This is a genomic window from Acinetobacter sp. YH12094, assembly GCF_013419295.1.
Taxonomy (GTDB): Bacteria; Pseudomonadota; Gammaproteobacteria; order Pseudomonadales; family Moraxellaceae; genus Acinetobacter; species Acinetobacter amyesii.
In genome coordinates, this window is the sequence record NZ_VPAK01000010.1 from 1 (window position 1) to 57671 (window position 57671).

Sequence of the window (57671 nt, forward strand, 5' to 3'; positions counted from 1 at the left end):
GTTCAAATGGCGATTCAGCGTTTAATTGGTTTTGGGAAAAAAGAAGAGTTTAAGGAAATTTTGGCAATTTTAAGAAAGCAGAATCCTGATAGGATAAGGGTTCTGTGAAATTTGTCGTGTACAGAGGATTAAATGCTAAAAAAGATGCCTTCACGGCATCTTTTTTTTTTGCCCATTTAGACTGCAATACTGCTTTCTGCTAACGGAATAATCTTTTGATAAACAAACTGATTTTTCCCCTGTGATTTCGCCTGATATAGGCAGGCATCGACATGCTGTAGAGTCGTGGAGTAATTAGACAAACTCAACTGTTGAAACTCGGCCAAGCCCATACTAAAGCTGACATCTAGCCTTAATTGATCTTTTCGAAACGGTACATGTTCGCAGCGTTCCAAAATTGTTTCACACAACATTTTACCCTGCTCCAAATCGGCACCTTCGAGCAAAATTAAAAATTCTTCACCGCCCCAGCGACTGATAAAACTCGCGCGAGGACTACAATTTTTTAAGATTTTTGCCAAATGCACCAAAACACTGTCCCCCATTTGGTGTCCATATTGGTCATTAATTTTTTTAAAATTATCGACATCGAGCAAAATGACACAGCCTTTATCAACCGCACCCTCTATAAATATTTGTTCTTTAAAAGCATGGCGATTTTTCAGCCCCGTCAACTCATCGCAAAAACTTACACGTTGCAAAGCCAAATACAGGCGTTTATTTCGTGCATATAGCTCACAAATAAACAGAAAAATGATCAGATAAATACCCAATGCCAAACGATAAGAACTGATCCGCGAGAGCATATGTACCTGTGCATCTGACCAATATTCCCCAGCCAATGGCATGGCACCATACCAACCACAGATCAGCGTCATTAAACCAATCAGCCAGCAAAAAGTTTTGAGGTCGTATTTGATCGCGTAATAACACATCAATAAAGGCAAGACCATGCAGGCATAGAAGATCTGATCATTTGAGATCACATATTGCACGGCCAATGCCACGATCAGATAGCCATAATCTATCCACGGTACATTCATCCAGCGCTGAACACCAAATAATAAACACACCACAGCCAAACTTGTTGCAAATTGCTCTAGAAAATAATCAACAAAGGCAAAGTATTGGTTGTCCATCTGAAAGCATGCCACGAATAATAGACTGCCTGCAAAAGCACCCACGATACTCGGAACAGTTAGCATCAGGGTTCGTTTAAAGCGGCGCTTTTTTAAATGGCTCAGTGCCAAATAGGCTTTAATAAATACCCAAATTTGAAATGCCGAAATCGCACACAGGAGAAATTTATCTTCTAAAGTTTTGGCGGGATCGACCATCAGCGAAGCCACAAAGATCGCACTAAAAGCATAGAGCACGATCAGTAAGTCGTGGCTTAAATGCTTCCGCACTAAAATCATGCCATAGGCCGCGAATACATTTACCACCCAAACAGGGCTAATAAATAATTCATAGGTATAGCCTATCGACACCAATGAAACCGCACATATGGCAAGCCATAGCAGTATTAATTTTTTCATACGCTAAAAAAATCGTCTCTAAAAATGGCGATAAACCTTTCATTCAAAGCCAATCGGTCTAAGGTTAGAATGCTTGCAAGTTCAATACAGCTCAGCTTCTTATGCGATATGGGCTGCTGGCTAAAAATTTATGTTTAAATTTTCGGCGTATTTTAAGTGATTTAAGTCACACTATTGATTAATAGTTGTATTAAATTTGCAATTTAAACAATCGAAGGCTATTTTAAAGCCAATGTTTTTTGCGTTATTCATGCTAGTTCGGAACTCAGCTCCCAAATTGATGCTCGATAGCAACAAAAAAGCCATCCGCTAAAGGATGGCTTTCACTTGTATAACATGTCTTGAAGCTGTGCTGAATAATTTGAATGAAAAGGACTTATTTTAATATTTGTAATTGTTCCATCAACCAAGCCATGTATTTATCTTGATCCATAAAGTCAGGGGCCGTCCCTGTATCCAAACTATAAAATTGTTGATTAAATTCAATCACAATTTGTTCAGTCAGATGCCAATCTTCAATCATGCGAAAATACTGACTGAAGAAAAACCGGTTCTTGCCCCAATTGTTTAGACTTTCCAAACGTGGATATTGGCGGTTTGCGATAAAGTCGATATAGACCTGCTGAATATCATCAAAAATCTGAATAGCTCGCATGAGCATGGACCTCTATATGATGTAAAACCCTGCTATAAGCCACTTTATCGCGCAAATTTGAAAGAGTGATGACAGTCAGTTAAAGCTTTTGTTTCAACTCTGAACGGTTCTTTTGGCGGATTTCATCCATTTGCGCATTGAGCGCTAACATCTCTGTATAAAGCTGATTAAACTGCTTTAAAGGCGCATCTTCATAGAACATAAATAATTTATTTTTCTTTTCCCATTTATTGGCTTTCAGCACAGCAAAGAGCTCATCAGCCTTCGCCAAGCTTTGCTTTTCTAACTCAAATAAAGCATGCGACTCATCAGTATCACGACTGTCTCTTAAACTCTGGGCAATTTGCTGACGAAACACCTGTTTGACCGCCAACTGTTTGGCCTGAGCTAAACCATTTTCCTCTTGCTGAGTGGTTTTTTGCTCATAAGCATCGACCACAGCATGCACCTGTTGCAGCATTTGCTCAGTCTCTTGATATTGGTTTTTTTTATCTTGCAACAAGCGATCGATGTCGAGAAATTTATCCCAATTCAGTGCTTTAAGATCACGAATATATTGATTCCGCGCTTCTGCACGCTGCAGCATTTGGCTCAAAATAAAATCCGACATGATTTTATAATCACCCGTTAGCCGTGCATCTGTCACATTGAGTTGTATCGGCTCTTCCCAGTGCTGAGCTTGCTGAAAAATTTGCTCGGTTTTTTCGCGCAAAACCGTTTCATAGGTCGAGAGTTGCACAGCTTCTTTTTGCTGTACTGAATATTGATAAAACATCCATCCAAAGACCAATACCGTAGCACTGGCCAAGACAACAAAGATACGCGGCATAATGAGCTCCGAATGCCCTTTTATTCAGTTTAACCAAAAGTTTGAAGGTTGACGATAAAATAGCCATGCTTTTTAAGAAGGCTATTTGAAAACATCAATGTCAATACACTTAAATTGCGCATGTCATCAAAACGAAAATTCATGGATAAAACATGAATTTTCGCCTTCAATTTGCTGTAGAGATGTATTCGATTATGGGGTCTTGATCGGATTGGTATTTAACTGACGGTCAATATTGCCGAGATTGATCTGATCACGACTGATTTGCACATTGGTCGCGTTTCGGTCGATCCCAAAGGGTTGCAACATAATATATAAACCATTGCGTGGGTCAGAAGACTGCAAACCTGCGGCAATATCTAAAACATGCTGCTGCATCAAAGGTGATAAATTGGACATATCAGGCACTGCTGTCGCAGGCAAGACATCTACATTTGACACGATTGTTGCATCGACACCTTTGTTTTGCGTATCGCGCTCAAGTTGTATCACCCGTTGCTGTAAGGCTTTACGGCGATCCACCTGCTCTTGATACTCAACAATGCCCGTCTCTGCACGCATTTCACGCTCTGCCATAATGGTTAAAGCAGGCATCTGAATAGCTTGTTGTTCGGTATCCTCAGCTTTTGTAGTGGCTTTTTCCGCAGCCAAAGTACTCATAGCCGTCATTGCTGCACTAACAAAAACCAAAATGGAAACAGATTTAGGGAGATTCATCATGTTCATTCCGAGAGATTTAAAAATAGAAATTGAAAAATTTACACTGCTATTATTGTACAACAATTAATCAATTCACTAGATTTAACCCCGACAAACGGCACGAAAGTACAGCCGATTCAAACCTCACGTTGCTCATTCTAGACTTAAGATTTCATCCTTTATCTATCTATATTGCGGCTACTTTTTCTTTTTTATACGGTCCCGATTCTTAACAGCACAGGAAATGACAAAGCAAACTCTTGCTGCGGATGACGGCTAAAGAAATCGTGCAAAGCTGCACACGGTTCAAGTGTCGGATGTTGCTGTTGGTAGTGTTTTAGCCCAGACCACGTTTGCAAATAGTCCAAAATTTGCTGTGCACTCCACCTGTAATTTAAAAATAGCTGAGGTGTCGCTAACTCCTGAAATGGAAACGGAATACTGCGATATTCTTCATCAATGTAACGACGTTCAGCATCCCAATAGCCCTTTAACATGACAAAATACAGATCCTGTAAAAGCTGGTTCAATTCCGCATGTTCAAATCGAATCAGACCATAGCCCACAATGGCGATGTGACCATGGGGTTTCAATACTCGTCGTACTTCTGCATAAAAGGCAGCAAAATCGAACCAATGAATCGCTTGCGCAACTGTGATTAAATCCACTGAATGGTCTGCAAGCGGACAATGTTCTGCGCTGGCTTGCTCATAACGCACATTGTCTAAATTGGGTGCTTGTGCCAATTGTTCGGCACTCAGATCTGTCGCTAAAACCTGTTGAAAATAGGACGCCAAACCTTTGGTAAATTGACCTGAACCTGCACCACAGTCCCATGCCAGTTCACGTACGGCAACATGCTGCAAGATGCTATCGACGACTTCAGCAGAATAACTTGGACGTGATTGTTGATACAGCGCACTCCCTGTAGAGAAAAGGTCTTTCATTGTAAATTCATTATTTATTTTTTTATCAGTTTAATCGAATTTTTAGAGTCGGAAACTAGCACTTAAGTCCTAGCTTCAGCGATAAAATTTGAGCTTCAAATATTTACTCAATCACGTGCTGTATATAAAAACTGGTCTGTGCAATCGGGCTTAATTGATCATTCATTTGATAATATTTCACATCATAATGACCAGTTTTCCATCCAGTCATAGGATAGAAACTCACCCAGTTTTGTTGCTGTTGCTCACTAACTTTGCGTGGCGTAAAGAGCAGCACTTCACCGCTATCACGATGCGTCCAACGCACCATAACTTGCGTATTGTTTGGAACTTTACCCATGGTATCAAAATGTGCATACAACGGCTGTGTGACATAGATTTCACGAGGTAAAACTTGATCTACATCTGTCTGTGATTGATCAGTCACATAGGCTTGCCCTGCCAATCGCTGCTGCGGATCATTTTTGGCTTGTAGAAATTCGTCTAATATCTGCTGCGCAAACTGCTGCTTATTTTGAATCCCTGCAAAACTGTAATTGGGAAATGCCTGCTGTAAATATTGCCCCAATTGTTGATCTGAAGTCTGCTGAATAATCCTCTTTAGCTGAAGATGTTGGCCTTTGAGTTGTTGCTGTATATCTTTAGAATGAGGCTGATCCGAGGCATCTCGATCTAAAGCCAAGAGTGCCACAGGATTATTCGTCGCCAAAGAGACAAGCGAGTGCTCAAGTGGCGGTGACGTCAAGCTTGGTTGGTCATTCCACGATGCCGCAATATAGCCCAGTGCAAAACAGAGCAGTCCAAGCGCCGCATATTGAAGTCGCTTCAACTGTCACTCCACGAACCTATGTTCATTTAATTAAAAGCCACAGCGAAGCACTTCTGTGCCGACAATATACTCACCAGAGTTCATCGTCGTACCCGTATTAATCACCTGATTTAAGCTAAAGTTAGATCCAACTTTTAATTTAAGCAGACCATTATCACATGCTGCAGTTATTCTGCTGCCCGATTTCATATTGGATACACAGCCCGTTTTGGTCACGGCATAAATTGTTTGCCCTGCGGAAATACTGGTGCTGCACGATGCTGTAATTATTTTATCGAGCGATGATTCACAGGAAGAGCAATTGCCATTATCACAAAGCGCTGCTGCATTTTCACTTTTACATTCATAGGTCACACCATTTTGGATAATGGTTTTAGAATAGGAAGAATCGACATTACTGCCGCCCCCGCCACCACATGCGCTCAGCAAGGCACTCATGCCGATCAAAATAGGAAATAATATTTTTTTCATAACCTTAACCCTTATTTTTTAATAATTTTCTTATAGCCATTGGGCTCATCATCTGGCATCGATTGTAGCAGTTAAACCGTGCAAAATATCAACAACTAAAAAACAACAGGCAAAAAAAAACCTCAAACAATGGTTTGAGGTTTTTTCGAATATGGTGGCGAGACCCAGGATCGAACTGGGGACACACGGATTTTCAATCCGTTGCTCTACCTACTGAGCTATCACGCCGATGCGGTGTATTAAGCCGTATCTTAGTTAATTAGTCAATCATATTTATAAAAATATTTTTTGTATGCATATTTTTTAGGCAAAAAAAATCCCTGATGGGATCAGGGATTGATAAACTGAAAAATCAGTTTTGAATATGGTGGCGAGACCCAGGATCGAACTGGGGACACACGGATTTTCAATCCGTTGCTCTACCTACTGAGCTATCACGCCGATGGGGCGTATTAAACAATTTAAGCTGAATGCCGTCAAGCATAAGCATGGGCTTTTTTCTCAAATGTTTATTTTTAAATCAATATTTCACACTAATCGCTTACTTTTTGTCTTATTTACATTTAAGTCTGAGTCAATTTAATTATTCAGACGAAAAAAAGACAGCACGGAGACTGTCTTTTAAAAATTGAACTTTACTCAACTACGTCAATTTTACCAATGTGTGCCAAACAGCGGTGGATCGCGCCACAACCTGGCTCGAAAGTTTTTACACCTTTTTCTTCCTCCATACGTGTCGCTTCACTCACTAGACGTTCTGCAACACCACGCCCACGATTTGCTGGGTGTACCACAATATATTCAAGGGTTTTGCTTTCACCTTGGCCTGTACACCAAATCGCGCCAATCAATTTTGTATTAAATTCTGCAGTATAAACTAAGGTATACTGAGCTAAGTTCTGCTCAAGTTGTTCAATCGCATCGGAACCGTCGCTAAACTCAGGGCTGGTGTCATACAGTCGCTCAAGCTGGCTGCGCACTTCATCATTTTCCAAAGAAGTATAGGCATGTACGGTAATAGGCATTGATAAACCCTCCTGAGCAATCTAATATGCGGTGACTTTTCGTCACAGCGAAAATATTTTTACATCAATCATTTTGACGTATTTGAGGAACGTGTCTATGACAGATCGTATCAGTGAAGTGGTAAGAAACACCAACGAAACCAAAATTCGAGTTCGTGTGAATCTTGATGGTACTGGTCAAGGCACTTTAAACACTGGTGTTCCATTTTTAGATCATATGATTGATCAAATCAAGCGACATGGTCTGTTTGATATTGATATTCATTGTGATGGCGATCTTGAAATTGACGATCATCATACCGTAGAAGACTGTGGGATTACACTTGGCCAAGCCTTTGCTCAAGCACTGGGCAATAAAAAAGGTTTACGTCGCTACGGTCACTTCTATGCGCCGCTGGATGAATCACTGAGTCGTGTTGTGGTGGATTTATCTGGCCGTCCGGGTCTGTGGATGGATATTCCATTCACTCGCGCGCGCATCGGGACTTTTGATGTGGATCTTTTCTCTGAATTTTTCCAAGGTTTTGTGAACCATGCGTTAATGACGCTGCACATCGACAACCTAAAAGGTAAAAACAGCCACCACCAAATTGAAAGCGTATTTAAAGCCTTTGCCCGTGCATTACGTATGGCGTGTGAAGTTGACCCGCGTGCCGAAAATACTGTTGCGTCTACCAAAGGAACATTGTAATGACCCGTATTGCCCTTCTTGACTATGGCATGGGAAATCTTCACTCAGCAGCAAAAGCCCTCGAACACGTGGGCGCAACTGTTGATGTCACCAATGATCCTAAGCTGATTGCACAAGCAGATAAAATTGTGTTCCCCGGTGTGGGAGCAATGCGTGACTGTATGCAAGGCATGCATGATGCAGGGATTGATGAAGTCGTCCGTAAAGCGGCATTTAATAAACCTGTGCTTGCGATCTGTGTCGGCATGCAAGCCCTAATGCAGCATTCCGAAGAAAATGGCGGTGCAGATGCATTGGGTATTTTTGAAGGTTCGGTTAAACGCTTCCCTGATGTAGAGGGATTAAAAGTGCCGCACATGGGCTGGAACCAAGTGCATCAGGCAGACCCAAGCCACCCGATGTGGAAAAACATTGAGCAAGATGCACGTTTCTATTTCGTACATAGCTTCTATGTAGAGCCGCAAGACTCAAGCATTGTCGCTGCTACCTGTGACTATGGTTTGGAATTTTGTACCGCAATTCACAAGGGAAACTTGTTTGCGACACAATTTCACCCAGAAAAAAGTCATACAGCCGGTCTGCAATTGCTGAAAAACTTTGTGGAATGGGATATTTAAAATTCCTTCGCCGCAAAAAAGCCCGCTCCTTGCGGGCTTTTTTGTACTGTTTATTTTTCATCCTTTTATTTTCTACATATTCATTTTAGAATTTGCCTACTTATAAAAATACCAAAGCCTAGGAATAATAATGAATACATTCACATCTGACTCACCGACCCAAGCCAGTGGCCGCTTTAGCCGGCGCGCATATCTTGCATGGAATCTACTTCTCGGCATTATTTTTACGCTAATTGCTGTTGTAGTCGGCCTGCTCATACCCGGTGCGCAAAATGCGTTGACTGAGGGTGCAATGTCGACGCCACTCATGATTATTTTCTTTATCATGTATGCCATCGTCATTTATTACAGCGTCATTTTCTTAATCCGTCGTTTACATGACCGAGACCATTCTGAATGGCTTGCACTGCTGATCTTAGTTCCTGTAGTGAATATATTGTTTGCGTTCTATGTGTTATTTGCACCGGGTAATAACGGTAGTAATAGCTTTGGACAACCACGCCCGACCAAAGGCTGGGAAACAGTGCTGGCTGTTTTGTATATCGTGGTGTTTATAGTCGGGATACTTGCTGCGATCATGATTCCGTCTTACCAAAACTATGTGATCCGCTCTCAGCAAACCACGATTCAACAACAATAATGATAAATCATTAAATGCCGCCTAGATCGCTCTAAACAGCAATACATCTACTCAAACAAACTCACACATGTGGGCTTTTTTTGTACTTTACCTTTATAATCAACGCGCTTTTTATGTTCAGGATCAAATCCTGTACTTTTTCACATTTTTATGTCGTTTTTAGCTCAATTTTTTTGCGGCTAAAAATGAATGATAACTATACTTTTTACGATAATTTAAGATCATTTAATATGAATAATTCACCCAATATAAACTCTGGTTGGAACCGTGACGGTCGTTTTAATCGCATGTCTTTTATCGGTTGGAATGTCTTCTATGGCCTCATGCTGAGCATATTGATGCTACTGATCGTCAGCATGATGCCCAATACCCTCAATGCCCTAATAGCTCATGCTGAAAATCCAATGACGCAAGTGATTGGATTGATCCTAAATATTTTAATGCTGATCCCTTTGATGATTTTTTCAGTGCGTCGTTTGCATGACTTTAATCTCTCAGGCTGGTTTGCACTCTTAGAGTTGATTCCGTTGCTCAATATCGTCATGTGCATTGCGCTGATGCTCATCCCGGGGTCTGCAAATGCCAATCAATATGGCGAGCCACGTACATCCAAAACATGGGAAGTGGTCCTCGCCTTTCTCTTTATCGGTTTATTCTTACTGATCTTGGTAAATGTATTATTTACTGCGCGTTTTCTATTTTAAGTCGTCACTGACTTTAAGCCTATTGGTCACTGTCATAGCAACGCGCTATGACAGGCAGGTGAGTCAATGGCTCATGCTCAACGCCACATCTCGGTATTTGCATTTCCCTACTAAACGCTCTAGGCTGCAACAACAAGCCTTTGAATTGAATCACAATGACTGATGCTCTACTGACACCTATTTTGCCAACAAAAGAACAGATTAAAGATTTTCCATTGTTCCAAAATTTAGTGCCAGAGCAGATCCATGTCATTCACAATGCAGAACAATGCCAACACTGGGCCGATGAATTGCAGACGACTGCCTTATTCGGTTTCGACTCTGAATCTAAGCCGACTTTTCGTAAAGGTGAGGTCTCTACCGGTCCACATTTAATCCAACTCGCTACGGCGCAACAGGCGTGGTTGTTTCAAATGAACGAATGCACTTGGGATTTTTTAAAGCCGATCTTGAGTAATCGTGATCAAATTAAAGTGGGTTTTGGCTTAAAAAATGATGCGCATTTATTTCGTAAAAAAGGCATCGAACTGAATAGTGTATTGGAACTCTCCAAGTGCTTTGCTTCTTTTGGCTTAAGCCAACCTTTAGGTTTAAAAAATGCCATGGCACTGCTTTTTCGTGTGAATTTTCCAAAATCTAAATCGGTCAGCACCTCGAATTGGGCCAAAAAGCGCTTAAGTCCGGAGCAAATTCGTTATGCCGCTGCCGATGCCTATGCCCCTGTTTTGGTCTTTGAAGAATTATTACAACGTGGCTTATTACCCAAAACCATTCCCAATACTTCTCTCAAACTAAGAATTCGTCCGCACATGAATTTATAAATCCTTAATTATTTTAAGGATTTAATTTATATTCAGCGATGTAACCGCTCTGTAACTGGATATTGCCCCAACCTATGGCATGACTAAGTGCAAAGATCGGCTGAAGAGTGCCAATGAATTTGCAGTTTATTTGCACTAGAGATTTAAACAGTACGTTATTGCCTTAAAAATAGTCACAGCACAGTCTAAAAACAATAAAATCGCACCTTTTAAGTACATTTATATCTTTGATTTAAATCATTTTAATTACATTAATATACATTTATATTTTTATTCAGCTAAGGTTTTGATCTCTCTGGGTTTTCTAGCAGAATTACATGATTTATCTCCTTCTTTCTATACTTTCATAATTTGTTTTCATCAATCTCCTTTTGCTAAAACAAGTCTGCCAAATACATAACACATCATAATTTAAAAGCTTGGAGAACCTGACATGTTGAACTTATTTACAGGAAAAATCAGCGGTGTACTCAGCCTGACTTTACAAGGGATCAGTAAAGCGGTTGGACTGGTTTTAAATACTGTTTTAGATACTGTAGACAGCGTATTAGAGACCGTAAGTAGCTTAACAGCGCCCTTAACGGATGCACTGACTGAGCTTCCGCTCATTGGTGGGACCATCGAAAAAGTACTCACGGTTGAAAATCAGTTGGTCGGCACCTTAGGCGAAGGCTTACATGCGGTAGCCGATCAACTAGCGACAGGTGATCTTCTCGGCGGTGTACAAACCGCTCTCAATGGCGTAACTGGTGTGGTCGGCCAAACCGTGACGGAAGTTGCAGGTTTGGTTGATCATCTCAGTGGCGTGGCTGCACCAATCACAGATGTACTTTCTGACCTGCCATTGCTGGGCGGTCTATTGGATGCAGTAGGCGAAACTACGGGGAATTTAACAGGCTTGTTGGCTGAAACGGGCGACTATGTAGCCAGTATTGATCCTACCGAATTATTAACATCCGTCCTGAATGATCCTTTAGCAAGTATGGGTAGTGTCGTGCAAGATGTTTCAGGCACTTTAGATGCCTTACTGGATGATATTGTACCGATTACATCGATTGCCACTGAACTCCCTGTGGTGGGTGATCTTGTTCAAGTGGTCGGTGAAAGTACCACAGCCCTCAATCAAGGCTTATACGATGTCGGTAGCTTACTTCAATCCGTAAACAGCGATTTATTACAAACAACCGCTTATGTTTAATGACTAAAAACGCTAATACACAGCGCATTTTTATAGACCAACAATAAAATCCAATCCTTTATTTGCACTAGCCTGACCTATGTCAGGCTTTTTTAATTCATCAATTCTGATATTAGCATTTAGTGAATAGCCGTTTATTTGATAAGATTAGGTACAAATTCATTCTTAATTTGATTGAGCAAGGAGCGAAAGCATGCTGATCATCCCTGCAATTGACCTGAAAGATGGCAAATGTGTCCGTTTAAAACAAGGTCGTATGGAAGACGATACCGTATTTTCTGACGATCCAGTGGCAACTGCACAGCATTGGGTAAATGAAGGCGCGCGTCGCTTACATTTGGTAGATTTAAACGGTGCTTTCGCTGGTACACCGATTCATAAGCCTGTGGTTGAAGCGATTGCTAAAGCACAGCCTGAATTACCAATTCAAATTGGTGGTGGTATCCGCTCTCTTGAAACTATTGAACACTACCTTGATGCAGGCGTATCGTTTGTCATCATTGGTACAAAAGCGCTAAAAGAGCCTGAATTTGTTGAAGAAGCGTGCAAAAAATTTGCAGGCCATATCATTGTCGGTATCGATGCCATGAACGGTATGGTAGCAACAGATGGTTGGGCAAATGTCACTGATGTGAAAGCTACTGATTTGGCAAAACGCTTTGCAGATGCTGGCGTATCGAGCATCGTCTACACCGACATCGCACGTGATGGCATGATGCAAGGTGTGAACGTTGAACAAACCGTAAACCTTGCAACATATTCAGGCTTACCTGTTATTGCATCGGGTGGCGTGACTAACCTTGACGACGTACGTAACTTAAAAGGCCAACCGGGCATTTTAGGTGCGATTACTGGTCGTGCAATTTATGAAGGGACATTGAACCTTCGTGAAGCTCAATTACTGCTTGATCAACAAAGCTTGTAATTTGCCCGAGCAGAAAAGAGGTCTTCGGGCCTCTTTTTTTATTTCTCATTTTTATTTCCCCTCTTCGAACAATCAAATACACATGTCAACCGTCCAATCTGCTTGGAAAGCCAAGTTTCCGCAGCTCGCACTCATCCTGATTACCATGATTTGGGGCGCCAGTTTTATCACCGTGCAATACGGTTTAAATTTTAGCAGTCCCGTGCTGTTTGTCGGTCTACGTTTTGCCGCAGCAACACTGGCTGTGAGTCTTTTATCACTCAAATATCTTAGACACTTTTCTCAATATGATGTCATTGCGGGCGCAAGTATCGGCGCGGTGATTGCGATCGGCTATGCGACGCAAACAATCGGCCTGCAAAGCATCAGCAGCAGTGAATCAGCTTTTTTAACAGCGCTGTATGTACCGCTGGTGCCGATTTTTATGTGGCTCTGTTTTCGGCATAAACCGCATGTGATTACATGGCTGGGTGTGTGTTTGGCTTTTGTTGGTTTGGTCTTTTTAACTGGTAATGGTTTTGGCGCCATTCAGCTCAACTTTGGACAAATCATTACGCTGCTCGGGTCGATTGCCATTGCCTTTGAAATTATCTTGATCAGTTATTTTGCACCCCGCGTCAATCTACGCAGAGTGACGGTTCTACAATTGGCATTTGCCTCACTGTTCTGTTTTTGCTTTGCTCCAATGGTAGGTGAAACCACATTGCCCAAATTTGAATGGCCATTAATCGCTGTACTGTGCGGATTGGGGCTGGCCAGCGCCGTGATTCAACTGGTGATGAACTGGGCGCAGCGTATGGTTGATCCTGCACAGGCGGCAATCATCTATGCAGGTGAACCGGTTTGGGCCGCAATCATTGGGCGGCTTGCAGGTGAACGCTTAACACCGCTCGCTCTCATTGGCGGACTGTGTGTAGTGCTTGGTGTGATTGTGAGTGAATGGCGGCCGAAATGGTTAAAGAAACGCTAATTTCTGCATCCTCTATTAGATCAAAAAAGCGACTCATACGGTCGCTTTTTTGATGCTAAGATTTTTATTCCAAAAAGTTCTGAACTCGCATTACTCATACATCGGTCGGTTGTCATTGACACGGATTAAACCTTTAATCGCGCGGTACACAATCCATAACCAAGACAGTCCGATTACCGTGACGCAGAAGGTACTCGCTCCCAGTGCTACACCTGCAAAAGCATTGGCATTATTGCCGGTAAAGAACAGAAAAATAAAAGGCACGAAAGCAATGATGTTCCAAATGAGATACCACCAAAACGTACGGATCTGCCAAGTAAAATGGCTTTCAAAAATCGTACCGCGGACATCACTGCGTTTGACGTAATTGATAATCAACGCGAGGACCGCAAGCAAGCCGGCAGAAAAAATCGCCACAATATAAAGAATATACAAAATAATCGTGAGCAGGCGGTTTGGATCTTTATCAATGGAATAATTCATTTCGCTCTCCGTCATGATGATTTTGTGGATCGTTCCACCTACTAAATATGCAGGATATTAAATGGTGAAATTAGCCATAAAATCAGTAATATGTTAAAGGCTATGGTACAGAAGTATATTTTCCGAAACGGTTGTTTTTGTGTTTTATGCCGCAAACGTTGCTGAGCTAGCCATGCCGCCGGCCACCCACCTAAAAAAGACAAAAGATGCAGTGTATTTTCTGGCACACGTCGGTTGCCCATTTGCGCAGCTTCTTTATCTTGAGCATAGAACCAATAGGTCAGGACATTAATAATACTCACAAAAAGCAGCACCATGCCACTGAGTAAACCCGCCACAGATAAGCCCGCCAAGGCTAGGATATACACAATGCATAAGATTTGCATCGGCTCTGCCTGACGTGGCATCTGCACCACATTTTTTTTATTGGGGCGTTGTGTAGCTTTGGTTTGTGAGGCTTTTAAATAATGCACTTGCTGCGCACGAAAGCGTCCGCGTTCGTCTAAGATCACAGCATAATCCAACGCGCAGCCCACGATTGGTCGTGGGCCGGGACGGGAAAAGTCTTTGATGTGCAAAAATACGCGATCTTTGGTGCTATCGTTCGGTTGAATGAAGCCGTAGCCCTTGTCATCAAACCATTCTACTAAGCGTCCTTGATCACGCATGCTTTTCCCTCTCGTTGTTTTTAAAATTTATGCAGTGACGAATTTTAATCGTTCAATCAGCATATTACGCATTTCAGCAGGGTTTTTCTGCAAAATATCATCACCTGTACGACCTTCTGCCGCATTTTTCTGTGCCACCTGTAAACGCATCATCCAGAAGCGACCCGCCGCCATCGCCAAATATAACTCTAGGCATGATTTTTCATCTGCGGTTAATGGACGCACGCTTTCATAGGCATTTAAAAAGGCAATGGCTTTGTCTTCATTCAAATGTACATCCGGATATTCAGTACAAAAGTCATTTAAAGTAATAGCAATATCAAACAAGAGTTCGTCTTTATTTAACTCATAAAAGTCTAAAATGCCGTTGAGTTGATCGCCTTCAAATAGAGTATTGTCACGGAACAGATCAGAATGAATAAAACCGCTAGGACGGTCTGGATACATCGCCGTTAAGATGTCATATAAGCCCAACAGATTGTTAAGTAACGTGGTATCTGCTTCATTTAATGTTGGACGAATATCACGTGAAACTTGTAACCAATAAGCATGATCACGATATTCTGCACGTTCCAAAGGGAAATCTTGTAAAGCCACATGCATTTTCGCTTGGGCTACAGCAATCGCTTCTGCTTGCGCTAAGCTCGCAGGCATGGGATGGTGACCTTGCATGCGTGGCGCAATTTGTGCAGGTTTATCCTTTAAACTATGAATCGCTTTACCTGAATGATTCAATGGTACAGGCACAGCTAGACCAGCCTGCCCCAAGTGTTCGAGTACAGGCACCAATTCCCCTGCACCTTGCTCGTCCATCTCTTCAAAAACGGTTAATACATACTGCGTGCCATTTTCGCAAACAATAAAATAGTTGGTATTTTGAATACCGCCTTGAATCGGAATCAGGTCAATCACCTCCAGTCCATAAGGTGCTGCAAAATCCTGAACTTCCTTTAAAGTCAAAGTGGTATAAACCGACATAGAAAACCTGCGAAAAAACTTACATATTTTTGATAGAATAACCGCTCCGACTACTAAGGTGTAGCATCTAAGTCGCGAAGTTTCATAATCGGCTGTTATTTTTGGAAAAAATTATGCTTGCTAAACGTATTATTCCTTGCCTCGACGTGGACAACGGTCGTGTAGTGAAAGGTGTTCAATTTCTTGATATTCGTGATGCAGGCGATCCAGTTGAAGTTGCACGCCGTTATAACGAACAAGGTGCGGACGAAATTACCTTCTTAGACATTACCGCAACCTCAAATGGCCGTGATACCACTTACCGTACGGTAGAGCGTATGGCTGAGTCTGTATTTGTGCCATTAACAGTCGGTGGTGGCGTGCGTAAAGTAGAAGATATCCGCCTGTTATTAAATGCCGGTGCGGACAAAGTTTCGATTAACTCTGCGGCTATTTATAACCCTGAATTTGTACAAGAAGCCTCTCAGCGTTTTGGCGCACAGTGTATTGTGGTTGCTATTGATGCAAAAAAAACCGGCGATAATAAATGGGAAATTTTCACCCACGGAGGTCGTAAAGAAACAGGTATTGATGCTATTGAGTGGGCAGTAAAAATGGCGGACTTCGGTGCAGGTGAATTACTCATCACCTCCATGGATGCCGATGGAACCAAAGCCGGTTATGACCTTGAACTGATGCGTAATATCAATGACCGTGTGACCATTCCAACCATTGCTTCTGGTGGTGTCGGTAATCTCCAACATTTGGCCGATGGCATTTTAAAAGGCGGTGCAGATGCGGTGCTTGCAGCCTCTATTTTCCACTTTGGTCAACACACCATTCCTGAAGCGAAAAAATATCTAGCAGAACAAGGCATTGAAATGCGCCTTTAATTGATTCATTTTCAATGAAGATTTAAAAGAGCGATGATTCGCTCTTTTTTTTGCTTTGGTGTTTTTGATGCAACAACATGGAGTTACAGCAGAGCATCGCCCATGCAATTGATTTACTATAGACATAAAAAAAGGAGCCTTGTCGGCTCCTATAAACCAAGAAAAACTACAGCACTTGGTCTGATACTTAAAACAAATGAAAAAAATATACATAGCAACTTCATCAATCAACTCGTCGTGTACAAGCCTTTTGATGATTTAAATATAGGGCATTTGCACTGCATTTGATTGACAGTAGATTCATAATTTATTGACAAATTGCGACAGCTCAATTGGATGGCAAAGCTTGTTGTCAAAACGCACAGTGCATTCATATTAGACCGTTTCAAGAAGTGCAGCTGGCTTTTCACGCTCAGCCACCCACTTTGCAGGAAATACCCGATTGACCCAGTGTGACAATGGCTTGGCAATCGCTGTCGGTAGTAGCACACCCAGTGGATTCTGTTCCTGTAATTTCGCCGACGAGATCACCCGAGTTCCTAAAATATAATCAAACCACGGCTTAGTCACACACCAATTGGCATCCTGATTTGAGTTCATATGGTGGTCATAGTGCCATGGAATCTTTTTCATCGCCCACTCTGGCTCAAGATGTGCGCGACGATGGATATAATAATAATTCCCTGCGCAATACAGCACAGACAAACTCATTCCTTTGGAAATGGGATAAAATAGCGGGACAAATACGGCTGAAACTGCCACCAGTGACAATATTTCATTTTTCGTGCGCCAGTTCTGTACACCTTCAACATAGCCATGATCATGAAAATCTGTTTTTCGAACTTCACGATGATGTTCCCAATGTGATTTCATGCTTTTCGGTACTGGACTAAAACGTGGCTTGCCTGACCGATGTGTGCCATGCAAAACATATTTATGTGCGAACCATTCAAAGGCATTGGCGACGACCAACCCCGCAATAAAACCTTTTAACATGACCAATATCTCCTTTTCTTAGCTCCACTATAGGTAATGAAAAGGGCTAGATATTGACCGTTTTTTTTAATATTATTGACAAAACACGACAAAATTTAGAATTAAAAAAATATGCAACAACTCAAGGACTATACAGGATCGGTCTATGGAGGACTCGGCCATTTGCTCTATGCTTATCATCAAGCTCAAGGCATTGCTATTCCTGAAAAACTGAATAAAGTTCAAAACTTAGAGCGTTTTGATTATGCCATTTGGCGTGATTTATTGATGGATTTAGATCAAAAGATCCAAAAGCCTGCGCTGGGTTTAGAAATTGCAGAACATGTGCAACCCAAACATATTGGCATTATTGCGTATATTGCCCTGTCCTGTGAAAACTTGGGCGAAGCACTGCTCCGCTACCATGATTTTCATCGCTTAATCTTCGATGGCAGTCCATTGCTGATTGATATTCAAAATGATTTTTTTTCGATCGGTTGGAATGATTTACCCATGAATATGGCCAATCAATTGACCGATGAAATTGCGATTGCGTTAATGCTGCAGTTTCTAAAATTATTCATGCGTTTTGAAGATATCAATTTACACGAAGTGCATTTTCATAATCCTGCACCGAAAAATGTCGCTCAGTATGAACAATATTTTCGCTGTAAAGTTCGATTTTCCCAAGAAAAGTCGAAGGTTATTGTTCCCATTCAAGAACTGTCTCGTCCCTTTTCCCAAGGCGATCAGACCTTACAAAAACTGTTGATGCAACAGGCACAGTCTTTATTGGAAAAGCTGCCGAATACCACGCAAATCGACCAACGCTTACAGCAAGCCATCTTAATGGGTTTGCAAAAAAATCAGTTCCAAATTGAACATGTCGCTACGCAACTGAATCTGTCCGTCCGACAATTACAACGCCATTTACAACAACAAGGCAGCACCTATCAGCAACGTATGCAGGAAGTCCGCTGCATGATGGCAGAAGAATTTTTAAGAGACCCGCATTTAAGTTTGCAAGAAATTGCGTTACTGCTGGGTTATTCAGAACAGAGTGCGTTTCAACGTGCGTTTAAACAATGGCGAAACTTAACCCCACAGCAATGGCGCTTATCGCAAATTGAAGCAGCAAGTTAAAAATGTGACACAGTTATCATTTTAAATGTTGTGATTTTCCGCAAAATCCATTAAATCTATGCATATTCAATAAATGAATAAAACAACACTTCACAACTAGATTGCACTCATGCTGAGTGAAAGATTGAAAATCTATTCCAAATGACAAAAACAAATGGAGTTTTAAATGAATAAATATTTAGCAGAACTGATTGGTACGTTTTGGCTGGTCTTTGGTGGTTGTGGTAGTGCGGTCTTGGCTGCGGCCTTTCCTGAACTTGGCATTGGCTTCGCTGGCGTAGCACTGGCCTTCGGTTTAACGGTATTAACGGCTGCTTATGCGCTGGGTCATATCTCAGGGGGACATTTTAACCCTGCCGTGAGTATCGGATTGTGGGCTGGCGGTCGTTTTGAAGCGAAAGAACTGGCTCCATATATTATTTCTCAATTGCTGGGTGCAACCCTCGCCGCATTTATTCTATTCATCATTGTGCAAGGTCAGGCCGGATTTACCGGCGTCGGCGGTTTTGCCACCAATGGCTATGATGAATTATCTCCGGGCAAATACTCTATGCTCTCAGCCTTAATCATTGAAATTGTGCTGACGGCTGGCTTTCTGATTGTGATCATGGGAGCAACGGATAAACGTGCCCCTGCTGGATTTGCCCCAATTGCGATCGGTCTTGCGCTTACATTGATCCATCTCATAAGCATTCCCGTCACCAATACTTCAGTCAACCCAGCGCGTAGTATGGGTGTCGCATTCTTTGCTGAAACTGCTGCGCTGTCACAAGTTTGGCTGTTTTGGGTAGCCCCAATCATTGGCGCAGTGATTGGTGCGGTCATCTATAAACTGATGGCAAAAGACGCATAAATAGAAAAATACGCCACAAAAAAAGCTCACAACCTGTGAGCTTTTTTTCATTCATCCCGAATTGAGCATTGCGTCCTTCGACAGCCGATGACACAGCATTAAAGAAATGGATTTTCCACTTCGTTGTCTTCACCGCCCTGCGCTATTTTTTCAGCTAAGTTAGTTTCTGCCTCAAGCGTGGTCACCACATCATTGAAAAATGCCTGTAAAGCTTTCGCTGCAGCTAAACCAGCTTGGTCTTTCGTCACCTGTAAGTTGCCATAAATATTAATTCGATCTTGGCCATTTTCTAGTGTTAAGTCATGAATTGCATGCGACGCTGTATCATTTTCAAATGCTTTAAACATGTTGGATATCCTTCTTTTTTGTTGTAGTGATGCAGCAATAGAAATACGTGAAAAAGATTTCAACTGCAAGCAATGATCCTCTTCATCGCTCGCAGTTCAACGCTATTATCTGCTTGATTATTTCAAAATTTGTAGCAGATATTGCAAAATTTCTTCAATCAATTGTTTGACCAAGGCATCTTGATTGTTGTCATTTTCACTGCTTGCCATGGATGTCTCTCCCACAGAACCACCACTCGATTTAAACTCTTTTTGCAAACTTAAAATCTTGTCTTCTGCGACATCTGCAGCACACTGGCTTTCAGCATCCCAATGCAAATAAGCGATGTCTTGATTTGCTTTGACTTGGGTGGCTTTGAGTGGCAAACGGTAGGTATTACGCTTTTGGTCTTCGGTTAATTCTGGAAAGAAATTAATTCCAGTCAGTTCTTCTAGCGCACAAATACTCATGACTTTGACTGTCGGTGCGGTATCACGCAAGGTATTGTCTGCATAGTACACGCCTGCAACACCTTTTTTCGGCAAATAGATCGCCTTATAAGTAGCGGTCGGCACGATGACCCCTTGCCCGATGGTTTTTAATTTTTTCGCACTATATACTGGCCCCGTTACCACATAGACATCTTGCTTTTGTTTGGTCACTATCGCCCGTGTGGCTTCTTCTAACTCACGCCACACTTGCTGATTATTTTTGGGAGCTTGCGGCACCATATTGGCCAAAGAAAAACTGTCTAACTGCGCAGCTTTATTGGGCATATCGGCATTTGGCGCCATGTGTCCACGGTCATAGCCTGAAGATTTATAGTCTGACAGCAAAGCCCGATATTCAGACGGCACGCGAGTCTCTTCATGAAAGTTATCTTCACGCGGAATTTTTTGACTCAGGCGTGCGGGGGTTAATGCTTCTGCAACCCAAAGCGGTGTCTTGGATATCCCTGAATACATGACATTAAAGCCATTAAAACACAGTGGAAAACTGTTTTTATGTAAGCTTTCACGGACCAAATAAGGTGGCACTTCACGATAAAATTGGTCCAAACAGGCGCTATTTGAAGTGCTGCTCATAGAAACAAGTTGTTGAATCTTTTCTTGCCCGAAAGCAATAGCAAAGCTTCCTGTTGCCACCAGACCCAACAGCACTTTTATGCCATTTTGCCCAAATAACTGTGAAAGCGGATTTGCTGAATTGCGTTTCTTTTTGACCATGACTTACAACAATGACTTCTAAAAGGACTATTTTTCCGCAGCTTAGCAAGGGTGCAAATTTTAGTACACTTTTCTTTTTTAATTTGCTTAACAATCACACAAATATTGTTTAACAAAGCAGCAGTTGATGTAACTTTATGTCGCAGTTGTGCAGTTCTTTATAGGAGGTCATGAAGCAGTTGCGTATGTTTCATTGAATTCGCCTCAAGAATTATGACAAGGTAAAAATACGAAAAATTGCGATAAAAATATACGGAGTGATTATGCATTCTAAAATTTTAGGTTTAGGTTTAATTTCAGGTTTAATGAGCGCAGCAGCATTTGCAGAACCGCCGATTCAACCCGGTGATACATTAGAAAGCTTATCTAAAGTCAAAATTGTGACCACCGTGAATGGTCAACCTGGTTCCATTCAGGACTTAGTTTCAAGTGGCCAAGTTCAATTGGTTGAAGCTCCTGCCGGACAAGTCAATGCCGCTGCAACAGAACAGCCCTTAAACCCTGAACAGGCTCAGGCAAACCAAATCGATCCGAATGCCCCTGCAGTCCCTGCAAATGCTGAACAAGCAGTGACTGAAGCGGAAAATGCACTCGCAAATGAACAGCAAAGTGTAGCTGCCGCACCTACAGAGCAGTCTGTGCCAACTGAACAAACAGCAGTGGCCAATACACCTGAAGCCGCGGTAACTGAAGCACCTGTGGAAACAGCACAGCATGTACCTGAAGCCGTATCAACGGATGCCAACGCTGCGCCAGTCATTGCCTCTTCTGCAGAAGCGCCAGTGAATGCCGATAGCGCATCGGCTGCATTGCCTGAAGCTCCTCAAGGACAACAAGATGCTTTTATGGCAGCACCTGAAACTCAAAGTGCAAATCCTGCAGATGCATCAATTCAAGCCAACCCAGAAGCACCTGTTGCTGACGAAGCCATCCAAGCTGCGCCTGAAGCCTCTGCAGATGTAGACGCGACAATCAACTAATCAGCGTATTTTCAAGGATGAAATAACGCAACATCTTCATTCTGTTGTTTTGCTCGCATACTCCTCCCAGGAAAAAGCAACAGAATGATCTCTATGTCTTTGGACTAAAAAGTTTAATTATTACAGATAAAAAAAGCCAGAATTGATCTGGCTTTTTCGTGTCTAACTTTTAAATCTATGCCTAAAAGTTCAATCTACGTCTTAAATTTCAATCTGACTGCCCAACTCAACCACACGGTTGGTTGGAATTTGATAAAAATCGCTGACTGGACTGGTATTTCGCTGCATAGAGATAAACAGCTTTTCTCGCCAAGGTGCCATGCCTTCACCCAAGGTATGAATAATACGGTCTCTGGAAATAAAGAAACTGATTTGCATTAGATCAAATTCAAAGCCCAATTCACGATACGCATGCTCCAAAGCGGCAGGAATATTCGGCTGATCTTTAAACCCATAAAACATCGTGATTCGATAGAATCGATCATCTAGTTTTTCCGTGATCACCCGCTCATTTTCGGGTACAAATGGCACATCTCGGGTGTTGACCGTAACCATAATATTGCGTTCATGCAGAACTTTGTTGTGCTTAATATTATGCAACATGGCATGAGGCACGATCTCAGGCGTTCCTGTCAAGAATACGGCATCACCTGGAACAAACTTGGTTTCACTACCCATGCTGACACTGCGAATAAACAGGTCAATAGGCAAAGCATCTTTACCGAGTCGATTGAGCACCAATGCCCGACCATCTTTCCACGTCATTAAAATCGTAAACAATACCGCACCAATCAGGATTGGAACCCAACCGCCCGCTGCGATTTTTAATGATGTCGATGCAACAAAGATCAAATCAATCAATAAAAATGGCACTGCAAATATTGCCACTTTCCAAACGGGCCAACGCCATAAACCATAAGCCAAAACTGAGATCAAAATCGTACCGCAGAGCATGGTCATGGTCACAGCTACGCCATACGCACTGGCCAAATTCGCACTGTTTTCAAACAGCAAGATCAAGATCAGCACCGAGATAAACAATGCCCAGTTAATAAATGGTAAATAAATCTGACCACGTTCAACTTCAGAGGTATGTTTCACTGTCAAACGCGGCAAATAACGCAATTGAATCGCCTGATTGACCATAGAGAATACCCCTGTGATCACCGCTTGAGAGGCAATCACCGCGGCCGCTGTCGCCAAAGCAATCATTGGATACAGTGCCCATTCTGGGATCAGCATATAGAATGGATTGGCTAGAGCTTCTGGATTACGCAGTAGCAAAGCACCTTGGCCCGCATAGTTCAACAACAAGCACGGCATCACCACAATAAACCATGCCAAGCGGATTGGGAGTCGGCCAAAATGCCCCATATCGGCATAGATTGCCTCACCACCTGTCATCGTCAAGATGACCGCACCCATGGTCAAAAACGCAACATAGGGCTGCTGTACCACAAAATTGAAAGCCCAATGCGGACTGATCATGGTCAACACAAATGGCGTTTGCGAAATACTCCATAATCCAAATCCGCCAATGGATAAAAACCACATGAGCGTCAATGGACCAAAGAATTTACCCATCGTGCCTGTGCCATGGCGTTGCACTAAAAATAGCCCCGCCAAAATACCAATCGATAAGGGTTGCAGCCATTGGTTAAACATCGGCGTCGCAATACTTAAACCTTCAATCGCAGATAACACGGAGATTGCGGGGGTAATGATCCCATCACCAAAGAACAAAGATGCCCCAATAAAGCCAAGGGCAATCAGGTAGATTTTTTTGTTTTCGGCAATTCGTGTGGTTCGTAGATTCAAGGCCAACAGCGACATAATACCGCCCTCGCCATTGTTATCTGCGCGCATGATGATGCTGACGTATTTAAAACTAATCGTCAGCATGATGCACCAGAAAATCAGGGACAGAATACCCAGCACAGACGCTTCGCTAATCGCCAAGTGTGCTGTGAGGAAACATTGGCGCAGCGCATATAACGGGCTCGTCCCAATGTCTCCGAATACTACGCCCAAAGCTGCCAAGGTGATGGCAGGCAATGCGGCTTTTTGTGCAGTACTTTGCATATAATTGTCTTCAATTTAGACAGGATTTTTGCGAATCATAGCACCGCTCAAGATGTTTTTGTCTAATTCAATTGTTTCTCTTGGCAGAATATATTTTTTTCGCTATTATCCACCGCGCAAAAGGTGAAGTGTCCGAGTGGCTGAAGGAGCACGCCTGGAAAGTGTGTAAACGTTTATAGCGTTTCGAGGGTTCGAATCCCTCTTTCACCGCCAGAATAAACTGCAATGCCAAGCAGAATGAAGGTCTAAATTGATAAAATTTAGGCCTTTTTTAATTTTATTGTTCTCAATATTAAATATTCCCCTAATTGATCTTCTATTTGTTTAGCTCAATAACTTCACAGTATTTAAGTCCTGATTGATGGATTTAAATCACACGTTTTTTTCCTAATGCACGACTTATGGATTTTTTATTGGCAGTAAGAAAGACACGTTTATTTACAAATACAAATTTTATATTCTAAAGACAATTACTTAAGCCTATGCTAAAAATAAATCATCCTCTCAATATAGGTGCTATTCAAAAAATTATTCATTAATTTAAACATCATAGAACTGAAACGCGATTGCGGTACTTTTAACTTGATCAACGAAAAACTTAAAAAACACCTTTCATATATCACTGCTATTCGGGAGAGAACATGAATAACAGCCAGAATTATGTTAAGCAGATCAAGAACGCCAAACGTGGTGGCTATACCCCAACCCTTGCCAAAGACATCAATAAACATAAAATTCAAAAAGCACAGCGTCTGATTGACGAATGGCGAAAGCTCGCCAATGAACTCCGCCCCCAAATGCAACTGGAGATGGCATATACACTTGAAGAATGCGCACAGGATCTAGACCAAATTTTAAGAATGAAATAGCACCCAACGTTCATCTATCCTACTTTTTCGCCCACATCTTGTGGGCGAAACATTGCCTAATTTTATTTCTCTGGTTTTTAGAGCCAAACATCGGTCAAATGCTGAATAAATCAAACGTATAAATTACATTCGATTTGCTGTTTTTTTAACTTGCACCACTTCAAAAAATCTGTAGAATGCATTCCACAACGCCGGCATAGCTCAGTTGGTAGAGCAACTGACTTGTAATCAGTAGGTCCACAGTTCGAATCCGTGTGCCGGCACCATTTCTTAGCCTCGCTTTTTAGTGAGGCTTTGATGTTTTTAGAGCCGGTCTTTTATGGCTTCCTCGCGCTAATCTGCACATAACGAATCAGCCCGTCTCGATACAACTTTTCGCACAATTTTGCCGTCATCTTGATTTTGAATTGATCCACATGACTCAGGCTCATCTGACTTTTTTGTTCTTGAATATAATCGGCAAAACCCTGAAATACGAATTCGCTGATATCTTCAATCTGGATATTTTCGAAACCTGCCTGTTGCACTTGGTGTTGTAAATTTTGCTTTGAATTTAAATTTTTCAAATTCACATCTGCTGCTTTCAACAGACTTTGATATTTCAGTCGCTGTAATGAATTTAAATTCAAAAACGCATCGGACAACATCAAATAGTGAAAAGCAAAGCGTCCTTTTGAATTCAAAACATTAACAACTGATAAAAGCAATAAATTCAAATCACTATGATACGCAGCATCAATACACAGTACGGCATCCATACAGTTTTGTGGATAAATATTTTTTAAATTCAAAAATGAATCTTGTTGTATTTTGATTTTTGAATTTAAATTTTTTTGGATTTTTTCCACACATTCGGTTTGCAATTCGACTGCGGATAAGTTTTGAATTTGAAAATGTTCCATCCAAAAAACCAAGCTCGCGCCCTGCCCACAACCAAGGTCTAAAACACGATCTGTAGATTTTAATTGAATGGATTCGGCAAGATGGAAAGCGAGTTTTTGACAGGCTGCAGGGTAGGATGATTTTGCATCATTCCAATAGCCCAAATTGCTCCAAGCAAGCTCCGCATCATCTCCGAGTAGTCGACTGTTAATCGCATATTTATGGCTAGGAATATAATGACGAATTGCTTGAAGCCATTTCATGTTAGTAACCGAGTTGAGGGGCAACCTCCACTTTAGGTTTTAAACCTACAAACGGCAATGGTGCACCAAAAATTTCTGCAATATGCATAGCAGATGTTACCGCAGACTCTAAAATCGGCAGACCATCGCAAGACCATGAGCCACAAAAGAAGACTTTACGCTCAGGGGATAAATGTCGTTGCTGTAACTCTTTATTCAGCGCCACCGTATGTGAATCCACCACTGCGCGTGTCAAACTGACCGAAGAGATCACTTTTTTAGGATCAATCGGTGTCACTGGCTGCCAAGTTTGGAACACTGGAGTTTTACCCACCAAGCTCGGCTCGATTGAGTTAAGCCACACGGTAAATTGCTGACGAGTAAATTTACGATCCATCATATAACTTAGTACAGACCAATCTTTGCGCTTCGGCGGCATCACGGTTTGATCGGTGTGAATCACCAACTGACCTTGCTCAAATTTAAATTTCTTTAAGAGCTCAATATCATCAGCAAACTGGGTTGGATCTAAAAATTCTTCCGTTTTGGTGGTTGGTGTCGCAACAACCACGCGATCGAATAGATGATGTGCTCCGGCCTCAGTTTCCACCAAGACTTTATCGTCTTGCTCGTGCACTTTGGTAATTGCCGTACCACTTTGAATATTTAAACCTTCAATCAGCTTATCAACCAACGCAGGTGTACCACCTTGGATACGCAACAAGGCATCGCCATTGGTCAATTGACGCAAGAAAATCAATAGTGGTTTCGCAGGCCATTCCCCAATCGTTTTCGGGTTACAGGTGCAAATGGTATACAACACAGGCATGACCGCACCATGCCAAAATACTTCTTCAATTTCATTTTTATTAATGAACTCGGCAAGCGTGATGTCCTGATTTTTTGATTTAAAAAATCGAGTGATCGCGGCTTTAAGTTGCAACATTCCTTTGACTAAACGCCAGCCATATTGTTGTAAGCCTTTACGGTTATTAATAATTGGGAAATTACCAATACGGCTACGACTAGTGGTCAACCACGTTTCTGTACGATCTTCAAATAGCCAACTGCATGCCATATAGGTACGGACTGGGAAAGTTTTAATCCCTAAATGGGTCGCCAAACTTAAGGTATTTTTCCAGAGGTGTGGATTCATCACACGCAAAGGGGCATCGATCAAGCCACCTTCAAACTCAGTGCTGTGGCTATCCATACCACGACCAGGCAGAGCTTCGAAAATTGTAATGTTATGCCCTGCGTCTTTAAGAATTCTTGCGGTAGCCAGCCCAGCCATGCCACTACCGATGACTGCAATTTCCAATTTTCTTTTCCATCTATAAAACACAGTTTAAAAGTATGACTGATCAGAACTTAAAAATAGCTATTAAAAAATACCAGATTCGCATTTTTTGTATGGATTTCAGTACAGCCGTTTTTAAGTTAAATTTACAAATATTTACAGTCAAAAAGCACACAATTTAAGCTTTGTTTTTTAAACATATTTTTATTTAAAATTTTAATTACTCTATAAAACCAAGCAATTAAATTAACCATTTTTATAACTTTCGGTTTACTTTAAAGCCAAATACCGCTAAGATGCGCCACATAAGAAAGTGATAAATTCATCACAATTTATAAAAAGTAAAATGATATTTAAATCATGACAACTATAAATACTACAGCGCTTAATAAAAAAGCCTCTGACTGTTCAGAGGCTTTTTTTTCGGCTATTTCAATGTCATGAATTTCGCTTAAGCTTCATGCGCCACTGCAATTTCACCAAATTTTCCGTTATTGAAATCATCAAAGGCTTGAATGATTTCAGCTTTGCTATTCATCACAAATGGGCCATAACCTTGAATCGGCTCATTTAGTGGCTCACCGCTAAGCAACAAAAATTGTGTGTCCTGCAACGCTTGTAGCTGAATGGCGATATCGTCTTTGGCAAACATGACCATCGAACTGTCTTGCACTTTATGGCTTTCATTCACCACCACCTCACCCTTCAAGACCACCAAAATGGTGTTATGCCCTTCAGGTACATATAAGGTGGTTTCATATTGAGCTTTCAACTCACCATCCCAGACATTCACTGGACTAAAGGTCTGTGCTGGCCCAAGGTGACCACCCATTTCACCGGCAATCACCCGAATATGGCCTGCACCTTCATCCATGTCTATGCGTGGAATATCTTGGCGCGTGATCGCTTGATAACGAGGCTGAGTCATTTTGTCTTTTGCCGGTAAATTCACCCACAATTGAACCATCTCAAAAAGACCACCTGCTTGAGCAAATTCAGGCGAATGAAATTCTTCATGTACCAAACCCGAACCTGCGGTCATCCATTGCACATCGCCCGTTTGAATTGTGCCGCCACCACCACTTGAGTCTTTATGAGTCACTTCACCGCTGTAGGCGATAGTCACGGTTTCAAAACCACGATGTGGATGTGAACCCACGCCATGCTGTGCAGTGGTGGGATCGAACTGATAAGGTGCCGCATAATCCAAAAGCAAAAATGGGCTAATGGCCTGACCTAGACGATCATAGGAGAATAAGCTTTTGACTGGAAAACCATCACCCACCCAATGCATTTGCTGATTACGATAAACACCAATTACTTTTTTCATTTCTTAGCTCCTATATTCATACGATAGGATGAACATAGCGCTTATTTTAAGCTTTGAAATACTTGCTGACCATCATCCAAATAGCATTATATATCTCAAATATAGAACAATAATCAGTAATACAATCTAAAATCTACTCAAAAACAAGCATTGATTTGGAAAATATAGGGGTTTAAGTCATATTCAACAATGAATTATCCCAATATTATGATTGTTTTTCTCATTTAAACCCATTCCATTATCCCATTTTTATAGCTATGCTAAATCGAGTTAACACGCAGACTTCATCTGATCCTGCGTACTTGCAAACAGGAAAGAGGACAATAAAATGGGCAAACCTTACGTTCGTTTAGACAAAGACAATGCCGCGGTACTTTTAGTTGACCATCAAACGGGTCTACTTTCATTGGTTCGCGATATTGATCCAGATAAATTTAAAAATAATGTGCTCGCACTTGCTGCAGCTGCTAAATATTTTAATCTTCCAACAATTCTCACCACCAGTTTTGAACAAGGTCCAAACGGGCCATTGGTTCCAGAACTCAAAGAAATGTTCCCTGACGCACCTTATATTGCACGACCAGGTCAAATTAATGCTTGGGATAATGAAGATTTTGTGAAAGCAGTCAAAGCAACCGGCAAAAAACAATTGATTATTGCCGGTGTAGTGACTGAGGTTTGTGTGGCATTCCCAACCTTGTCTGCTTTAGAAGAAGACTTTGACGTCTTTGTGGTGACCGATGCTTCAGGTACTTTCAACCATTTAACCCGCGACTCAGCGTGGGAACGTATGACGCAAGCGGGTGCACAGCTCATGACGTGGTTTGGTACCGCGTGTGAATTACACCGTGACTGGCGTAATGATATTGAAGGTTTAGGTGCGCTTTTCGGCAACCATATTCCAGACTACCGTAACCTCATCAACAGCTATACGCAAAATACTGAAAAGAAATAATCCTCCAGTAGTAAAAAGCGGCTTCGAGCCGCTTTTTTTATACCTGATGTATAAATTGACGTATGATAATTGGAATTGAAATAATTTTTCACTGCATAAGGTGATCCATGCATTCATTTGATGACTATTACTACTTTTACTTGGTGGTGAAACATGGCGGTTTTAGCGCTGCAAGTGAAGCATCGAATATTACAAAATCAAAATTAAGCCGACGCATTTTAGATCTCGAAGCCAAATATAATGTCACCCTTATTCAGCGTTCTACCCGACACTTTAAGGTCACGACATTAGGCCAAGAATTGTATGAAGAATGCATAAAAGTGATCGAACAAGTCGAATGTGCGCATCAGGTGCTCTTGAAGCAAAAAAGTGAACTTGAAGGCTTGGTTAAAATTAGCTGTCCACCAGTCATGATGGAACATCAAATTCGCCCCTTGTTAAATCAGTTTTTAAAAGATCATCCCAAAGTTCAGGTCGAACTCGAGCTGTCTAGCCGCCGTGTGGATGTCTTACATGACGACATTGATTTGGCGATTCGCACCAATTTTAGTAAGAATGAAGACTCGAGTATTATTGTACGTGACGTGATTAAAACCGTGCATTGCTTAGTGATTAGTCCTGAACTTTTACAAGGACGCGAGTTAAAGCATATTACCGAATTGACAGAATTTCCGAGTATCGTTTTGGGCACACAGAAAAACCGCTATCAATGGCATTTGCATCATACAGGACAGCAAGAACAGATTGAAATTGCCTTACAGCCTCGGATTAAAAGCAATGACTTAGCCGGTACTTATTATGCAGCACTCGATGGTTTAGGCATTGCAGACTTACCCTATTTAACCGTGCAAGCAGATATTGAGGCAGGTCGTTTAATTCACCTCTTCCCCGAATGGTGCTCAAATGTCGGTACGGTGCAATTGGTATATGCTTCGCGCAAAGGTCAACGCCTAGTCATGGAAAGATTAATTGACTATTTAGTCGATGGAGTTCGTGGCTATGCTCCAGAACATGATGGCTATTTAGTCTAATGATCTAAACCACAAAAAAGCCAGAACTGAGTTCTGGCTTTTTTAAATCTACGGTTGGATTACCAAATTAGATTTTACCCACTAGGTCGATCGATGGTGCAAGCGTCGCTTCACCTTCTTTCCATTTTGCAGGACATACTTCACCTGGGTGTGCATGTACATATTGAGCAGCTTTTACTTTACGCATCAATTCAGAAGCATCACGACCAATACCACCTGCATTGATTTCAACGATTTGGATTTTACCTTCAGGGTCAATTACGAAAGTACCACGGTCAGCAAGACCATCCGCTTCAATTAAAACATCAAAGTTTTTCGCAAGTGTCCAAGTTGGATCGCCAACCATTGGGTATTCGATTTTCTTAATTTCTTCAGAAGAATCGTGCCAAGCTTTATGCGTGAAGTGTGTATCAGTAGATACTGAATAAATTTCTACGCCCATTTTTTTGAATTCAGCATAGTGATCAGCAAGATCGCCTAATTCTGTTGGACATACAAAAGTAAAGTCAGCAGGATAGAAAAACACCACAGACCATTTACCGTAGAAGTCTTTTTCTGAAACTTCAATAAATTGACCGTCTTGGTAAGCGGTAGCGTTAAATGGTTTTACTTCAGTATTAATTAAACTCATTTGATATTCCTCTAACTCATTTCAGGGATTGCTTATCTGTTGAAGCTAGAATACGAAATATCAAGCCATAGGTAAAACCGAACTTTTTTATAAAAACTATCGGATTTTTAGATTTATTATTTATATTAGATTTTAATCGACGCTACCAATCAATAATCTATTCGCTCAATGCTGAACACAGTACTGGCAAACATTTAGATACACATAAAAAAACCCTCAAGATTGAGGGCTTTTTTTGATGATGATCTACCGTTTTAAACGCTGTGTTTAAGGTTCATTAAAACGGTAAGTCGTCATCTAAATCTGCTGCTGCAGGAGCCGGTGTCGGTGCAGGCTGTTGTTTTGGCGCAAAACCACCTGGGTTGTTATTGCCATAGCTATTGCCTTGAGCCGGTTGGTTATTGCCATAACCGCCTTGGTTTGAGCTATTACCGTAGCCACCTTGGTTTTGGTTATTGTTATAACCACCTTGTTGATTATTAAAACGAGGCTGACCAAAATCACCGCCTTGACCTTGTTCGCCTTGTTGGCGATTATTGTCAAGCATTTGCATTTGTTCACCACGAATTTCAGTCGTGTAACGCTCTTGACCGCCTTGATCTGTCCACTGACGAGTACGTAATGAACCTTCAATATAAACTTTAGAACCTTTGCGCAAATATTGCTGTGCAATTTCACCTAAGCGGTTATGTAACACAATACGGTGCCATTCTGTTTGCTCTTTACGTTCACCTGTATTTTTATCTGTCCATGAATCACTCGTTGCAATTGAGAACTGAGTGAGAGAACCACCATTTGGGAAAGTTTTTGTTTCAGGGTCACGACCCAAAGTACCAACTAAAATGACCTTATTTACACCACGCATCAGACGTATTCTTCCTATTTGTTTCTATTATTTACTTTATAAGAGTTATGGTTAAATGGCTACCTCTTTCCCTAACAAGTGCGTTAAATGTTGTCGCGCAGATTCATCCATCTGCTGCTTATCCACTTTTACATAAGCCACTTGCTGGTCAGACATCACCACAACTTCTTCAATACCACGAATTGCTAAAAGCTGAGAAGTCCATTCATCCGTTTCTTTATCTTCAGGCAAACTAAACACCATAGACGATAAATAACGCGGCTGAGCCAACCCAAAACTAATGATCAACCATAAAATGGCTAGCGCTGTCAGGATGCCCCATCCCATTGCCGTATCATTTAGCAACAGAAGTTGCCCACCAATCATACCACCAAAAAATGCCCCCAGAAACTGACTGCTGGCGTTCACCCCCATGGCAGTCGCTTTGGATTGAATTGGAGCTGCTTTCGATAACCATGACGGTAATAATGCCTCCATCACATTAAATGCGATAAAGAATAAACCTAAGCCTGTCAGCAAAATATATTTTGATTCGAAACCAAAAATTAAGATGCCCAATCCTAAAATAATGCCACCAATGGCGGTCAAGAAAATGCCGCGCATTTTGCGATATTTTTCCGCCAAAATAATACTTGGAAATGCAAAAAACAGGCTCACGACCAAAAGCGGCAAATACACCAGACCATGCGAATGCAAGGGAATATTGGCGAAGTCAATCAACTGAGACGGCACATAGATAAACATCGCTGTGAGCAGTAAATGCAATGAAAAGACTGAAACATGTAAACGATTTAGATCAGGCATTTTCAGTACTTGCTTTAACTGCGTCAGATAACCTTGTTGAAAATTTTTATGATGACGCGTTACTTTCGGTACCAATAGCAACATCGCAATCGCGGCAAGTCCCATGATGGTGGTCACCCAAAATAAACCCGAGATGCCGACTAAACCTGTGAGCCAAGGCCCAAGGCTGAACGCGACCACAAAGGACAAACCGATACTCATCCCCATCATGGCCATGGCTTTAGTACGCTGTTCTTCACGTGTGACATCGGCTAACAAAGCCATCACTACGGCAGATACAGCACCACCACCGGCAATCGCACGCCCGATAATCACGCCATAGATGCTATCGGACATCGCCGCAATTGCACCACCTAAAGCAAACAACAGCAGCCCGATCACCACCAACGGTTTACGGCTATAACGGTCTGCAATCAAACTAAACGGAATCTGTAAAATCGCTTGGGTCAACCCATAGACACCCACCGCTAAACCAATGAGTGCCGGTGTTGCCCCTGCATATTGCTGCCCTGCCACAGAGAAAACAGGAATAATCATGAACAGCCCCAGCATACGTAAGGCGAAAATACTACTCAAAGCAAAAGTTGAGCGTCGTTCAAGAGCATTCATCATAGCTGGTTAAAAATTCATTAATCTTGGAATGGGATTATAGGACATTCAGCTTAAAGCGAAGCAGGATTTTTATTGATTTTAAATATCCTGATGATTGGACAAATAAAAAGCGCAGCTGACGCTGCGCTTTTTGGGAGATTTTAGGCAAATTTAAATTAGCCTAGATTTTCTTGACGCTTTTTATATTGAATTGAGGCAATCACAGCCCAAACAATAAATGCCACACCAATTAGACCCGTTACCACTTCAGGGACATGAAGACCTGTGCCACTCGCCAACATAATGAAGGCCAAAGCACCAATCGCATAATGCGCACCATGTTCAAGGAAGATATAAGCATCTAAGGTGCCTTTATCCACTAAGTAAATGGTCATTGAACGCACGAACATAGCACCAATAGCAAGACCGAGCATAATGATTACCACATCAGAGGTAATCGCAAATGCACCAATCACACCATCAAAACTGAATGAGGCATCGAGTACTTCAAGGTAAAGGAAACCACCAAAACCTGCTTTGATCACGCCCGTCGGTACGCCATTTGCGTCATGTCCAACCGCATTACCGTTTTCATCAACTTCAGGTTCACCACCCAATAAATGACTCAGTACTTGGACACCGATATACACCACGATCCCCCAGATACCCGCCATCACTACCGCTAGACGAGAGGCTTCGGCCACGTTTGCTGCCATTACCAATAACGCAATTAGGGCAATAAACACGGACATCGCAGGAACGTTTGCAAGATTAGCTAAACGGCGCTCTAGCCAACGGAACCAATGGGTATCTTTCCCTTCATCTAAGAAGAAGTTCAGGAACACCAACAATAAGAAAGCACCACCAAAGGCCGCAATTTCTGCATGATGGGCCATCAATTTTGCAGAGTATTCAATTGGATTATTCAATGCCAATTGCACCACTTCCATAGCGCCCATGTCTGCAGTAACAGCCACAATCACAATTGGGAAAATCAAACGCATACCGAATACAGCAATCACAATCCCGACAGTTAAGAAAATCATTTTCCAGAAATGATCCCAACCACGGAGTACCGATGCATTCACTACAGCGTTATCAAATGACAAAGACACTTCCATCACTGCCAAAATTGCAGTAATAGTCAGTGCTGTCAGCATGGCTTGCACGCCTGCATTTGGGCCATGATTCAGACCCCAATATGCAGAAATAGCAAGACACACGATCGTAAAGACGATTGAGAAACCAAAATGTTTCATCATGATAGATCGACCTATTCATTCAATAAGATTTCAAAATGAGGGAATACCCAGTTTGAAGCTAAGTTTATGGCGCAATTATGCCGCTTTTCAGGATTGAAACCAAAAATTATTCGTTACATTTTGAATAAACACTCTAAGATGGAGGCTCTCAAATACATCGCATCATGGTGTAGACCCGTCTTTCATTTTTAACGACAGGAATGTTCAATGCGTTTTTCTGAAGAAGTTTGGCAACGTAATACCGCGTTATATCAGCAGATACTCCATCTACCTTTTAATCAGGAATTGGCTCAGGGCAGTTTAAGCCGCGACGCCTTTTGTCACTATGTCATTCAGGATGCCCATTATTTATTGGCCTATGGTCGTGCACTTGCAGTGTGTGCAGCCAAGGCATTTGATGCCGACGATGTGATTCAGTTTTCTGAAGCGGCAAAAATTGCCATCGTGGTGGAACGCAGTCTGCACAATGACTTTATGCAAGGTTTCAACATTAGCAAAGAACAGTTTGAAAATACTCCACTGACCCTTGCCTGCCATCATTACACTTCATTTCTAACAGCGACAGCATGGTCAGAAAGTTACCCTGTGGTCCTTGCCTCACTCCTGCCTTGCTTTTGGATCTATGCTGAAGTCGGCAAAGCCATTGTCAGCCAATCTGTGCCTAATAACCCTTACCAAGCATGGATCGACACCTACTCAGGTGAAGACTTCAATACTGCTGTGCAAAACGTGATTCAAACTATTGATCGAGTGGCGGCTCGCTGCGATGCAGATACACGTGAAAAAATGCATGCGGCTTATACGAACGGTGCAAAATTAGAATGGATGTTCTGGGACAGCGCGTATCAACAGCGCACATGGCCTGTAGAATAAACCTTTGATTTAAACTGTATAAAAAATTAAGGATCTAAAATTGCTTTTAGATCCTTTTTTAATATGGTTAGATTCGGTTTTTAGAATGACCATGCACGATCATTTCAGGCATTAGCGTTTAAAACGATACCATCCGAGAAAAATCCCCATCGCGATAATCACCAAAAAAATCGCAAAACGTGCTTCACGCAACTCACTGCGTGCTGCTTTGCGTTCCTGCATTTCTTCTGAATGAAATTGTGATTTGATCATCGGATCAAGTTGAGCAATGGCCAATAAATCTTTGGGCTTTTCACCTTTGCCTAAAATGAAATACAGCCCTTTCACCTGCATTTCATTGAGTTTACCCAGTTCAATATTCAGTTGGGTGGCTTGTGCATTATAGTCAGGCACCCAATCTTCTACGCGGGCATATACATGGGCACGACTAATATCAAAGATTGATGCATCCTGCACTTTCTTGCCAGTTTGATCTTCCAGTTGTTCACTCAAATCGGAGAATTGGGACAGTACATAGTCTTTTTTCTGTGCCAACTGTACACCATCAAAAGCATACTCTTGTATTTTTTGTGCAGGATTATTTTTCGATAATAAACCTTGGGGAACGACTTTAAAGTCCAGAACAGTATTGTCAGGGACTTGGTTGGTTTGCAGCACCATATAGACCACAGACCATAGCTGTTCATTTTGCCCGACCGCAGGCACGCTCACGCTATAACGCTGCTCGGCTGCAGGGTCAATAAACTGTTCAAACGCGAGGATTTGACTGTCTTCAGCCCACAGGATTTGGCTTAAAAACATGAGGCAGATGATCACCCAAAATTGTTTTAACATTATTTGCTCTTATCATGATTATTTGCTGTTCTGTCATAATTATAATTAAATATTCAAATACTTACATTTAAAATCACACATTTAACGATTGGAAATTCATCATAATTTTAGCCAAATCTATAGTTTTATAAATGATCTAGAACCCATAAAAAATTGATCTAAATCAGCATCGATATAGGCTTTTGATGCTTACTGAAAACTCTGCCATGCATAAATCAAAACAGCCGCAGCAAGCACCCAACTCAACGTTGCTACACTCAAACATGCCGTTAAACTCACACGTGTTGCGAGCAGGTACACCATCAATAAATAAATGAAATACGGGATGAGAGACCAGAGTCCAAACAGTGCAGTTTTTTGTAATGCGGCTGCACCCTGATCATTTGCAACGATCACATGGGCAATCAACGCAAAAGTCGGAAACAATGGAACCAAACCTGCAATATAAAACGCCTTACTTTTAGACAGCAAAGCAATTAATACCACAACAAAGGCACCCATTAAGCTTTTGAGAAATAAGGACAACATGGCATTCTATAGTTTCGAGAAAACTGCATTTTACGTCTTTTCTGCGATAGTCCTGAGATTTTCCAATGGATTGTTATGCGCATGACACAGGAGATTTAAACGATGAACTCAAAACAGTCACAGCGCTTTTATATTTATGCACCTTTACACCACAGGCTAGATGTAAAGCGCGCCTTTTGTTGCTCAGCCATGTGCTTAAACTGCGCTTGAACTTTTAAATCTTCAGCACTCATCAAATGTTGATTGTTTTCAACAATTGCCAAAACCAAATCAAACTGTTGAGGAATTTTTTCGCAAGCCAGATGCTTTTTTTCAGCTTCTGTTTTGGCTTGACCTAATTTCGCAATATATAGATCAATTTTTTCACTTTCGGTATTCAGCGCCAAAGTTGCTTGTTCTAAGCTGTCATATTTTTGCGCTTTCGGTGTGTGGTTCGGGGTACATGCACTCAAAAACACACTACACATCAATAAACCCATCACACCTAATGTTGGATTGAGATGAAGTTGCCATTTCATGTTAAAAGTCCTAGATTGCTGATTTGCGGATGTTTTAGGGCATCGGCACAGACAGCTATATTTTGATTCGGCCATTTTTCTCACAAAGTCACGCATAAATCTAGGTTTAAATTACACTTGAACATTTTTCATGCGCTATCATATATAGGTTTTTCGATGAATATTTTAGGACCCCTTGCATGAGCCAAAGCCATATCCGTATTCGAGGCGCACGTACCCATAACTTAAAAAATGTGTCACTCGATATTCCACGCGACAAGTTTGTGGTCATTACGGGTCTTTCTGGTTCAGGGAAGTCCTCTTTGGCTTTTGATACCTTGTATGCTGAAGGTCAACGTCGCTATGTTGAGTCCTTATCTGCCTATGCACGCCAATTCCTTTCGCAAATGGAAAAGCCCGAAGTTGACTCGATTGAAGGCTTGAGTCCTGCGATTGCCATCGAACAAAAATCAACGAGCCACAACCCACGCTCAACAGTGGGAACAATCACCGAAATTTACGACTATTTACGTCTACTCTATGCCCGTGTCGGCACGCCGTATTGTCCTGAACATGACCTCCCGATGGTGGCTCAGACTGTGTCTGAAATGGTTGATACCGTCAAAGGTCTAGAAGAAGGCACAGCGCTTATGTTGCTTGCCCCTGTGGTCCGTGACCGTAAGGGCGAATACACCAACTTATTTGAACAATTACAAGGTCAAGGTTTTGTCCGTGCGCGTGTCGACGGTGAAGTCATTGATATTGATACTCCACCCGAATTAGACAAAAAGAAAAAGCACACCATCGAAGTCGTTGTTGACCGTTTTAAAGTTCGTGATGACCTCGGTAACCGGATTGCAGAAAGTTTTGAAACTGCACTACGCATGGGCGGTGATATTGCCATTTTGTCGTGGATGAAAGGCGAACAAGAAGACCGTGTCTTCTCTGCGAAACACTCCTGCCCTGAATGTGAACGTGCCGTCGGTGAACTCGAACCGCGTCTATTTTCCTTCAACAATCCATTCGGTGCATGCCCTGTTTGTGATGGTTTAGGCACACGCAGCCATTTTAGTGCTGACAAACTGATTCCCAATAATGAAGTTTCGATTAGCCAAGGGGCAATCCGTGGTTGGGACCGTCAACGTCCGTATTACTACAGCATGATCCAAAAAGTGGCAGATCATTTTGGTTATTCTTTAGACACACCGTGGAATGAACTCGATGCCGACACCAAAAAGAAATTCCTTTATGGTACAGGCAAGGAAAAAGTTGACCTCAGCTATATTGATGAGCGTGGTCGTTCGCACAAACGTGTGCAAGCCTTTGAAGGGATTTTACCGCACCTAGAGCGTCGTTACCGTGAAACCGAATCAAACTACGTGCGTGAGGATTTAGCACAGTATTTATCCAATGCCGCATGTGATGCTTGCGGTGGCTCACGTCTCAATGAAATTTCACGTCATGTTCGAGTTAAAGATAAAACCATCGCGCAAATCACCAAGATGTCGATTGGCGATGCTGAAAGCTATTATCAAGACCTCAACTTAAGCGGTGCCAAAGGCGAAATTGCCGACAAGATTTTCAAAGAAATCCGTGAACGTTTGCACTTCCTAGTCTCTGTGGGTTTGAATTATTTAAGTTTATCGCGTTCGGCAGAAACACTGTCGGGTGGTGAAGCACAGCGTATCCGTCTGGCTTCACAAATTGGTGCGGGCCTCATGGGCGTGATGTATGTCCTCGATGAACCGTCTATTGGTCTACATCAGCGTGATAATGACCGCTTGCTTGAAACCTTAGTTCGCCTACGTGACCTTGGTAATACCGTGCTCGTCGTTGAGCATGATGAAGATGCAATTCGTGCTGCGGATCATATTATTGATATTGGGCCGGGTGCCGGTGTGCACGGTGGTCATGTGATTGCCGAAGGGACGTATGACGAAATTTTGGCAAATCCAGATTCATTAACCGGTCAATATCTATCAGGAAAACTCAGTATTGATGTGCCGAAAACACGAACACAACCGCCAAAACCTGAAGAACAAATCAAGTTAATGGGCGCTGCGGGTCATAACCTAAAAAATGTCGACCTGACCATTCCTTTAGGGGTAATGACCTGTGTAACGGGTGTGTCGGGTTCAGGTAAATCGACCCTGATTAACCGTACTTTGTTACCACTTGCAGCAACTCAATTGAACGGTGCAACCACACTGACTGCGGAAAAATTTGACTCGATTGACGGCTTACAGTTCCTCGATAAAGTCGTCGATATTGACCAAAGCCCAATTGGTCGTACACCACGTTCAAACCCTGCAACGTATACCGGTTTGTTTACCCCTATTCGTGAACTTTTTGCGCAAACTCCTGAAGCCAAAGCACGTGGTTATGCGGCAGGTCGTTTCTCATTTAACGTGAAAGGTGGTCGCTGTGAAGCCTGCGAAGGTGACGGCATGATTAAAGTCGCAATGCATTTCTTACCTGATATGTACGTACCTTGTGATGCCTGCCATGGTAAGCGCTATAACCGTGAAACTTTAGAAGTTGGCTATAAAGGTCGTAACATTTCTGATGTGTTAGAAATGACGGTTGAAGATGCAATGCATTTCTTTGACGCTATTCCTGTGATTCACCGTCGTTTGGAAACCTTGAACCAAGTTGGCTTGGGCTATATCCGTTTGGGTCAGTCTGCAACCACACTTTCAGGTGGTGAAGCGCAGCGTGTGAAATTGGCTCGTGAGTTGGCAAAACGTGATACAGGTAAAACCTTGTACGTGCTTGATGAACCGACGACAGGTCTACACTTCCATGATATTGCTAAATTGCTCGACATCCTGCATGAGCTACGTAATAAGGGCAATACCATCGTGGTGATTGAGCATAACTTGGATGTGATTAAAACTGCCGATTGGATTGTGGACTTAGGCCCTGAAGGTGGTGCGGGTGGCGGTATGATTATTGCTGAAGGTACACCAGAGCAAGTGGCTAAGAATAAAGTATCGCATACAGCGAAGTTTTTAAAGCCGATGTTGAAATAACAAACTAAAATACGACTAAAGTTGTTAGTCACTTTTTTGACTAACAACTAGTAAGGGAGTAAAACACAACTAACTCATTATTATTTAATAGAAATGAAAAGAGAAATTGTTGTTTTTGCAACATCGTTAAAACATGGCCAAAGATGTGTAGCAGGAAAATGTTATCGAACTAAAGAATGGATCCGCCCCGTTTCCAATCAGAATGGAGATGCAATTAGACTTGAAAAAACGACTGTATTAAACACTAAAACCCAAAAAAAATGGCAATTAAAGCTACTTCAAAGAGCAGAAATTACCTTTTTAGAGTATGCTCCATTGCACAATCATCAACCTGAGAATTTCATTATATCCAATGATTCGTGGATTGATAAATACAAAATAGAGAAACACGACATTCATTACTATTTAGATAATCCTAACGATTTATGGGGAAAAAATGATTCTGTAGAATATCAAAACAAACAACTTGGATGTTCACAGCAAATTTTAGCCTCGTTATATCTAGTTCAAGTGAAAAATTTGAACCTGTACACAAAACAGTTCAATGATAAGATTCGACGACGTGCTTCTTTTACTTACAAAGAGACACATTACGACCTAGCTGTAACATGCTTAACATTTGATGATCATATCCAACTAAATAATCAGTATCAGAGTGCTATTCTATGTATAAGTCTGGGAGAACCATCCCCATATGATAACCGATGCTATAAACTAGTTGCTTCTATATTTATCTAAGGACTTTGTAATGAGCAATATCTATACCATCGGCTTTACTCAGAAAAAAGCCCAATCCTTTTTTCAACTTATTAATGACAATAAAGTACAAAAAGTTATTGATGTTCGCCTAAATAATGTATCGCAACTAGCAGGCTTTGCAAAACGTGATGATTTAATTTATTTTTTAAAAGAAATTTGTGAATGTGATTATCAGCATGTTCCAGATTTAGCTCCTGTAGATGAAATTTTAAAACCTTATAAAAAGGGTGAAATATCTTGGGAGAAGTATGAAGATAAATTTATGACACTTATGGCTAACCGAAATATTGAAAAGTACTTTTCCCTTAATGACTTTAATGATAATTGTCTACTCTGTAGTGAGCATCTTCCACACCAATGCCATCGTCGACTTGTTTTAGATTATCTTGCCCAAACACAGACTACTCTAAATATAATTAAACACTTATATTAATTATGACCAATATCTTAGTCTTTTTGCCTAAAGAATTTCTTAGCTATTCAAAATTTGAACGTAAAATATCAAGAATTACAAGCTCTTTTGAAAATTTTGAGCTTTGTAGTGCTTATGATCCTAATAATTTTTTAACCAAATTTTCAAGTGCAAATCCAAATTGTGAAAAAATCAATATAGTGGAAAATTGGGAGTCACTTGAATATACACATGTTGTCATTTTTGATGATGGTGAGATATTTCCAAATGAAACTTTATTTTTCCAAAAGAATGAAACTCCCTTAAGGGTTATTAAAATAAAAATTACTCGAGTAATTAACATACATCATCACCCTGAATTTCAAAAAATAAAAAAATCTGATGAGTATGAATATATTGGCCGTGGCTCAATTTGGGGAAACCCATATGCAATGAATGGAGCAGAACAAGAAAGCCGTGAAGATGTTATTTCCAAATTTGAATATGATTTTCACAAAGATATTCTAATGAAGGCAAAAAAAATTGATGCTCAAAATCTTGCTGGTAAGCGTTTAGGATGCTTTTGTAAACCTCATGATTGTCATGGTGACATCATTGCCAGATACTTAAATTCATTAGATGATGAAAAATAAATGCAGTATATGGCCGGCAAACGGACGCACCTTCAACCAAACAAAAGCATTTTGCTTACTTCTGTGCTTTCAAAAATAGGAATCTCCTACACAATGGAAACTCACCCCCCAATGCAAAGCGAGGACGTTCAAATTCAAAATTCAAAATTCAAAATTCAAAATTCAAAATTCAAAAAGTTAGCGCAAATAATGAAACACACCCAACTTATCCAACACATCCAACGTCAACTGCTTACGCTCCGCCACATCATCCCCTGCAGCCATCTGCAAATTCAAACTAAACGCCGTGATCTTGCCATGACCATCATCTACCCAACCGGTATACCACCCAACTTGCGGCTCTACATCCATACCCCAACCACTCTTGGCATATAACTTCGCATCCCCACGGCTTTCAATATAAAGCATGTCTTTGACTTGCTTTTGTACCGCGACATCAAACGGTAATTTCTCTGTCGCAAGCTGATACGCAAATTGAGCTTCTTGTTCAGGTGTAATCTTTAACGGCCCGACCAACCAAAAATTATCCACCTGTTTGCCAATATTGGCATTGCCAAAACCGACCCGTTTGACTTCTTGTTGCATTAACGCCAAGCCTATTCGCCTTGCCAGTTCCTGATATACAGGAACTGCAGATGCTTGCATCGCTTCACCCAAAGTCAGGTCTTTTTCCCATGAGGGGAAAGCACGTTTTTCACCTTTCCATTTAAAAACTTCATTGGCTGTCGCCTTCTGATGCTGCAAACCAATTAAAGCATTTAACATTTTAAAGGTAGATGCAGGAATGTATTCAGTGTGGGCGCGCTGTAAGTCATTGCCATAATGACTTAAACGCTGACCATCACATGTGACAAATACCGCCTGTGTCTGTGCTTGATTAAATAAAGACGGAATCTCACTCACCCTTGAATTTTCTAAATTGGCTTGAGTGGTTTGTTTTAAGTGTTGAGATGAATCCAACATGCCTTCATTAGCTGTACATGCAGTCAAACTCAAGACCGTCATCAACGATAGATATATTTTTTTCATTGCACTATTTTTATGGTGTTTAAAGTCCATAGTATAAGATGAAGTTCAAACCTGAATTGTTTACTTTTCAACAGTCTTCTATCTGTTGCAAACTTAGCGCATCCACTATTTATTTTTAAACAAAACATCCTTATGATGACGCCTATCGTGGACTCAACAACGAATAATTTTTTAAATATAAAAGCATACTAACAATGAATAAATTTATCTTAAGTTTCAGCCTCTTATTATGTCCAATATATAGCTTTGCCGATGGCTATCTAAACGAATACATGGTGCTGTTTGTCTCACAAGAAGACCCCGATCTTAGCCCATGGAAAGATAAGCCGCAATGTAAAGCCCTCAGTACCCCGACTTCACACAAAGGGATCTATGAAAATCAATATGTCTATGCCAATGGCAATGCCCTAACCACCATCTTTCTGAGCAACAGCAAAATTAAAAATGGTGAGTGTGAACATCTCATTCACTTTCCAGATGGTATTCAAGGCTCAGGCGTATTTGAAAGTTTCTTCCCCAACGGCAAATCCCGTAGCCGCATTGCCTATAAAAATGGGGAGTACGAAGGCAAACTCGAGTTTTGGTTTGCCAATGGGATAAAAGAGCAAGAAAGTAGCATCATCAATGGTGAATCTCAGGGGGATTACAAAATTTGGCATCCGAATGGGCAACTGGCTTTTTCTCAAAATTATAAAAATGGTATCGAAAATGGCCTGCGCCAACGCTGGTATAGGGATGGTAAACCATGGACCTATGCCAATTTTCAAAACAATAAACTGATTGGCGAGCTGAAAATGTGGTTTGAAAACGGCAAACTAGAACGCCAAGGTTATTATCGTAATGGCGTTCGTCATAACAGTTATAAAATTTGGTATGACGATGGGCAACCTGAAGCGGTGCTTCAGTACGATTTAGGCAAAATTACCCAAGCCCAGTGTTGGAATGAAGACGGCAGTCAAATGAACCAACAAGCCTGCAATAAATTATATAAAGATGAAGATTAATTCATTTGTCTGGCTAACTTTATGAATCTGCCAAGCTGCGTTTAGACTGAAACACGATCACGCCCCGCAGCTTTGGCTTTAAACAATGCTTGGTCTGCTCGCTCTAATAAATCGATCCAGTTTTCAGCCCCCACTGCCACACCAATACTCACCGTCACAATGAGATCGGCTTCGTCCTTTGCCAAATTAAAATTCACATTCTGAATATCGTGCCGTATAGTTTCGGCAATGTGTTGGGCTTTGAGCATATTAATCCCCTCGATCAGGACTAAAAACTCATCTCCTCCATATCGCACCACCAAGTCGGATGAACGAATATGTTTTCGTAATTGATTGGCAACATGTTGAATCACCAAATCGCCGACAATATGCCCATAGCGATCATTCACCTGTTTAAAGTGATCAATATCAATCACGATCAGTGCTGTATGTAAAAAGCCTGAATTTTGGCTGTCGCGAAATTTAATATATTCATCTAAGGCAAAACGATTGGCGACATTGGTGAGTGAGTCAGTATTGGCAATATGTTTAAGCTGAAATTCAAAGGCATCACGCTGTTCCAGCATGTTTTCAATATGCTGAATGGCGTCAAATAAACTGAGATAACCTACTTTGGCAGGTTCAATCACGCCTTGATCCATTTGTCGGTGCCGAGCCAGTTTAAATAACTGATTACGAGCACGAATTAAAGGTTCAAACACCCATTTCTTGGTATAGAACATCGTTAATAATGCAGTCAGTAATGACACGAGTGAGACAAAAAGCGTAAAGATCAATTTATTTCGCGCTTCACGTTGTTCATCCGCAGCTACTTTGAGACTGTAATCTAAAATATAACTTTGCAATTCCACCACTGTGACAAATTTGTTGACCATTGCATCAGTGAGCTGGGTGCCATCCATGTGATAACGCTGATGTTGAAGACTTTTTTGAGTCAAACCATCAATAATTGGCAAACCTTTATCTAAAAATTCCGTCCTTACCGCATGATGTAACTGTTTAAACTCGGGAGTTTTGTCATGTTCAGACTGCACGACATTGATCAATTCCCATAGATAGCGTGTTTGACGCTGGGTTTGTAAACTCCGCGCTAAATTTTGCTCTGGAATTTCCTGTTGAAATGATACCGCAGCCATAATATTTGATGCGACTCTTCCCGCCTGATCACGTAATTCTGCCAGTAATAAAATCAGCGTGTAATAATTCGATACACGGGTATCTTTACCATGTGAATGATTGACCAATTTCTGCATGGCAATATAGCTTTGATCCCAAGCTTGGAACATCGCCAAAATGGCATGATCCAATTTTTTAGCTTCACGCTGTTGTGTCGGCAGCGCAATATATTGATCGACCGTTTTGCGACCCTGCAACAAATATGGATATAAATTGGACTCTAACTGCTGGGCGATCGGTGCAAAGCCCGTTTCTTTTAAAACTTTCAGTGTATCTTGATATTGCCGATCAACGCCTTGACGATATTCAGCCAACTCAATAATTTTTTGCTCGCGCTGTTCACCTTGACTCGACATTGCACTGTTAGCTGGCGCACGTTCACGGGAAATTTGGTTGGTTAAATCTGCCACCATTTTCAGCATCTGAATTTCTTTCAGCGCTTCGGCACTTTTGAGGTAGTTTTGATTGCTGCTCACAATCAATGGAACACTGATAAATACGATAGACAAGACGATTACTAGCATCGCAAGTTGCAAGCGCTTACTAATATGCTCTGTTCGTAATGTTTCCATCTATTTTATGCCCCACACTTGTTGCATACCCCAACCCACTTCTCAACTAAACGCGGGAATATTTAAATTAATGACCAATAATTTATTAATTTGTAAAGTGAACATTTATAGCTCTAAATTCTATATAAATGTGCTTAATCTGTCACATTTTTATCACTTTAGAACGAAATAATTTGCTAAAAAACAGCAGCATATTTCAAAGCGAAATATATTTTATTAACTTGTTTAAATAAATATTTACAATTGCAATAAATTGGTGCAGAATGCACCGTATTAGGGCACACTAGATTTCTTCCTCAGCAGAATATTTTAGTTTCCCGAAAATTTTGGCTAAAAAATCCTGATTTTCCTTGAAAATCAGGATTTTTTTTGTCTATATCACTTTAATTGAAAGATAAATAGAATTATTAACGCACCATAAAAGTGCATTTATTTCTACAAGATATTTGCTCTATATTTTATCTTTAATATAAAGTTGCATTTTTGAATAAAAAAAAGCCCAACCTTGGGGAAAGCTGGGCGAATAAAAAACAATAATGGAGAATCAGGGTCAAAGTCACACTTTTAAACCGTGTGACGACTCGATTGGCAAATTATGAATCAAATAAAACCTGATGTAAAGCCAAGTATTTCACTAGGATATTAAAAATATCACAAAGACACATATTTAAGTGACATATCCCTCAAACTTAAAACAAAAATGTCTATTTAATATGCAAATAAGTGGTTTTAGCCCAACAATTCAGCAGTCAAAGTCCTGATTTATTACCTCAAATGCGTGAAAAGCGTTAGAATTTACCCACTACAATAAATGTTATTTTGAATTAAAATAACAATAATAATTGTTATTTTAGATTGAAAAGTTGTGTATTTTTTCAAGTGTATTTTTTTAATTAAGAATTTAATCAAACTTACTTAATTGTTCTCAATGATTTTTTTTCAGTGACTTATTAGTTAGAGTAAAAACTGAATTTCTTATTATGAAATAAAGATCTGAGTCAGAGACTGAATAATAACCTTTAGGATCATTGACTTAATATATTGTTACAATACAATGCTCAATGTTTAATCCATTTGTAACAACTGGTAGAAAATCATGAAAAAACTCGGTTTAGCCACTGCTTTATTATTAGCCATGACCGGTGCTCAAGCTTACCAATTTGAAGTTCAAGGCCAAGCAGAATACATCGACACAACTGCAAATGACAAAGATTTCATTGGTGGTGTTCAAGGTACTTACTACTTCAAAAATGTTGACTCTACAAAAGGTCCTTTAGCAGAAGCTGCATTCTTAAACCAAGCTTCTAACGTATCTGTTGCTTACAACTACGGTGAAGTTGGTTCAGAAGGTACTGACGTAATTGCTCATAACTTCGGTGCTAAAGCTGAAGCTTATGTTCCAACTAAAGTTGTTCCTGTATATGCAAGCGCGTCTTACAGCCACACTATTCTTGACAGCAAAAACCAAAAATTCGCTGACAACAATGGCGACCGTTATGCTTTAGAAGTTGGTGCACTTCCAACTCAAAACTTCTTAGTTGCTGTTGGTTACACTAGCGTTGCTGACCAAGCTGCTGTTGACGCGTTCAACGTTATGGGTAACGGTGTTGCTAAAGCTGTTGCTGAAGCTACAACTATTGGCCAAGACCAAGACGCAATCACTGCACGTGCTAAATATGTTGGCGCAATCGACGACACTAACATGGCAATTGGTTTCGAATCAGGCATCATCTACGGTGATGACACTGCTTACCAATTCAAAACTGATCTTTTCGTAACTCCTAAATTAAGCGTTGGTGCTTCTTACGCTGAATCTAGCTTTGCTGGTACTCCAGACTCAGCTTGGGGCGCGAACGTAAACTACTTTATCACTCCTGCTGTTGCAGTTGGTGCTAGCTATGTAAATGCTAACTATGAAGCAGCTAAAGCGACTGAAACAAGCTTTATCGGCGACACTCAAACTGTTGGCGTAAATGCTAAATTCCGTTTCTAATTCATATTAGATACTGAATACCAAAAAGGACGCATTTGCGTCCTTTTTTATTCTGTCATTATTTGTCTTTAGGCTCATGGCGTTCCGGTAAATGGGCAATATATTGCAAAGCAATTAAGCGAGAAACGATGAGAGCCAAATACATCACTCCACAAAACATTTGAAGCATAGCCAACACCCGTGCAGGCGCGCTCACTGGCATGAGATCTGACAAACCCGTGGCAGACTGCAAACTAAAACTTAAAAATAATAAATCTAACCACGACTGCATACCCGGCTCTGCAGGATTCACAAAACTATCCTGATAAATCAGCTGACAAATACTATAGAGAAAAGCAAAACCCCATGCGATGAGGGTAAATACTGCCCCTGCTGCAAAAAGTTCATCTTTGGTTAAATAGCGATCGGCAAACATATAGCGCAATAAGCCATAGGCTGCACTAAAATATGCGCATGCTTCAAAACCATGCGCAATAATTTGAATATTGGGATGATTTACACCGAGCATAATCAAAGTAGAAAACAATACGGCGCAGCCAACAAAACTCAGTCCTAGAATCGTAAACATTGGAGTTTGGCGAATCACTTTGGCAATGATCAATAGTACCGACACCCCAAGTACCCAAATCAGCGCACGAAAAGACAGACTTTCTCGGGTAATCGCGGTTAAAACCAAGATCAGAAACTGCACCAGTAACAGCCATGCTGAGGGTAAAAGTCTAAAGCTTTTCCAAAAATCTACAAAACCTTGCATTATTTTCAATCTCTATATTTTTTTCATGCGCTGAAATGATCGATCTGAAGCATCATCAACTGATTGATTTTAAATTAGCACGAAGTGAGTTTTTTTTAATGCAAAAATTTGTTGATCTTAATCTAAAAAAGCATCCATATGAGCACTGTTCTAGCTGGGTTTCTTATTACCAAAGAGGTTCAAAAAACCTACTGTAAGTTTCAGTTTTCAGGCACATATTCAAAGGAATCTCCTACGTGGTAGATTTCATTATGAAAAAACATTTCGTATTTGCACCCCTCTGTCTGCTCATGCTCTCTGCCTGTACACAAAACAGTCCGCTCCTCAAAGGCCATGAAAATTATGTGGGGACTTGGCAAAACAACCACAGTGAATTAGTGATCAAATCGTCGGGCGAAGTGACGTATTACCATCAAGAACATACTGAAAAAAGTATTGCCAACCAAAGCTTCAGTGGTGCTGAACAGTCGCGAATAAAAGCCCATTTGAGCAGTTTTGGTGATCAGAGCTTTAGCATCGGTCAGGATAATTTCTCTCAACAATTCACCATTCAGCGCTCGCCTTATCAAGATGATCAAGGCCATTGGAAAATGTCGATCAATGGAGAAAATTATACACGCAAATAGGACAGAGATTTGTCTACAAACCTCTGCGTCATATCATTCACTAAATATAAAAAAAGCCCCTTATTAGGGGCTTTTTAGGCGATTCAGATTAGTGATCTGAAGCACCAGAGATACCAATACCAGTTTGTGAACGTACATACTGTGCATCGAATGCTTTACGCTCAGCTTGTGCTTGTGCTGAATTATCAGTTACAGAGAACAACCAGCAGCAGATGAATGCCAATGGCATTGCAAAGATAGCAGGACCATTGAATGGGTTAATTGGTGTTTCAGAGATTGCGAATGTATCTACCCAAACTGCTTTAGACAATACAATTAGAATCACGGCAGTTGCTAGACCAACCACACCACCAATCACCGCACCACGCGTCGTTAAACCTTTCCAGAACATCGACAATACAAGCACTGGGAAGTTTGCACACGCTGCTACAGAGAATGCAAGACCGACCATGAATGCAACGTTTTGTTTCTCGAACAAGATACCTAAAATCATTGCGAAGATCGCAAGACCTAAAGTCGCGATTTTAGACATACGAAGTTCAGATTCAGGTGTAGTTTGACCTTTCTTGAATACGTTTGCATACAAGTCATGTGAAATTGCTGAAGCACCAGACAATGTTAGACCTGCAACTACTGCAAGAATCGTTGCGAATGCTACCGCTGAAATAAAGCCCATGAACAAGTCACCGCCCAATGCATCAGACAAGTGAACCGCTGCCATGTTGTTACCACCAACAAGTTCTAACTTGCCAGTTACCGCCATTTTCGCTACATCAAGAAATTGTGGGTTGTTCGATACATAAAGGATCGCACCAAAACCGATGATGAAAGTTAATAGGTAGAAGTAACCAATAAAACCTGTAGCAACAACTACTGATTTACGTGCTTCTTTTGCATCTTTTACAGTAAAGAAACGCATCAAAATGTGTGGAAGACCTGCTGTACCGAACATCAATGCAAGACCTAGAGAGATCGCATCAATTGGGTTGGCTGCAAGTTTACCTGGACCCATAATGTTTGCAGCTTCAGCTAAAGATACGTCATGTACTTTAGAGAAAACTTGGATCGATTGAGTGAACATTTCAGAGAAGCTGAAGCCCACGCCTTTCATGACCATGAATGCCATGAAGCTTGCGCCAGAAAGTAGCATCACTGCTTTAATGATCTGTACCCAAGTTGTTGCCAACATACCACCGAAGATTACATAAGCCATCATCAGTAGACCAACGATCACAACCGCAATGTTGTAGTTCAAACCGAATAGTAGTTTAATCAATTGACCTGCACCCACCATCTGTGCAATCAGGTAGAACGCTACAACCACAAGTGAGCTTACTGCTGCAAGGGTACGGACAGGTTTCTCAGCTAGACGGAATGACACCACGTCAGATAAGTTGAACTTACCTAAGTTACGCAGACGCTCAGCCACCAAGAACAATACGATTGGCCAACCCACCATAAAGCCCAATGAATACAGCAAGCCGTCAAAGCCTGAACTGAATACCATTGCGGAAATACCGAGGAACGATGCTGCTGACATATAGTCACCGGCAATCGCTAAACCATTTTGGAAACCCGAAATACCACCACCGGCAGTATAGAAGTCAGCTGTGTTGGTGGTTTGTTTCGCTGCCCATTTGGTAATAAACAAAGTCAAGCCAACAAAAATTGCGAACATGATAATCGCATGCCAGTTGGTTGCTTGTTGCTGTGCTTCACCTAAATCTGGCCCAGCCATTGCCATGCTTGACATGAGCAGAGCAGGAGCCGCTAATACTGTTGCTTTCAATGAATTCCATTTCATCTTAGTGCGGTCCTTTTTCTTGAGTAATTGCTTCTACTTCACGCATTGCTTCTGCGTTTAATGCATCCAACTTGTTGTTTGCAATATACGAATAAACACCACACAGTAAGAATGACAATACGATAATGCTTAGACCTAATGGCATACCAATCGTGGTCACACCACCACTCACGGATTGCATCAAGAACTCTTTGTTATAGCCCACAAGGAGCATAAAGCCGACATAGACCACCAACATGATGATCGTCAAAGTCCAGCTCAACTTACTTTTACGGCTGACCATTTCCTTAAATTTTGGATTCTGTAGAATTTGTTCTACCTGTCTCTCATCCATAATATTCTCCTTACGCCGAACCTTGGCGCGCAATTTTCTAATTCGAATTATTTCGAAGCTAAACTTACCAATGTTCCTTATCTCTTGTAATTTAGACTTTGGTCGTTAAATTTTGAGCAATAACCTCCCTAAGCCTATGGATGCGTTATCATTAAGCGAGAATTAATATGCTGCAGGCTCTATGAATAGTTGGCTTATCGTCGGGGTATTGGCCCTTTACATCGCATTACTCTTTGTATGTGCATTCTTTGGTGAAAAGCATGCCAGCAGGCTCAGTACTCGCGGCAGAATGCTTCTCTTTAGTCTAACTTTAGGGGTGTATTGTTCATCTTGGACATTTTATGGCGCAACGGGTGCCGCCGTTCGTGAAGGCATTATTTTCCTACCAATATATCTGGGACCGCTGCTATTTGTTGCGCTCGGCTATGATATTTGGCGACGTTTAGGGCGTGTCCGTCAGCATCATGCCATTTCATCGATTGCCGACTTTGTAGCAGCACGATATGGTAAAAGTGGCCCCTTAGCTTCACTGGTCACGATCCTTGCCGTAATTGCCATTATTCCCTATTTAGCCTTGCAGCTACGTGCGATTGCCCTAAGTGCAACAGTCATTTTAGAACCGACCGCTGGTCTGACAGGTACCACCAATAGTGTGCTGTTTTTGACCGGTGTATTGGCGATTTTGGCGATGATGTTTGGGACACGACAGATTGCCAATACTGAACAGCACGGCGGCTTAATGTTGGCTGTGGCATTTGAGTCTTTCGTCAAGCTGTTTGCACTACTTGCAGTCGCATTTTTCTTTGTTTTTGAATCACCTGAAAACATGGCGCAAATCAGCCATGACATCAACACTACCTTTAAAGATGTCCAGCTCAAAGGTGTGCCAGAAAGCTTTTGGATTCAAACATTATTGGCTGCTTTAGCGATTATTTGTCTGCCACGTCAGTTCCATGTCGCGGTAGTTGAACTACGTGATGAAAAGCATATCCGTGGTGCTCGTCGTTGGTTCGCCATTTATCTGATTTTAACCATTATCGCGATCATCCCGATTGCCAGTTGGGCGCTGCATGCAGCACCGGCTTACTTGGCAATACCCGATGTTGCCGTGCTCTCACTGCCTTTAAGTTATAACCAAGACTGGTTGACCTTACTTGCATTTCTCGGCGGGTTTTCAGCTTCGACAGGTATGCTGTTGGTGTCGTCAGTGGCCTTGTCGATTATGCTCAGTAATGACTTGATCATGCCTGCACTGTGGCGTACACGTTTATTATCACGCCATGACAAACGCCTACCACTCGTACTGAAATTCACACGTCGTGTGTGTATTTTAGCGGTCATGTTATTGGGCTTCTTGTTCTTCCATTTCTTCAATGACATTGACCAATTATCGGTATTTGGCCTATTGGCCTTCAGTGCTGTGGCTCAGTTTGCACCGGCGCTAATTGGTGGTTTGTATTGGCGTGGCGGAAGCAAGCAAGGTGTATATGCGGGTCTGTTGGTCGGTTTTGGCATGTGGGCTTATACCCTGTTATTACCAACCGTATTGCGTAGCTTACCTGAACAATTTAAAACATTTACCGAAAATCTTTTAAGTCAGGGTCCGCTAGGCTTGAGTTGGTTACGTCCTGAAGCACTGTTAGGGTTTGAATCTTTCGATCCACTTACCCATGGCGTAGTTTGGGCGCTCGGTTTAAATATCACCCTCTATATTTGGATTTCCCGCGTCTTCCGTCCAAGTGTTGCCGAGCAAATTCAGGCCGAAAGTTTCTTTTATTATGAAACCAAGCCGCTCCCTGCTCAAAGTACATCAAACGACATCAGCTATATTCACCATGATGTGGCGCGTCTAAAAGTAGGTGATTTGATTACCTTGGCAAAACGCATTACCGGTGAAGGTCCAACCATGCGTGCCTTCAACCAGTTCTGCGCACAAAACAATGTCGTTTTAAATGAAAATAGCAGCGCCAACGGCATGTGGTGGCGTTTTACCGAACAGTATCTTGCAGGCACCATCGGTGCGGCATCTGCCCGTACCTTACTCACCACAGCCATGGTCAATAATGGTTTAGCACTCGGTCAGGTCGCCAATATTCTTGACCAAGCCTCACAGTGGCAGCGCTTTAACCAAAACCTGATCATGACCATGATCGACCATATGACTCAAGGTGTGTCCGTGGTTGATGAAAATATGTGTTTGGTGGCATGGAACAATCAATACCTCAAACTGTTTGATTATCCAAAAGACATTGTCTACGTCGGTTGCCCAATTTCAGACTTGATTCGTTATAACGCTGAACGCGGCGAATGTGGTCCCGGTTCAGTCGAGGAACATGTGCGTAAACGCATGCATTGGATGCAAGTCGGCAGCGCACACGAATTTGAACGGATTCGTAAAGATGGCCGTGTAATTCAGATGCGTGGTAATCCGATCGAAGGCGGCGGTTTCGTGACAACCTTTGCCGATATTACCGCATTCCGTGAAAATGAAGCCTTGCTTGAAGGGCGTGTACAAGACCGTACCCAACAGTTGGCAGATGCCCTGTCTGAACAACAATTGGCACGTGAGCAAGCCGATAAAGCCAATATGTCGAAAAGCCGCTTTATCGCTGCTGCAAGCCATGACTTATTGCAACCGATGCATGCTGCGCGTCTGTTTAGTACAGCCCTCGAGCAAAGCGTACAAAATGATGATGATCGTAAAACGCTTCAGCAACTAGATCGTGCATTGCATGGTGCGGAAAGTATGCTCTCTGCCCTCTTGGACATTGCACGACTCGAAGGTGGAACCATTCAGCCGAAACGTCAGCCTTATCCACTACATGACTTACTCAGTGATCTTGAACTGCAATTTAAATCGATTGCAGCACAGCGTAATATCAAACTGACCGTACACGATGCTCAGTTCTGGATTGACACGGACCCACAGTGGATTCGTCGTATTATCCAAAACTTCGTCAGTAATGCCCTACGCTATACAGCGCGTGGTCGTGTTGTGGTAGGTGTACTGCGTTCAGCACGTCCGGGGCATATTCGTATTGGCGTTTGGGATACAGGTCCTGGGATCGCGGAAGAACAGCGCATTAAGTTGTTCCAAGAGTTCGAACGCTGTGGACACACCTCTCCATGGGGCGAACAGGGTCTGGGCTTAGGTTTAGCCATCGTGCAAAGGATGACCAGCCTACTCGACTATCCTGTGCATGTGTTCTCAGAACTTGGTCATGGTTCGTGCTTTATGATTGAAGTGCCGGTGGTCGCTGCGCCAAAAGTGGTCGCTGCACCGACCCAAGCGGTTCCTCTGAAAACCAAAGCCTATAAGATTCTGTGCTTAGACAATGATGAAACCATTTTGGAAGGGATGTCGACCTTACTGACCAAATGGGGCTATCAAGTCTTTAAAGCCACTGAACCTGAACAGGCCATGGAGTTGATTCAACAAGAGAATATTCAAGTTTGGTTGGTTGACCAACATTTGAATAACAACAAGATCGGTCTCGACTTTATTTTAGATAACCGTCAGGAAAATGTCCCTGTGGCGCTGATTACCGCAGATTCTGATCCTGAACTACCGCAACGTCTAAAAGAGTTAAACATCGTCTTACTGAAAAAACCGTTGAAACCGGCTTCACTCCGTTCATGGTTATCTGGTTTGAAGATTTCAAATCAGTAGCGCTGTTACAGGACATCGCTCTGTGAAAAGTAGCCCATTTCATTCACATGAAATGGGCTTTTGTTTACCTTACTTTTACTTAAACTTACCTAACTGGCAAAAAAATTTGTCTCAGCGGCAAGATCATTCAAAATCACCCCGATATTTCGTCTATTTATTAGCCATAAATATCAAATTTTGATTGCCTATGGCAAAAGATATCGAATGCATGAGTGAACACTTGTACACTTAGTTACAATTAAAAATATATTTGATTTTAATCAGATTTTTATAAGCAAAAATAAAAACTAAAACTTTAGTCTTATATTTAGCTGCCGCCGTTCGTTTTAAAAATATTCATAAGAAGTTGATCAGTTTCAAGCCAATTCAAGAAGCGTCATAACTCAACACTTGAGAAGCTGATCTCCCCCGCATATTAGGAGTGATCTTGTGAATATTTCAGAAACAATGCCGCATGGTTTTGATCAAAATCTACAGTTTCATCGTCAGTATGGTGCCAATGCCATTTTGCCAGAGATCGATTGGCGTCAGCTATTTAAGTTCAGCAAATTAAGTGATGTGCATGTCGAAGCGCTAGAAACGCTCTATCGCAGTGCCGTTCCTCTCGCGTTACAAGTATTTGACGAACTGAATTTTGATGTCTTTGCACCAAATGCCTACAAACCCCAAGGTCTTGGCTTATTCGATCGACTGGCAGAACAAGAAGATCTACTGCTGCAAAATTTAGAAGCAGAATCCAATTGCTTAGGTTTGGACACCCGTCATCAGATATGGAGCATGCTACTGCGTGGTGGTGCGGTCTTGGTATTTAAAGCGTGGCTCGGTAAAGTCAAAACCGACAAAAACCAGCTGGATAAAACACAGTTTGATGAATTATCCGATTTACTGTTTATTAAAACAGCACCATTTGAATTGGCTCAACGTTTAAATGTCGATGCCAACTCCAAGCAAGACCATATCTTCCTGATGTATGACAATGATGTCTATCTGGACCGTTTTAACAGTTTAGAGACTGCAGCCCTATTTGTGGATTTGGGCGTTTATGATGCGGCTTTCCTGAGTTTACGTGATGACCGTGTCGCGGATTATCTCAAAGCACGCGGCTATGTGACCGATGAACAAATTGATGAATTGCAATGTGCGCTCAACCCTTTGTACTGTACCGATCTGACGCCTAAGCAAGACTATATTGCTTAAGTTGAAGTGGTTTGTTTAAGTCATTGTTAAGTTGCATTGCTCTATTGCTTTTAAACCACATGTAAAGGCCTAACAGCATTTACAACGAAATGATCTAGCGCCAGCATTAGTGCTTAAACAGAAAAAAAAGACCTCCATCTTGGAGGTCTTTTTTATGGAAAAAATCCTTAGATTTTCTTTTCTTCAATATTCAATGCATTAATTGCCAATACAGCTTGGGTTCGGTTTTGTACGCCCAACTTACGGAAAATTGCCGTTACATGCGCTTTAATAGTTGCTTCAGACACATCCAACTCATAGGCAATTTGCTTATTCAACAAACCTTCTGCCACCATCATTAACACACGGAATTGTTGCGGTGTTAAAGACTGAATACGTTCTGCCAATGCTGTTTCATCTGCAGCACGTGGGTCAAAGTTCATGTTGGCAGGTAAATTTGGTGGTAACCAAATCTCGCCTTCTAAGACTTGACGAATCGCTTCACCAATGTGGCTTGGATGTGCAGATTTTGGAATATAACCCATCGCACCATGTGCAATTGCACGTTGGATAATCGACGCTTCTTCATGCGCAGAGACCACAATGATTGGAATCGATGGATATTGTGCGCGAATATGCACCAAAGCAGAAAAGCCTGAAGCACCCGGCAAGTTTAAATCCAATAACACAAGATCAGGCTCAGGGCCATTTTCAAGACGTTCATAGCATTCATTGACTGCTGCAGTCTCATGAATTTGCGCCTGAGGCAAACTATAACGAACCGCCTGAATTAAAGCATGACGAAACAGCGGGTGATCATCAACGATTAAAATATTCATAAGCAACGTGAGAGATCTTGTGCACAATGCCCCTATTCTAACCACACATGCTATGTGAAGGATATGCAAGAACTTATTTTTTTGCATTTAAAATGTAGATTTTCACTTAAAATGCGTCTTTTTTTGCATTTTCTATAAATCTTTAAATCTAATCATATTTTCATATAAATTTTATCAACACAGTAAAAATGCTTATATCTAAGCATTATATGTTGAAAT

The 57671-nt window shown here is 41.5% G+C and carries 56 protein-coding genes and 4 tRNA genes; 27 read left to right on the forward strand and 33 right to left on the reverse strand.

Annotated features, from left to right (window positions below):
* Window positions 1-176 precede the first annotated feature (176 nt).
* From FTU34_RS09090 to FTU34_RS09135, 10 genes are all read right to left on the reverse strand, one after another.
* Window positions 177-1538, reverse strand: a complete 1362-nt coding sequence (locus tag FTU34_RS09090; RefSeq protein ID WP_180035474.1) for a GGDEF domain-containing protein — start codon at window positions 1536-1538, stop codon at window positions 177-179.
* A gap of 376 nt (window positions 1539-1914) precedes the next feature.
* On the reverse strand, window positions 1915-2193 hold the full coding sequence (locus tag FTU34_RS09095) for a hypothetical protein (RefSeq protein WP_078190480.1): 279 nt from the start codon (window positions 2191-2193) through the stop codon (window positions 1915-1917).
* A gap of 79 nt (window positions 2194-2272) precedes the next feature.
* Window positions 2273-3022 carry a hypothetical protein gene (locus tag FTU34_RS09100; protein WP_180035473.1) on the reverse strand — a complete coding sequence of 250 codons (750 nt, stop codon included), beginning with the start codon at window positions 3020-3022 and terminating at the stop codon, window positions 2273-2275.
* Window positions 3023-3214: 192 nt separating this feature from the next.
* Window positions 3215-3742, reverse strand: coding sequence for a hypothetical protein (locus FTU34_RS09105; RefSeq protein WP_257226260.1), 528 nt, complete (start codon window positions 3740-3742; stop codon window positions 3215-3217).
* 191 nt (window positions 3743-3933) lie between these two features.
* On the reverse strand, window positions 3934-4668 hold the full coding sequence (locus FTU34_RS09110; protein ID WP_180035472.1) for a class I SAM-dependent methyltransferase: 735 nt from the start codon (window positions 4666-4668) through the stop codon (window positions 3934-3936).
* A gap of 103 nt (window positions 4669-4771) precedes the next feature.
* On the reverse strand, window positions 4772-5497 hold the full coding sequence (locus FTU34_RS09115; RefSeq protein ID WP_180035471.1) for a hypothetical protein: 726 nt from the start codon (window positions 5495-5497) through the stop codon (window positions 4772-4774).
* Between the two features lie 30 nt (window positions 5498-5527).
* Window positions 5528-5968 carry a hypothetical protein gene (locus FTU34_RS09120; RefSeq protein WP_180035470.1) on the reverse strand — a complete coding sequence of 147 codons (441 nt, stop codon included), beginning with the start codon at window positions 5966-5968 and terminating at the stop codon, window positions 5528-5530.
* Window positions 5969-6120: 152 nt separating this feature from the next.
* A tRNA-Phe gene (locus FTU34_RS09125) sits at window positions 6121-6196 on the reverse strand.
* A gap of 137 nt (window positions 6197-6333) precedes the next feature.
* A tRNA-Phe gene (locus FTU34_RS09130) sits at window positions 6334-6409 on the reverse strand.
* 194 nt (window positions 6410-6603) lie between these two features.
* Window positions 6604-6993: a GNAT family N-acetyltransferase gene (locus FTU34_RS09135; RefSeq protein ID WP_078193146.1), complete on the reverse strand. Its 390-nt coding sequence runs from the start codon at window positions 6991-6993 to the stop codon at window positions 6604-6606.
* Between the two features lie 97 nt (window positions 6994-7090).
* On the opposite strand from FTU34_RS09135, the gene hisB reads away from it, so the two are divergent.
* The 8 genes from hisB to FTU34_RS09175 all read left to right on the forward strand — a co-directional run bounded on the left by hisB (window position 7091) and on the right by FTU34_RS09175 (window position 13559).
* Complete coding sequence (gene hisB, locus FTU34_RS09140) at window positions 7091-7684, forward strand: imidazoleglycerol-phosphate dehydratase HisB (RefSeq protein WP_078190487.1); 594 nt, start codon at window positions 7091-7093, stop codon at window positions 7682-7684.
* Window positions 7684-8301, forward strand: a complete 618-nt coding sequence (gene hisH, locus FTU34_RS09145; RefSeq protein WP_180035469.1) for an imidazole glycerol phosphate synthase subunit HisH — start codon at window positions 7684-7686, stop codon at window positions 8299-8301. The genes hisB and hisH overlap by 1 nt, the downstream gene beginning before the upstream one ends.
* A gap of 130 nt (window positions 8302-8431) precedes the next feature.
* A complete protein-coding gene (locus FTU34_RS09150; protein ID WP_180035468.1) occupies window positions 8432-8941 on the forward strand; it encodes a DUF805 domain-containing protein in 510 nt (169 codons plus the stop codon).
* Between the two features lie 230 nt (window positions 8942-9171).
* Window positions 9172-9645 (forward strand): DUF805 domain-containing protein, encoded by a 474-nt coding sequence (locus FTU34_RS09155; RefSeq protein WP_180035467.1) that lies wholly within the window; start codon window positions 9172-9174, stop codon window positions 9643-9645.
* 155 nt (window positions 9646-9800) lie between these two features.
* Entirely contained in the window at window positions 9801-10466 is a 666-nt protein-coding gene (locus FTU34_RS09160; protein ID WP_180035466.1) for a 3'-5' exonuclease, read from the forward strand.
* 433 nt (window positions 10467-10899) lie between these two features.
* Window positions 10900-11664: a hypothetical protein gene (locus FTU34_RS09165; RefSeq protein WP_180035465.1), complete on the forward strand. Its 765-nt coding sequence runs from the start codon at window positions 10900-10902 to the stop codon at window positions 11662-11664.
* 193 nt (window positions 11665-11857) lie between these two features.
* A complete protein-coding gene (hisA, locus tag FTU34_RS09170; RefSeq protein WP_180035464.1) occupies window positions 11858-12589 on the forward strand; it encodes a 1-(5-phosphoribosyl)-5-[(5-phosphoribosylamino)methylideneamino]imidazole-4-carboxamide isomerase in 732 nt (243 codons plus the stop codon).
* An 82-nt stretch (window positions 12590-12671) separates the two neighbouring features.
* A complete protein-coding gene (locus FTU34_RS09175; protein WP_180035463.1) occupies window positions 12672-13559 on the forward strand; it encodes a DMT family transporter in 888 nt (295 codons plus the stop codon).
* Between the two features lie 90 nt (window positions 13560-13649).
* Here FTU34_RS09175 and FTU34_RS09180 read toward each other — a convergent pair whose 3' ends face one another.
* From FTU34_RS09180 to FTU34_RS09190, 3 genes are read right to left on the reverse strand one after another with little or no spacing between them, the layout of a single operon-like run.
* On the reverse strand, window positions 13650-14042 hold the full coding sequence (locus tag FTU34_RS09180) for a hypothetical protein (protein WP_168378990.1): 393 nt from the start codon (window positions 14040-14042) through the stop codon (window positions 13650-13652).
* 41 nt (window positions 14043-14083) lie between these two features.
* A complete protein-coding gene (locus tag FTU34_RS09185; RefSeq protein ID WP_180035462.1) occupies window positions 14084-14710 on the reverse strand; it encodes a DUF1294 domain-containing protein in 627 nt (208 codons plus the stop codon).
* 27 nt (window positions 14711-14737) lie between these two features.
* Entirely contained in the window at window positions 14738-15688 is a 951-nt protein-coding gene (locus tag FTU34_RS09190; RefSeq protein ID WP_180035461.1) for a homoserine kinase, read from the reverse strand.
* Between the two features lie 110 nt (window positions 15689-15798).
* Between FTU34_RS09190 and hisF the strand changes: the two genes are divergently transcribed.
* Window positions 15799-16560 carry an imidazole glycerol phosphate synthase subunit HisF gene (gene hisF / locus FTU34_RS09195; RefSeq protein ID WP_306674445.1) on the forward strand — a complete coding sequence of 254 codons (762 nt, stop codon included), beginning with the start codon at window positions 15799-15801 and terminating at the stop codon, window positions 16558-16560.
* Window positions 16561-16935: 375 nt separating this feature from the next.
* On the opposite strand, the gene FTU34_RS09200 is transcribed toward hisF, so the two are convergent.
* Window positions 16936-17556, reverse strand: a complete 621-nt coding sequence (locus FTU34_RS09200; RefSeq protein WP_111884519.1) for a hypothetical protein — start codon at window positions 17554-17556, stop codon at window positions 16936-16938.
* 111 nt (window positions 17557-17667) lie between these two features.
* Between FTU34_RS09200 and FTU34_RS09205 the strand changes: the two genes are divergently transcribed.
* Window positions 17668-18678, forward strand: coding sequence for an AraC family transcriptional regulator (locus tag FTU34_RS09205; RefSeq protein WP_180024917.1), 1011 nt, complete (start codon window positions 17668-17670; stop codon window positions 18676-18678).
* Window positions 18679-18844: 166 nt separating this feature from the next.
* Window positions 18845-19531: an aquaporin Z gene (gene aqpZ, locus FTU34_RS09210; RefSeq protein WP_180035460.1), complete on the forward strand. Its 687-nt coding sequence runs from the start codon at window positions 18845-18847 to the stop codon at window positions 19529-19531.
* A 98-nt stretch (window positions 19532-19629) separates the two neighbouring features.
* On the opposite strand, the gene FTU34_RS09215 is transcribed toward aqpZ, so the two are convergent.
* Window positions 19630-19878 carry a hypothetical protein gene (locus FTU34_RS09215; RefSeq protein ID WP_078193158.1) on the reverse strand — a complete coding sequence of 83 codons (249 nt, stop codon included), beginning with the start codon at window positions 19876-19878 and terminating at the stop codon, window positions 19630-19632.
* Window positions 19879-19995: 117 nt separating this feature from the next.
* The gene (locus FTU34_RS09220; protein ID WP_078193159.1) at window positions 19996-21084 is read right to left on the reverse strand and encodes a DNA/RNA non-specific endonuclease; all 1089 of its coding nucleotides are present in this window, start codon (window positions 21082-21084) and stop codon (window positions 19996-19998) included.
* A 263-nt stretch (window positions 21085-21347) separates the two neighbouring features.
* Here FTU34_RS09220 and FTU34_RS09225 point away from each other — a divergent pair, with 263 nt between their 5' ends.
* Window positions 21348-22064 (forward strand): hypothetical protein, encoded by a 717-nt coding sequence (locus FTU34_RS09225; RefSeq protein ID WP_180035459.1) that lies wholly within the window; start codon window positions 21348-21350, stop codon window positions 22062-22064.
* 201 nt (window positions 22065-22265) lie between these two features.
* On the opposite strand, the gene FTU34_RS09230 is transcribed toward FTU34_RS09225, so the two are convergent.
* Window positions 22266-24146 (reverse strand): potassium transporter Kup, encoded by a 1881-nt coding sequence (locus tag FTU34_RS09230; RefSeq protein WP_078193161.1) that lies wholly within the window; start codon window positions 24144-24146, stop codon window positions 22266-22268.
* A gap of 122 nt (window positions 24147-24268) precedes the next feature.
* Here FTU34_RS09230 and FTU34_RS09235 point away from each other — a divergent pair.
* From FTU34_RS09235 to FTU34_RS09245, 3 genes are all read left to right on the forward strand, one after another.
* A tRNA-Ser gene (locus tag FTU34_RS09235) sits at window positions 24269-24359 on the forward strand.
* Between the two features lie 428 nt (window positions 24360-24787).
* Window positions 24788-25015, forward strand: a complete 228-nt coding sequence (locus tag FTU34_RS09240) for a hypothetical protein (protein ID WP_078190515.1) — start codon at window positions 24788-24790, stop codon at window positions 25013-25015.
* Between the two features lie 190 nt (window positions 25016-25205).
* Window positions 25206-25281: transfer RNA gene (locus FTU34_RS09245), tRNA-Thr, on the forward strand.
* A 51-nt stretch (window positions 25282-25332) separates the two neighbouring features.
* On the opposite strand, the gene FTU34_RS09250 is transcribed toward FTU34_RS09245, so the two are convergent.
* The 3 genes from FTU34_RS09250 to FTU34_RS09260 form a co-directional block, all read right to left on the reverse strand.
* On the reverse strand, window positions 25333-26160 hold the full coding sequence (locus FTU34_RS09250) for a cyclopropane-fatty-acyl-phospholipid synthase family protein (protein WP_180035458.1): 828 nt from the start codon (window positions 26158-26160) through the stop codon (window positions 25333-25335).
* A gap of 1 nt (window position 26161) precedes the next feature.
* The gene (locus tag FTU34_RS09255) at window positions 26162-27460 is read right to left on the reverse strand and encodes an FAD-dependent oxidoreductase (protein WP_180035457.1); all 1299 of its coding nucleotides are present in this window, start codon (window positions 27458-27460) and stop codon (window positions 26162-26164) included.
* A gap of 430 nt (window positions 27461-27890) precedes the next feature.
* Window positions 27891-28769: a pirin family protein gene (locus FTU34_RS09260; RefSeq protein ID WP_180035456.1), complete on the reverse strand. Its 879-nt coding sequence runs from the start codon at window positions 28767-28769 to the stop codon at window positions 27891-27893.
* Between the two features lie 328 nt (window positions 28770-29097).
* Between FTU34_RS09260 and ycaC the strand changes: the two genes are divergently transcribed.
* Window positions 29098-29724, forward strand: a complete 627-nt coding sequence (gene ycaC, locus FTU34_RS09265) for an isochorismate family cysteine hydrolase YcaC (protein ID WP_078193174.1) — start codon at window positions 29098-29100, stop codon at window positions 29722-29724.
* A 107-nt stretch (window positions 29725-29831) separates the two neighbouring features.
* Window positions 29832-30755 carry a LysR substrate-binding domain-containing protein gene (locus FTU34_RS09270; protein ID WP_180025069.1) on the forward strand — a complete coding sequence of 308 codons (924 nt, stop codon included), beginning with the start codon at window positions 29832-29834 and terminating at the stop codon, window positions 30753-30755.
* Window positions 30756-30822: 67 nt separating this feature from the next.
* Here FTU34_RS09270 and ahpC read toward each other — a convergent pair whose 3' ends face one another.
* The 4 genes from ahpC to FTU34_RS09290 all read right to left on the reverse strand — a co-directional run bounded on the left by ahpC (window position 30823) and on the right by FTU34_RS09290 (window position 34908).
* Window positions 30823-31386 (reverse strand): alkyl hydroperoxide reductase subunit C, encoded by a 564-nt coding sequence (gene ahpC, locus FTU34_RS09275; protein ID WP_078190520.1) that lies wholly within the window; start codon window positions 31384-31386, stop codon window positions 30823-30825.
* A 277-nt stretch (window positions 31387-31663) separates the two neighbouring features.
* Window positions 31664-32251, reverse strand: coding sequence for a single-stranded DNA-binding protein (ssb, locus tag FTU34_RS09280; RefSeq protein WP_078193176.1), 588 nt, complete (start codon window positions 32249-32251; stop codon window positions 31664-31666).
* Window positions 32252-32302: 51 nt separating this feature from the next.
* Window positions 32303-33667 (reverse strand): MFS transporter, encoded by a 1365-nt coding sequence (locus FTU34_RS09285; protein WP_180035455.1) that lies wholly within the window; start codon window positions 33665-33667, stop codon window positions 32303-32305.
* A gap of 155 nt (window positions 33668-33822) precedes the next feature.
* A complete protein-coding gene (locus FTU34_RS09290; protein ID WP_180035454.1) occupies window positions 33823-34908 on the reverse strand; it encodes a DUF475 domain-containing protein in 1086 nt (361 codons plus the stop codon).
* A gap of 207 nt (window positions 34909-35115) precedes the next feature.
* Here FTU34_RS09290 and tenA point away from each other — a divergent pair, with 207 nt between their 5' ends.
* Entirely contained in the window at window positions 35116-35781 is a 666-nt protein-coding gene (tenA, locus tag FTU34_RS09295; RefSeq protein ID WP_078193179.1) for a thiaminase II, read from the forward strand.
* A gap of 111 nt (window positions 35782-35892) precedes the next feature.
* Here tenA and FTU34_RS09300 read toward each other — a convergent pair whose 3' ends face one another.
* The 3 genes from FTU34_RS09300 to FTU34_RS09310 form a co-directional block, all read right to left on the reverse strand.
* Window positions 35893-36615, reverse strand: coding sequence for a hypothetical protein (locus tag FTU34_RS09300; RefSeq protein WP_180035453.1), 723 nt, complete (start codon window positions 36613-36615; stop codon window positions 35893-35895).
* Window positions 36616-36804: 189 nt separating this feature from the next.
* Window positions 36805-37143 carry a GlpM family protein gene (locus FTU34_RS09305; RefSeq protein ID WP_111884495.1) on the reverse strand — a complete coding sequence of 113 codons (339 nt, stop codon included), beginning with the start codon at window positions 37141-37143 and terminating at the stop codon, window positions 36805-36807.
* Between the two features lie 134 nt (window positions 37144-37277).
* Complete coding sequence (locus tag FTU34_RS09310) at window positions 37278-37661, reverse strand: hypothetical protein (RefSeq protein ID WP_180035452.1); 384 nt, start codon at window positions 37659-37661, stop codon at window positions 37278-37280.
* Between the two features lie 179 nt (window positions 37662-37840).
* Here FTU34_RS09310 and uvrA point away from each other — a divergent pair, with 179 nt between their 5' ends.
* The 4 genes from uvrA (at window position 37841) to FTU34_RS09330 (ending at window position 42475) form a co-directional block, all read left to right on the forward strand.
* The gene (gene uvrA / locus FTU34_RS09315) at window positions 37841-40672 is read left to right on the forward strand and encodes an excinuclease ABC subunit UvrA (protein WP_078193183.1); all 2832 of its coding nucleotides are present in this window, start codon (window positions 37841-37843) and stop codon (window positions 40670-40672) included.
* Between the two features lie 93 nt (window positions 40673-40765).
* Entirely contained in the window at window positions 40766-41410 is a 645-nt protein-coding gene (locus FTU34_RS09320; protein ID WP_180035451.1) for a hypothetical protein, read from the forward strand.
* A 10-nt stretch (window positions 41411-41420) separates the two neighbouring features.
* Entirely contained in the window at window positions 41421-41864 is a 444-nt protein-coding gene (locus FTU34_RS09325) for a DUF488 family protein (RefSeq protein WP_180035450.1), read from the forward strand.
* 2 nt (window positions 41865-41866) lie between these two features.
* Entirely contained in the window at window positions 41867-42475 is a 609-nt protein-coding gene (locus tag FTU34_RS09330; protein ID WP_180035449.1) for a DUF4326 domain-containing protein, read from the forward strand.
* A 177-nt stretch (window positions 42476-42652) separates the two neighbouring features.
* On the opposite strand, the gene blaOXA is transcribed toward FTU34_RS09330, so the two are convergent.
* Window positions 42653-43504 carry a class D beta-lactamase gene (gene blaOXA, locus FTU34_RS09335; protein WP_373686492.1) on the reverse strand — a complete coding sequence of 284 codons (852 nt, stop codon included), beginning with the start codon at window positions 43502-43504 and terminating at the stop codon, window positions 42653-42655.
* Window positions 43505-43698: 194 nt separating this feature from the next.
* Here blaOXA and FTU34_RS09340 point away from each other — a divergent pair, with 194 nt between their 5' ends.
* The gene (locus FTU34_RS09340) at window positions 43699-44508 is read left to right on the forward strand and encodes a toxin-antitoxin system YwqK family antitoxin (RefSeq protein ID WP_078193186.1); all 810 of its coding nucleotides are present in this window, start codon (window positions 43699-43701) and stop codon (window positions 44506-44508) included.
* Window positions 44509-44549: 41 nt separating this feature from the next.
* Here the strand turns inward: FTU34_RS09340 and FTU34_RS09345 are convergent, their stop codons facing one another.
* Window positions 44550-46256, reverse strand: a complete 1707-nt coding sequence (locus tag FTU34_RS09345; RefSeq protein ID WP_180035448.1) for a diguanylate cyclase — start codon at window positions 46254-46256, stop codon at window positions 44550-44552.
* Between the two features lie 1096 nt (window positions 46257-47352).
* On the opposite strand from FTU34_RS09345, the gene omp33-36 reads away from it, so the two are divergent.
* Window positions 47353-48249 (forward strand): porin Omp33-36, encoded by an 897-nt coding sequence (omp33-36, locus tag FTU34_RS09350; protein ID WP_180035447.1) that lies wholly within the window; start codon window positions 47353-47355, stop codon window positions 48247-48249.
* Between the two features lie 58 nt (window positions 48250-48307).
* On the opposite strand, the gene FTU34_RS09355 is transcribed toward omp33-36, so the two are convergent.
* Window positions 48308-49003 carry an ion channel gene (locus FTU34_RS09355; protein ID WP_180035446.1) on the reverse strand — a complete coding sequence of 232 codons (696 nt, stop codon included), beginning with the start codon at window positions 49001-49003 and terminating at the stop codon, window positions 48308-48310.
* Between the two features lie 251 nt (window positions 49004-49254).
* On the opposite strand from FTU34_RS09355, the gene FTU34_RS09360 reads away from it, so the two are divergent.
* On the forward strand, window positions 49255-49629 hold the full coding sequence (locus tag FTU34_RS09360; protein ID WP_180035445.1) for a hypothetical protein: 375 nt from the start codon (window positions 49255-49257) through the stop codon (window positions 49627-49629).
* A gap of 88 nt (window positions 49630-49717) precedes the next feature.
* Here the strand turns inward: FTU34_RS09360 and FTU34_RS09365 are convergent, their stop codons facing one another.
* Together FTU34_RS09365 and FTU34_RS09370 are read right to left on the reverse strand one after the other, a co-directional pair.
* A complete protein-coding gene (locus FTU34_RS09365; protein ID WP_180035444.1) occupies window positions 49718-51433 on the reverse strand; it encodes a cation acetate symporter in 1716 nt (571 codons plus the stop codon).
* Between the two features lies 1 nt (window position 51434).
* Window positions 51435-51767, reverse strand: a complete 333-nt coding sequence (locus FTU34_RS09370) for a DUF485 domain-containing protein (protein ID WP_078193192.1) — start codon at window positions 51765-51767, stop codon at window positions 51435-51437.
* A gap of 181 nt (window positions 51768-51948) precedes the next feature.
* Between FTU34_RS09370 and FTU34_RS09375 the strand changes: the two genes are divergently transcribed.
* Together FTU34_RS09375 and FTU34_RS09380 are read left to right on the forward strand one after the other, a co-directional pair.
* Window positions 51949-55437, forward strand: coding sequence for a PAS domain-containing hybrid sensor histidine kinase/response regulator (locus FTU34_RS09375; protein WP_078190541.1), 3489 nt, complete (start codon window positions 51949-51951; stop codon window positions 55435-55437).
* A 447-nt stretch (window positions 55438-55884) separates the two neighbouring features.
* Window positions 55885-56634, forward strand: a complete 750-nt coding sequence (locus FTU34_RS09380) for a hypothetical protein (protein WP_218950063.1) — start codon at window positions 55885-55887, stop codon at window positions 56632-56634.
* A 167-nt stretch (window positions 56635-56801) separates the two neighbouring features.
* Here FTU34_RS09380 and FTU34_RS09385 read toward each other — a convergent pair whose 3' ends face one another.
* Window positions 56802-57452 carry a response regulator transcription factor gene (locus FTU34_RS09385; RefSeq protein ID WP_078190543.1) on the reverse strand — a complete coding sequence of 217 codons (651 nt, stop codon included), beginning with the start codon at window positions 57450-57452 and terminating at the stop codon, window positions 56802-56804.
* Between the last annotated feature and the right edge of the window lie 219 nt (window positions 57453-57671).

Coding starts and splice junctions, on each gene's coding strand:
- tenA (WP_078193179.1), top strand. CDS start 35,116: ATGCGTTTTTCTGAAGAAGTTTGGCAACGTAATACCGCGTTATATCAG.
- FTU34_RS09355 (WP_180035446.1), bottom strand. CDS start 49,003: ATGCAAGGTTTTGTAGATTTTTGGAAAAGCTTTAGACTTTTACCCTCA.
- FTU34_RS09090 (WP_180035474.1), bottom strand. CDS start 1,538: ATGAAAAAATTAATACTGCTATGGCTTGCCATATGTGCGGTTTCATTG.
- FTU34_RS09290 (WP_180035454.1), bottom strand. CDS start 34,908: ATGATGAAACATTTTGGTTTCTCAATCGTCTTTACGATCGTGTGTCTT.
- FTU34_RS09345 (WP_180035448.1), bottom strand. CDS start 46,256: ATGGAAACATTACGAACAGAGCATATTAGTAAGCGCTTGCAACTTGCG.
- FTU34_RS09270 (WP_180025069.1), top strand. CDS start 29,832: ATGCATTCATTTGATGACTATTACTACTTTTACTTGGTGGTGAAACAT.
- FTU34_RS09135 (WP_078193146.1), bottom strand. CDS start 6,993: ATGCCTATTACCGTACATGCCTATACTTCTTTGGAAAATGATGAAGTG.
- FTU34_RS09380 (WP_218950063.1), top strand. CDS start 55,885: ATGCCGCATGGTTTTGATCAAAATCTACAGTTTCATCGTCAGTATGGT.
- FTU34_RS09330 (WP_180035449.1), top strand. CDS start 41,867: ATGACCAATATCTTAGTCTTTTTGCCTAAAGAATTTCTTAGCTATTCA.
- FTU34_RS09110 (WP_180035472.1), bottom strand. CDS start 4,668: ATGAAAGACCTTTTCTCTACAGGGAGTGCGCTGTATCAACAATCACGT.
- blaOXA (WP_373686492.1), bottom strand. CDS start 43,504: ATGAAAAAAATATATCTATCGTTGATGACGGTCTTGAGTTTGACTGCA.
- ahpC (WP_078190520.1), bottom strand. CDS start 31,386: ATGAGTTTAATTAATACTGAAGTAAAACCATTTAACGCTACCGCTTAC.
- ycaC (WP_078193174.1), top strand. CDS start 29,098: ATGGGCAAACCTTACGTTCGTTTAGACAAAGACAATGCCGCGGTACTT.
- FTU34_RS09215 (WP_078193158.1), bottom strand. CDS start 19,878: ATGTTTAAAGCATTTGAAAATGATACAGCGTCGCATGCAATTCATGAC.
- FTU34_RS09100 (WP_180035473.1), bottom strand. CDS start 3,022: ATGCCGCGTATCTTTGTTGTCTTGGCCAGTGCTACGGTATTGGTCTTT.
- hisA (WP_180035464.1), top strand. CDS start 11,858: ATGCTGATCATCCCTGCAATTGACCTGAAAGATGGCAAATGTGTCCGT.
- FTU34_RS09225 (WP_180035459.1), top strand. CDS start 21,348: ATGCATTCTAAAATTTTAGGTTTAGGTTTAATTTCAGGTTTAATGAGC.
- hisB (WP_078190487.1), top strand. CDS start 7,091: ATGACAGATCGTATCAGTGAAGTGGTAAGAAACACCAACGAAACCAAA.
- FTU34_RS09120 (WP_180035470.1), bottom strand. CDS start 5,968: ATGAAAAAAATATTATTTCCTATTTTGATCGGCATGAGTGCCTTGCTG.
- FTU34_RS09240 (WP_078190515.1), top strand. CDS start 24,788: ATGAATAACAGCCAGAATTATGTTAAGCAGATCAAGAACGCCAAACGT.
- ssb (WP_078193176.1), bottom strand. CDS start 32,251: ATGCGTGGTGTAAATAAGGTCATTTTAGTTGGTACTTTGGGTCGTGAC.
- FTU34_RS09160 (WP_180035466.1), top strand. CDS start 9,801: ATGACTGATGCTCTACTGACACCTATTTTGCCAACAAAAGAACAGATT.
- FTU34_RS09385 (WP_078190543.1), bottom strand. CDS start 57,452: ATGAATATTTTAATCGTTGATGATCACCCGCTGTTTCGTCATGCTTTA.
- FTU34_RS09230 (WP_078193161.1), bottom strand. CDS start 24,146: ATGCAAAGTACTGCACAAAAAGCCGCATTGCCTGCCATCACCTTGGCA.
- FTU34_RS09150 (WP_180035468.1), top strand. CDS start 8,432: ATGAATACATTCACATCTGACTCACCGACCCAAGCCAGTGGCCGCTTT.
- FTU34_RS09165 (WP_180035465.1), top strand. CDS start 10,900: ATGTTGAACTTATTTACAGGAAAAATCAGCGGTGTACTCAGCCTGACT.
- uvrA (WP_078193183.1), top strand. CDS start 37,841: ATGAGCCAAAGCCATATCCGTATTCGAGGCGCACGTACCCATAACTTA.
- FTU34_RS09190 (WP_180035461.1), bottom strand. CDS start 15,688: ATGTCGGTTTATACCACTTTGACTTTAAAGGAAGTTCAGGATTTTGCA.
- FTU34_RS09185 (WP_180035462.1), bottom strand. CDS start 14,710: ATGCGTGATCAAGGACGCTTAGTAGAATGGTTTGATGACAAGGGCTAC.
- FTU34_RS09260 (WP_180035456.1), bottom strand. CDS start 28,769: ATGAAAAAAGTAATTGGTGTTTATCGTAATCAGCAAATGCATTGGGTG.
- FTU34_RS09095 (WP_078190480.1), bottom strand. CDS start 2,193: ATGCGAGCTATTCAGATTTTTGATGATATTCAGCAGGTCTATATCGAC.
- FTU34_RS09285 (WP_180035455.1), bottom strand. CDS start 33,667: ATGATGAATGCTCTTGAACGACGCTCAACTTTTGCTTTGAGTAGTATT.
- FTU34_RS09365 (WP_180035444.1), bottom strand. CDS start 51,433: ATGAAATGGAATTCATTGAAAGCAACAGTATTAGCGGCTCCTGCTCTG.
- FTU34_RS09205 (WP_180024917.1), top strand. CDS start 17,668: ATGCAACAACTCAAGGACTATACAGGATCGGTCTATGGAGGACTCGGC.
- FTU34_RS09220 (WP_078193159.1), bottom strand. CDS start 21,084: ATGGTCAAAAAGAAACGCAATTCAGCAAATCCGCTTTCACAGTTATTT.
- FTU34_RS09340 (WP_078193186.1), top strand. CDS start 43,699: ATGAATAAATTTATCTTAAGTTTCAGCCTCTTATTATGTCCAATATAT.
- FTU34_RS09325 (WP_180035450.1), top strand. CDS start 41,421: ATGAGCAATATCTATACCATCGGCTTTACTCAGAAAAAAGCCCAATCC.
- FTU34_RS09250 (WP_180035458.1), bottom strand. CDS start 26,160: ATGAAATGGCTTCAAGCAATTCGTCATTATATTCCTAGCCATAAATAT.
- FTU34_RS09305 (WP_111884495.1), bottom strand. CDS start 37,143: ATGTTGTCCTTATTTCTCAAAAGCTTAATGGGTGCCTTTGTTGTGGTA.
- FTU34_RS09300 (WP_180035453.1), bottom strand. CDS start 36,615: ATGTTAAAACAATTTTGGGTGATCATCTGCCTCATGTTTTTAAGCCAA.
- omp33-36 (WP_180035447.1), top strand. CDS start 47,353: ATGAAAAAACTCGGTTTAGCCACTGCTTTATTATTAGCCATGACCGGT.
- FTU34_RS09175 (WP_180035463.1), top strand. CDS start 12,672: ATGTCAACCGTCCAATCTGCTTGGAAAGCCAAGTTTCCGCAGCTCGCA.
- FTU34_RS09105 (WP_257226260.1), bottom strand. CDS start 3,742: ATGATGAATCTCCCTAAATCTGTTTCCATTTTGGTTTTTGTTAGTGCA.
- hisH (WP_180035469.1), top strand. CDS start 7,684: ATGACCCGTATTGCCCTTCTTGACTATGGCATGGGAAATCTTCACTCA.
- FTU34_RS09200 (WP_111884519.1), bottom strand. CDS start 17,556: ATGTTAAAAGGTTTTATTGCGGGGTTGGTCGTCGCCAATGCCTTTGAA.
- FTU34_RS09370 (WP_078193192.1), bottom strand. CDS start 51,767: ATGGATGAGAGACAGGTAGAACAAATTCTACAGAATCCAAAATTTAAG.
- FTU34_RS09310 (WP_180035452.1), bottom strand. CDS start 37,661: ATGAAATGGCAACTTCATCTCAATCCAACATTAGGTGTGATGGGTTTA.
- FTU34_RS09320 (WP_180035451.1), top strand. CDS start 40,766: ATGAAAAGAGAAATTGTTGTTTTTGCAACATCGTTAAAACATGGCCAA.
- FTU34_RS09155 (WP_180035467.1), top strand. CDS start 9,172: ATGAATAATTCACCCAATATAAACTCTGGTTGGAACCGTGACGGTCGT.
- FTU34_RS09360 (WP_180035445.1), top strand. CDS start 49,255: ATGAAAAAACATTTCGTATTTGCACCCCTCTGTCTGCTCATGCTCTCT.
- FTU34_RS09180 (WP_168378990.1), bottom strand. CDS start 14,042: ATGAATTATTCCATTGATAAAGATCCAAACCGCCTGCTCACGATTATT.
- FTU34_RS09375 (WP_078190541.1), top strand. CDS start 51,949: ATGAATAGTTGGCTTATCGTCGGGGTATTGGCCCTTTACATCGCATTA.
- aqpZ (WP_180035460.1), top strand. CDS start 18,845: ATGAATAAATATTTAGCAGAACTGATTGGTACGTTTTGGCTGGTCTTT.